At 60.0% G+C, this 54,878-nt stretch carries 55 protein-coding genes and 6 pseudogenes; 24 read left to right on the top strand and 37 right to left on the bottom strand.

The window, feature by feature from the left end:
* Positions 1-691: 691 nt before the first annotated feature.
* Positions 692-1,807 (bottom strand): annotated as a pseudogene (locus tag NKH33_RS26590) (IS110 family RNA-guided transposase).
* 104 nt (positions 1,808-1,911) lie between these two features.
* Here NKH33_RS26590 and NKH33_RS26585 point away from each other — a divergent pair.
* Positions 1,912-2,109, top strand: coding sequence for a hypothetical protein (locus NKH33_RS26585; RefSeq protein WP_352542321.1), 198 nt, complete (start codon positions 1,912-1,914; stop codon positions 2,107-2,109).
* Positions 2,110-2,486: 377 nt separating this feature from the next.
* Here NKH33_RS26585 and NKH33_RS26580 read toward each other — a convergent pair whose 3' ends face one another.
* The gene (locus NKH33_RS26580) at positions 2,487-2,663 is read right to left on the bottom strand and encodes a hypothetical protein (protein ID WP_023680685.1); all 177 of its coding nucleotides are present in this window, start codon (positions 2,661-2,663) and stop codon (positions 2,487-2,489) included.
* 204 nt (positions 2,664-2,867) lie between these two features.
* On the opposite strand from NKH33_RS26580, the gene NKH33_RS26575 reads away from it, so the two are divergent.
* Entirely contained in the window at positions 2,868-3,215 is a 348-nt protein-coding gene (locus tag NKH33_RS26575) for a hypothetical protein (protein ID WP_352542320.1), read from the top strand.
* 613 nt (positions 3,216-3,828) lie between these two features.
* Here the strand turns inward: NKH33_RS26575 and NKH33_RS26570 are convergent.
* Positions 3,829-4,077, bottom strand: a complete 249-nt coding sequence (locus tag NKH33_RS26570) for a hypothetical protein (RefSeq protein WP_352472966.1) — start codon at positions 4,075-4,077, stop codon at positions 3,829-3,831.
* A gap of 28 nt (positions 4,078-4,105) precedes the next feature.
* On the opposite strand from NKH33_RS26570, the gene NKH33_RS26565 reads away from it, so the two are divergent.
* Positions 4,106-7,531, top strand: a complete 3,426-nt coding sequence (locus NKH33_RS26565; RefSeq protein WP_352542319.1) for an acyl-[ACP]--phospholipid O-acyltransferase — start codon at positions 4,106-4,108, stop codon at positions 7,529-7,531.
* A gap of 222 nt (positions 7,532-7,753) precedes the next feature.
* Here NKH33_RS26565 and NKH33_RS26560 read toward each other — a convergent pair whose 3' ends face one another.
* A complete protein-coding gene (locus tag NKH33_RS26560; RefSeq protein ID WP_352503494.1) occupies positions 7,754-8,242 on the bottom strand; it encodes a hypothetical protein in 489 nt (162 codons plus the stop codon).
* Positions 8,239-8,790 (bottom strand): cupin, encoded by a 552-nt coding sequence (locus NKH33_RS26555; RefSeq protein WP_352542318.1) that lies wholly within the window; start codon positions 8,788-8,790, stop codon positions 8,239-8,241. Before NKH33_RS26555 ends, NKH33_RS26560 begins: the two co-directional genes overlap by 4 nt.
* Before the next feature lie 336 nt (positions 8,791-9,126).
* On the opposite strand from NKH33_RS26555, the pseudogene NKH33_RS26550 reads away from it, so the two are divergent.
* The 3 genes and pseudogenes from NKH33_RS26550 to NKH33_RS26535 form a co-directional block, all read left to right on the top strand.
* Positions 9,127-9,246, top strand: a pseudogene (locus tag NKH33_RS26550) (phosphatidate cytidylyltransferase); the annotation flags it as partial.
* A 195-nt stretch (positions 9,247-9,441) separates the two neighbouring features.
* Complete coding sequence (locus tag NKH33_RS26540) at positions 9,442-10,599, top strand: putative hexosyltransferase (RefSeq protein WP_352770924.1); 1,158 nt, start codon at positions 9,442-9,444, stop codon at positions 10,597-10,599.
* Between the two features lie 79 nt (positions 10,600-10,678).
* A complete protein-coding gene (locus NKH33_RS26535) occupies positions 10,679-11,218 on the top strand; it encodes a hypothetical protein (protein ID WP_352542316.1) in 540 nt (179 codons plus the stop codon).
* Here NKH33_RS26535 and NKH33_RS26530 read toward each other — a convergent pair.
* From NKH33_RS26530 to NKH33_RS26515, 4 genes and pseudogenes are all read right to left on the bottom strand, one after another.
* Positions 11,215-11,670 (bottom strand): GtrA family protein, encoded by a 456-nt coding sequence (locus NKH33_RS26530; protein ID WP_352542315.1) that lies wholly within the window; start codon positions 11,668-11,670, stop codon positions 11,215-11,217. The genes NKH33_RS26535 and NKH33_RS26530 overlap by 4 nt on opposite strands.
* Positions 11,648-12,340 (bottom strand): class I SAM-dependent methyltransferase, encoded by a 693-nt coding sequence (locus NKH33_RS26525; protein ID WP_352542314.1) that lies wholly within the window; start codon positions 12,338-12,340, stop codon positions 11,648-11,650. The genes NKH33_RS26530 and NKH33_RS26525 overlap by 23 nt, the downstream gene beginning before the upstream one ends.
* Positions 12,315-13,355 carry a glycosyltransferase family 2 protein gene (locus NKH33_RS26520; protein WP_352542313.1) on the bottom strand — a complete coding sequence of 347 codons (1,041 nt, stop codon included), beginning with the start codon at positions 13,353-13,355 and terminating at the stop codon, positions 12,315-12,317. Before NKH33_RS26520 ends, NKH33_RS26525 begins: the two co-directional genes overlap by 26 nt.
* A gap of 232 nt (positions 13,356-13,587) precedes the next feature.
* Positions 13,588-13,701 (bottom strand): annotated as a pseudogene (locus NKH33_RS26515) (elongation factor P); the annotation flags it as partial.
* Here NKH33_RS26515 and NKH33_RS26510 point away from each other — a divergent pair.
* Positions 13,702-14,352: pseudogene (locus tag NKH33_RS26510) on the top strand (OB-fold nucleic acid binding domain-containing protein); the annotation flags it as partial.
* Positions 14,353-14,575: 223 nt separating this feature from the next.
* Here NKH33_RS26510 and NKH33_RS26505 read toward each other — a convergent pair.
* The 3 genes and pseudogenes from NKH33_RS26505 to NKH33_RS26495 form a co-directional block, all read right to left on the bottom strand.
* Positions 14,576-14,847 (bottom strand): annotated as a pseudogene (locus tag NKH33_RS26505) (type IV secretory system conjugative DNA transfer family protein); the annotation flags it as partial.
* Positions 14,781-15,905, bottom strand: a complete 1,125-nt coding sequence (locus tag NKH33_RS26500; RefSeq protein WP_352542312.1) for an S-adenosylmethionine:tRNA ribosyltransferase-isomerase — start codon at positions 15,903-15,905, stop codon at positions 14,781-14,783. The gene NKH33_RS26500 and the pseudogene NKH33_RS26505, both read right to left, overlap by 67 nt.
* A complete protein-coding gene (locus NKH33_RS26495) occupies positions 15,902-16,624 on the bottom strand; it encodes an SDR family NAD(P)-dependent oxidoreductase (protein ID WP_352542311.1) in 723 nt (240 codons plus the stop codon). Before NKH33_RS26495 ends, NKH33_RS26500 begins: the two co-directional genes overlap by 4 nt.
* Before the next feature lie 94 nt (positions 16,625-16,718).
* Here NKH33_RS26495 and soxR point away from each other — a divergent pair, with 94 nt between their 5' ends.
* Positions 16,719-17,144, top strand: coding sequence for a redox-sensitive transcriptional activator SoxR (gene soxR, locus NKH33_RS26490; RefSeq protein ID WP_502895522.1), 426 nt, complete (start codon positions 16,719-16,721; stop codon positions 17,142-17,144).
* Positions 17,145-17,512: 368 nt separating this feature from the next.
* Here soxR and NKH33_RS26485 read toward each other — a convergent pair whose 3' ends face one another.
* From NKH33_RS26485 to NKH33_RS26470, 4 genes are all read right to left on the bottom strand, one after another.
* Positions 17,513-18,385 (bottom strand): ferritin-like domain-containing protein, encoded by an 873-nt coding sequence (locus tag NKH33_RS26485; RefSeq protein ID WP_352542310.1) that lies wholly within the window; start codon positions 18,383-18,385, stop codon positions 17,513-17,515.
* 506 nt (positions 18,386-18,891) lie between these two features.
* Complete coding sequence (locus NKH33_RS26480; RefSeq protein ID WP_352542309.1) at positions 18,892-19,089, bottom strand: hypothetical protein; 198 nt, start codon at positions 19,087-19,089, stop codon at positions 18,892-18,894.
* Positions 19,086-19,676: a type II toxin-antitoxin system VapC family toxin gene (locus tag NKH33_RS26475; RefSeq protein ID WP_352922227.1), complete on the bottom strand. Its 591-nt coding sequence runs from the start codon at positions 19,674-19,676 to the stop codon at positions 19,086-19,088. Before NKH33_RS26475 ends, NKH33_RS26480 begins: the two co-directional genes overlap by 4 nt.
* On the bottom strand, positions 19,666-19,962 hold the full coding sequence (locus NKH33_RS26470; protein WP_352542307.1) for a hypothetical protein: 297 nt from the start codon (positions 19,960-19,962) through the stop codon (positions 19,666-19,668). The genes NKH33_RS26475 and NKH33_RS26470 overlap by 11 nt, the downstream gene beginning before the upstream one ends.
* A 69-nt stretch (positions 19,963-20,031) precedes the next feature.
* Here NKH33_RS26470 and NKH33_RS26465 point away from each other — a divergent pair.
* Positions 20,032-20,446 (top strand): annotated as a pseudogene (locus NKH33_RS26465) (ATP-binding protein); the annotation flags it as partial.
* Positions 20,447-20,925: 479 nt separating this feature from the next.
* Here NKH33_RS26465 and NKH33_RS26460 read toward each other — a convergent pair.
* On the bottom strand, positions 20,926-21,399 hold the full coding sequence (locus NKH33_RS26460; RefSeq protein ID WP_352542306.1) for an Lrp/AsnC family transcriptional regulator: 474 nt from the start codon (positions 21,397-21,399) through the stop codon (positions 20,926-20,928).
* Between the two features lie 128 nt (positions 21,400-21,527).
* Here NKH33_RS26460 and NKH33_RS26455 point away from each other — a divergent pair, with 128 nt between their 5' ends.
* A complete protein-coding gene (locus NKH33_RS26455) occupies positions 21,528-23,918 on the top strand; it encodes a thiamine pyrophosphate-binding protein (RefSeq protein ID WP_352542305.1) in 2,391 nt (796 codons plus the stop codon).
* A 104-nt stretch (positions 23,919-24,022) separates the two neighbouring features.
* On the opposite strand, the gene NKH33_RS26450 is transcribed toward NKH33_RS26455, so the two are convergent.
* The 14 genes from NKH33_RS26450 to NKH33_RS26390 all read right to left on the bottom strand — a co-directional run bounded on the left by NKH33_RS26450 (position 24,023) and on the right by NKH33_RS26390 (position 40,740).
* Complete coding sequence (locus tag NKH33_RS26450; protein WP_352458022.1) at positions 24,023-24,775, bottom strand: ATP-binding cassette domain-containing protein; 753 nt, start codon at positions 24,773-24,775, stop codon at positions 24,023-24,025.
* A gap of 9 nt (positions 24,776-24,784) precedes the next feature.
* Positions 24,785-25,984, bottom strand: a complete 1,200-nt coding sequence (locus tag NKH33_RS26445; RefSeq protein WP_352542304.1) for an alanine racemase — start codon at positions 25,982-25,984, stop codon at positions 24,785-24,787.
* Between the two features lie 12 nt (positions 25,985-25,996).
* Entirely contained in the window at positions 25,997-26,971 is a 975-nt protein-coding gene (locus NKH33_RS26440; protein ID WP_352542303.1) for an ABC transporter permease, read from the bottom strand.
* Positions 26,972-27,006: 35 nt separating this feature from the next.
* Positions 27,007-28,068, bottom strand: a complete 1,062-nt coding sequence (locus NKH33_RS26435) for a substrate-binding domain-containing protein (protein ID WP_352542302.1) — start codon at positions 28,066-28,068, stop codon at positions 27,007-27,009.
* A 60-nt stretch (positions 28,069-28,128) separates the two neighbouring features.
* Complete coding sequence (locus NKH33_RS26430) at positions 28,129-29,190, bottom strand: substrate-binding domain-containing protein (protein ID WP_352472940.1); 1,062 nt, start codon at positions 29,188-29,190, stop codon at positions 28,129-28,131.
* A gap of 33 nt (positions 29,191-29,223) precedes the next feature.
* Positions 29,224-30,483, bottom strand: coding sequence for a M20 family metallopeptidase (locus NKH33_RS26425; RefSeq protein WP_352542301.1), 1,260 nt, complete (start codon positions 30,481-30,483; stop codon positions 29,224-29,226).
* On the bottom strand, positions 30,480-31,694 hold the full coding sequence (locus tag NKH33_RS26420; RefSeq protein ID WP_352542300.1) for an ROK family transcriptional regulator: 1,215 nt from the start codon (positions 31,692-31,694) through the stop codon (positions 30,480-30,482). Before NKH33_RS26420 ends, NKH33_RS26425 begins: the two co-directional genes overlap by 4 nt.
* 236 nt (positions 31,695-31,930) lie before the next feature.
* Positions 31,931-32,164: a DUF6894 family protein gene (locus NKH33_RS33315; protein ID WP_352542299.1), complete on the bottom strand. Its 234-nt coding sequence runs from the start codon at positions 32,162-32,164 to the stop codon at positions 31,931-31,933.
* Between the two features lie 860 nt (positions 32,165-33,024).
* Entirely contained in the window at positions 33,025-33,771 is a 747-nt protein-coding gene (locus NKH33_RS26415; RefSeq protein WP_352542298.1) for an SDR family NAD(P)-dependent oxidoreductase, read from the bottom strand.
* A 71-nt stretch (positions 33,772-33,842) separates the two neighbouring features.
* On the bottom strand, positions 33,843-34,607 hold the full coding sequence (locus NKH33_RS26410; RefSeq protein ID WP_352542335.1) for an SDR family oxidoreductase: 765 nt from the start codon (positions 34,605-34,607) through the stop codon (positions 33,843-33,845).
* A gap of 18 nt (positions 34,608-34,625) precedes the next feature.
* A complete protein-coding gene (locus tag NKH33_RS26405) occupies positions 34,626-35,534 on the bottom strand; it encodes an aminotransferase class IV (RefSeq protein WP_352542297.1) in 909 nt (302 codons plus the stop codon).
* Positions 35,535-35,609: 75 nt separating this feature from the next.
* The gene (locus NKH33_RS26400) at positions 35,610-37,424 is read right to left on the bottom strand and encodes a hydantoinase B/oxoprolinase family protein (RefSeq protein WP_352542296.1); all 1,815 of its coding nucleotides are present in this window, start codon (positions 37,422-37,424) and stop codon (positions 35,610-35,612) included.
* A gap of 14 nt (positions 37,425-37,438) precedes the next feature.
* Entirely contained in the window at positions 37,439-39,682 is a 2,244-nt protein-coding gene (locus NKH33_RS26395) for a hydantoinase/oxoprolinase family protein (protein WP_352922220.1), read from the bottom strand.
* A complete protein-coding gene (locus NKH33_RS26390) occupies positions 39,625-40,740 on the bottom strand; it encodes a LacI family DNA-binding transcriptional regulator (RefSeq protein ID WP_352542294.1) in 1,116 nt (371 codons plus the stop codon). The genes NKH33_RS26395 and NKH33_RS26390 overlap by 58 nt, the downstream gene beginning before the upstream one ends.
* Positions 40,741-41,204: 464 nt before the next feature.
* Here NKH33_RS26390 and NKH33_RS26385 point away from each other — a divergent pair, with 464 nt between their 5' ends.
* The 3 genes from NKH33_RS26385 to NKH33_RS26375 all read left to right on the top strand — a co-directional run bounded on the left by NKH33_RS26385 (position 41,205) and on the right by NKH33_RS26375 (position 44,794).
* Positions 41,205-42,134 carry a sugar ABC transporter substrate-binding protein gene (locus NKH33_RS26385; RefSeq protein WP_352542293.1) on the top strand — a complete coding sequence of 310 codons (930 nt, stop codon included), beginning with the start codon at positions 41,205-41,207 and terminating at the stop codon, positions 42,132-42,134.
* Between the two features lie 73 nt (positions 42,135-42,207).
* On the top strand, positions 42,208-43,746 hold the full coding sequence (locus tag NKH33_RS26380) for a sugar ABC transporter ATP-binding protein (RefSeq protein ID WP_352922217.1): 1,539 nt from the start codon (positions 42,208-42,210) through the stop codon (positions 43,744-43,746).
* A 22-nt stretch (positions 43,747-43,768) separates the two neighbouring features.
* Entirely contained in the window at positions 43,769-44,794 is a 1,026-nt protein-coding gene (locus tag NKH33_RS26375; RefSeq protein WP_352542291.1) for an ABC transporter permease, read from the top strand.
* A gap of 363 nt (positions 44,795-45,157) precedes the next feature.
* Here the strand turns inward: NKH33_RS26375 and NKH33_RS26370 are convergent, their stop codons facing one another.
* Positions 45,158-45,973: a hypothetical protein gene (locus NKH33_RS26370; protein ID WP_352542290.1), complete on the bottom strand. Its 816-nt coding sequence runs from the start codon at positions 45,971-45,973 to the stop codon at positions 45,158-45,160.
* Positions 45,974-46,475: 502 nt separating this feature from the next.
* Between NKH33_RS26370 and NKH33_RS26365 the strand changes: the two genes are divergently transcribed.
* Both NKH33_RS26365 and NKH33_RS26360 read left to right on the top strand, forming a co-directional pair.
* Complete coding sequence (locus NKH33_RS26365; RefSeq protein WP_352542289.1) at positions 46,476-47,639, top strand: thiamine pyrophosphate-binding protein; 1,164 nt, start codon at positions 46,476-46,478, stop codon at positions 47,637-47,639.
* Positions 47,624-48,184 (top strand): thiamine pyrophosphate-dependent enzyme, encoded by a 561-nt coding sequence (locus tag NKH33_RS26360; protein WP_352922214.1) that lies wholly within the window; start codon positions 47,624-47,626, stop codon positions 48,182-48,184. Before NKH33_RS26365 ends, NKH33_RS26360 begins: the two co-directional genes overlap by 16 nt.
* Before the next feature lie 179 nt (positions 48,185-48,363).
* Here the strand turns inward: NKH33_RS26360 and NKH33_RS26355 are convergent, their stop codons facing one another.
* Positions 48,364-48,627 (bottom strand): DUF6894 family protein, encoded by a 264-nt coding sequence (locus NKH33_RS26355; RefSeq protein ID WP_352542287.1) that lies wholly within the window; start codon positions 48,625-48,627, stop codon positions 48,364-48,366.
* Positions 48,628-48,793: 166 nt separating this feature from the next.
* Between NKH33_RS26355 and NKH33_RS26350 the strand changes: the two genes are divergently transcribed.
* From NKH33_RS26350 to NKH33_RS26315, 8 genes are all read left to right on the top strand, one after another.
* Positions 48,794-49,054 (top strand): hypothetical protein, encoded by a 261-nt coding sequence (locus NKH33_RS26350; RefSeq protein ID WP_352542286.1) that lies wholly within the window; start codon positions 48,794-48,796, stop codon positions 49,052-49,054.
* A gap of 71 nt (positions 49,055-49,125) precedes the next feature.
* Positions 49,126-49,359 carry a hypothetical protein gene (locus NKH33_RS26345; RefSeq protein ID WP_352542285.1) on the top strand — a complete coding sequence of 78 codons (234 nt, stop codon included), beginning with the start codon at positions 49,126-49,128 and terminating at the stop codon, positions 49,357-49,359.
* Between the two features lie 82 nt (positions 49,360-49,441).
* Positions 49,442-49,651, top strand: a complete 210-nt coding sequence (locus NKH33_RS26340) for a DUF982 domain-containing protein (protein ID WP_352922210.1) — start codon at positions 49,442-49,444, stop codon at positions 49,649-49,651.
* A gap of 154 nt (positions 49,652-49,805) precedes the next feature.
* Positions 49,806-50,000 (top strand): hypothetical protein, encoded by a 195-nt coding sequence (locus NKH33_RS26335; protein WP_352542283.1) that lies wholly within the window; start codon positions 49,806-49,808, stop codon positions 49,998-50,000.
* Positions 50,001-50,277: 277 nt separating this feature from the next.
* Positions 50,278-50,496: a hypothetical protein gene (locus tag NKH33_RS26330; RefSeq protein ID WP_352542282.1), complete on the top strand. Its 219-nt coding sequence runs from the start codon at positions 50,278-50,280 to the stop codon at positions 50,494-50,496.
* Between the two features lie 186 nt (positions 50,497-50,682).
* Positions 50,683-50,928 (top strand): DUF982 domain-containing protein, encoded by a 246-nt coding sequence (locus tag NKH33_RS26325; RefSeq protein ID WP_352542281.1) that lies wholly within the window; start codon positions 50,683-50,685, stop codon positions 50,926-50,928.
* Positions 50,929-51,004: 76 nt separating this feature from the next.
* Complete coding sequence (locus NKH33_RS26320) at positions 51,005-51,247, top strand: DUF982 domain-containing protein (protein ID WP_352542280.1); 243 nt, start codon at positions 51,005-51,007, stop codon at positions 51,245-51,247.
* 682 nt (positions 51,248-51,929) lie between these two features.
* Positions 51,930-52,385, top strand: a complete 456-nt coding sequence (locus NKH33_RS26315) for a Ros/MucR family transcriptional regulator (RefSeq protein ID WP_352816273.1) — start codon at positions 51,930-51,932, stop codon at positions 52,383-52,385.
* 347 nt (positions 52,386-52,732) lie between these two features.
* Here the strand turns inward: NKH33_RS26315 and NKH33_RS26310 are convergent, their stop codons facing one another.
* The 3 genes from NKH33_RS26310 to NKH33_RS26300 all read right to left on the bottom strand — a co-directional run bounded on the left by NKH33_RS26310 (position 52,733) and on the right by NKH33_RS26300 (position 53,631).
* Positions 52,733-52,987: a DUF982 domain-containing protein gene (locus NKH33_RS26310; RefSeq protein ID WP_352542334.1), complete on the bottom strand. Its 255-nt coding sequence runs from the start codon at positions 52,985-52,987 to the stop codon at positions 52,733-52,735.
* A gap of 52 nt (positions 52,988-53,039) precedes the next feature.
* Complete coding sequence (locus NKH33_RS26305; protein WP_352922206.1) at positions 53,040-53,273, bottom strand: hypothetical protein; 234 nt, start codon at positions 53,271-53,273, stop codon at positions 53,040-53,042.
* Between the two features lie 211 nt (positions 53,274-53,484).
* On the bottom strand, positions 53,485-53,631 hold the full coding sequence (locus NKH33_RS26300) for an FAD-dependent monooxygenase (RefSeq protein ID WP_352542278.1): 147 nt from the start codon (positions 53,629-53,631) through the stop codon (positions 53,485-53,487).
* 483 nt (positions 53,632-54,114) lie between these two features.
* On the opposite strand from NKH33_RS26300, the gene NKH33_RS26295 reads away from it, so the two are divergent.
* Entirely contained in the window at positions 54,115-54,291 is a 177-nt protein-coding gene (locus NKH33_RS26295; protein ID WP_352542277.1) for a DUF982 domain-containing protein, read from the top strand.
* Between the two features lie 277 nt (positions 54,292-54,568).
* Here NKH33_RS26295 and NKH33_RS26290 read toward each other — a convergent pair.
* The coding region (locus NKH33_RS26290; RefSeq protein ID WP_352922203.1) for a hypothetical protein at positions 54,569-54,878 on the bottom strand (310 nt) is incomplete at its 5' end.

Here is a 54,878-nt window from a genome sequence, read left to right as displayed (position 1 = left end):
CGATTTGGTGGCGAGGAAAAAGTCCCTGTGGGTAACAGATCGGCGATCTGCAAAATTGGCTGCAAACCCGTCCGAAAGCTCGCCAGAACCCAAGGCAAAGGCGCGCGGTAAGTGAATCGTGCCAGTCAATTTCTTACCGCCGAGTACTTCGTTCACATTGTTCGATTACATTACATTTATCTAATGTACTAACCAGCCAGTCGGGCATTCCCGAAGGCTCGCTGGTCAGGCTCAGCGGCCCCCTAACCCAAGCTGCTGGGCCGCCTGCTAAGGAAGTGCGTGTATCGCTGATACGGTCGTCGGTGACCCCCCTCCGTACCGCGGGCCGGGATCGCAACCACGTCACCGACCGGACTGGGCGCTCAGGACGCCTGCCGGCGCTCGAAACTCTTATATGGGGATGGTCAACTACAAAGCGGCATCACGTCGACATTGTCATGTACCTCCGCGCAATCCGTAGATCCATTCGATGAGTCCGTTTGCGTGACGCGGTTCGCGAACGAACCCAGTCCACCTTATATTCGGTCAGGCGCATACACCTGTTCCATGATCCCGCTTGCGGCGGATTCGGACCCAAGAGACGAAACCATTCTTCAGCGGCGGCTGTTTGAGGCCATGAGTTTCGTCGGTTCGTCTACCGAGGATCTGCCAGGCCTGATCGGTCCTGGAGATTGTTAGAATCGATTGGCGTCTACGCTGATGGTTCCGTCAGGAAAGCTCCTTCTATAACGACTCCGGCGTTCACGTATTTCCACAGCGCAACAAGCAGTTTCCGAGCGAGGGCGATGATCGCCACTGGCTGAGTGCGGAATTGGGTTGATGGCGCACCCAGAGCCACGCAACCTGGACAAGCGTCGACCGGAGCCTAGGATTGCCGGACTTCGAGACTCCCTGCTCGCAATTAATCTGCCCACTTTGCCAGGGCGTTGGCACCAAACCAGCGTAGGCGGCAACCTGTCGTCGATTGTCAAACTTGCGCGACAATCCCTCAGACCACAGGACGGCCGCGAACTCCGGACCTATTCCCTTGAGGCTGAGCAGCAGGGCCGGTGTTGGCTCATCTGCCGCGACGAGCAAGGCGTCGCGTGCCTCTTCAACATCCTTGATCTGCTGGATCAGCAACTCGATGCGATCAAGCTCGCGGCTGATCTGCGCCATGAGCGCTGGCGGCAGTGGACGCCCATCTGCGGTAATGAGCGCGTCGAGGCATCTGCCTCGATCGCCTTTCAACGGTTCGTATCCGGACACACCTTGGCTGAACAAAAGGCCCTTTCTCCTGTTGACGTGCCTGATCCGCTCGTTCGTCAGCGCCTTCCGCTCCCGCACCAACCGGCGACGGTCTTCCTCCTCCGGCGTTGGCACTCGCAACATCGCGCAAACCCGAAGCTCGCCGCGGTTGTAGGCCAACAACGCTCGAACCAGTGCTTCCCGTCAATCCTGTCGGTCTTGGCCCGCGGGCGGCGACGCGATGTGGCAATGGATGCCGGGTCCACGACATAACTCTCGATGCCTTCGCGCTCGAGGACCCGATGTATCCAGAATCCATCCAGACCAGCTTCCTGGATTGATATGACCCGGAAACGCTGCCCTGTCCGCACTTCCGCCTTTCGTTGCAGCTCTGCGAAGTGATCGAGCAAACCCGGAATGTCGCCCCCGGCACGAGGTGTCTCGACATTCTCTCGCCCCCACCTGGCGAAAGCGAAGTCACGAGCCATTTTGAACGAGACAGTTCTAACGAGCCAAATATTGCGGCAAGATCGACGCGGATAGCGGTCGGGGGCTTCCCCAAAATGTGCGCGGCGAGCATGCGTTGAGGGCGAGACGAGTCTATGTGCCTTGACGGGATGCAGAATATATTCCTATTTTGCGGGATGCCGCACCGTCGCCGCCATGAACAGATTTCCGAGTATCATGCTTGCCAAGATCGAACGGCAGGCTTGGCTACTGACGAAGGAACTGTGGGTCGCGCAGTTGTCCCCAAGGCCGTTCTGTCCGCACTACGACGCCATCGACAATTTGCATCGGGGCCTAAAGCGGGCGCTCAACTTGCTGCATGACCGCCCGGCGGATTACGAAGAACCGCATTTCGCGCCCATGTCGCGAGGGTGAAGAACTAGCCTGTCAGTTTAGTGAAGTCGTGGCGCCGCGCGCGAACATGTGCCAGCAAATTCGTTTCGTTTACGACCCCTGATTGAAAGAGATTCAGCGTGGTCGAGGCCAGAATCTGACCGTCTATCGGGGTGCTGTACCATTTGGCGTCGGCGGTTACCTGGTCGACAACCCGCTGGCAGATCGCCCGATCTTTAGGTCTAAGGAACTGACTTTTCAGTGCTCGTAGCATCTCGACGCCTTGAAACCGAGAGTCACCTGTCTCCGCGCGATACCCATGCGTGGTCTGCGAGCATGGACCCTAAACGCATTCAGACAGAAAATTGCCATTCGTTTGAGTGGTACCGATGTCGCGTGGATAAGCGGCGGTCCGCGAGCTAATCCACCATGTCGCGCAGCGGCTTCTTGCGCTTTGGCGTCCTGTACTTCTCGACCAGCCTGACCTTGTCGATGTCGATCGTCACCAGCGGTCCCAGATCGACAGTCACCCTGCCGCCTTCCTCGTCTACGCGCGTGATCTCTCCGGTAAGCTCGATCTGCTGCCCCTTCTTCACCTTGGTATGATCGATGACCGAATGCGGAAAGCTATAGCTCGGAATCGAGACGTTTACGCAGTGCTGAGTGACCCGTTTGCGAAGGCGGCCGGGATCGCCACCTCGTCACGAATGGAAATTCCGCGCGCCGTTCCATGAGTCTGGTGCGCTCGGCGCCTTACTCAAGATATTGCTAATTATGGATGAGCCCGCTTCCTCCAATCGATGGATGAAGCCGATCGTGGGCCGGTGCTACTTGATGCATCGCGCGACTTACCCGACAAGAGCTGGCTCCAGGGGCAAAATATGAGCAAGACGACTCTCATTGCTATCGCAATCCTCGCGATCGGTGTCGGCTGTGCCGAAGCCAAGGACCGTAAGGTCGAAACCGCGACCGACCGTAAGGTCGAAACCGCGACCCTCGGCACGCACGCCAATTCGAAGAACCTGCCGGTTTGTACCGCGGCAAGCTCACTCTTCGAAGTCCTCGGTGATAAATGTTTTCTCGTCGCAGGTTCGATGATCTATGGCGACATCGCCGAACTCTCCCGGACAATCACTTTGAGTTGGTAGCCGAGGCAACAACCTCCCAGCGCATTCTCCGGTATGAAGCTGCGTCGCAGGGGCTGCCTTCGCCCAGATATCGACCCAGTCTTCGCGCGTCGTCAATACCGGGGCAATCCCCAGTCACCACGGGCCTCTCCAAAATTCTTATGCCGTCCGCACCTGCGGTCGAGCGTGTCGCGCCAACACAGCAGCGCCTCTGCATCGTTTGGGCAACCCAACCATAGCTTCCGGTCCGGAAACTCGCTTACGCGTCTCATCGTCCATTCGGCAGTGGAAAATTAGGCCGATTTGGCAGTGCTCAGAATCGCGTAGCTGTCCTGCGATCCGCTCGGAGAGGATGGCGAGTGGTTGCGGCAACTGCGCCTCAAGCTGGCTGGCGACCGCCGTCTGCAGCCCGCTGCTGCGGAGCAGCGCTGACGCTGCGTTCGTCCGGACCGTCGCAAGACCGCTTGATTGTATCCGGCCTGGAGACAGACAAACGCCGGCGCAACCTCACCCTGAAACCAAAAGACAATATCGATGACCTTCAACAGCTATGCTCCGAAGGGTTCAAGCGCCTGCAAACATTCACCGTGCCAATTTCGCCATCGCCGCTTCGATAATGACGGCGCCATCAATTTCATGGAGCAAGCTTTGCCGCCAAGGGGTTCTGCCCGATGGCGGCGATCAGGCTCGTGCATACCTCGATCACCATCACCAAGATCCTGCGAGACGCAGAAGAGGCGAGCCGCTTCATGAAGCGGCTAGAAGACCCCAAACCCAAAAGCCGCTGATCGATTTGAGCCGCAGTAACGAAGTGTAACCGGGTTCCCACTACAAGAAGCTCAAACCGCGCAAGACCGCTGATCGATACGGCCACGATCTTCAACGGTCTTGCCCTAACGGAAGCCGCCCCAATGGAAATCGCCACGAACGGCCAAACGACTAGCCATCTGATGACGTCACGGCGCTTTGCACCTCTCTTCTGGACGCAGTTCCTTTCCGCCTTCAACGACAATTTCCTCAAGAACACGCTGGTGTTCCTTATTCTGTTCACCCTGGCGGCGGACAAGGCTGCATCACTGGTCACGCTGGCGGGTGCCGTCTTCATGGCTCCTTTCCTGCTCCTGTCCGCCGTTGGTGGCGAGATCGCCGACCGGTTCGACAAGGCGCTCATCGCCCGTCGGCTGAAATTCACCGAGATCGCCGCTGCGGCTGTCGCTGTCGTTGGAATCACCCTGTCGTCGATCCCGGTGCTGATGATCGCGTTGCTCATGTTCGGCATCATCTCGGCACTGTTCGGACCGATCAAGTACGGCATCCTGCCGGATCACCTCGAGCGCAAGGAATTGCCCCGCGCCAATGCCTGGATCGAATCGGCAACCTTCGCCGCCATCCTCGGCGGCACTATCGCCGGAGGCGTCGTCTCGGCCGATGGCATTGGCGTCTCGGTGTTCGGGCCGATCATGATGATCCTTGCCGTGGCCTGTTGGTTTGTCAGCCGCTACATCCCGTCCACCGGTTCTGCGGCTCCCGACCTAGTCATCGACAAAAACATCTTTCGCTCGACCTGGCGACAGGTGAACGGTTTGCGTGCCGACAAGCGGATCTGGCGCGCCGGACTGATGACGTCGTGGTTCTGGCTGATCGGGGCCATTGTCCTTTCGATCCTGCCTACATTGGTCAAGGATTCGCTCGGTGGCGGAGAAATCGCTGTCACCGCCTATCTCGCGGTGTTCGCCGTGTCGATCGCCATTGGCTCTGCCATAGCCGCATGGATGTCGCAGGGCCGCATCGTGCTCTTGCCAGCCCCGGTTGGCACTGCGTTGATGGCACTGTTCGGCTTGGACCTGGCCTGGACCATCTGGAGCATGCAGCCTTCGATCGGGGCCGAAACGCTCGCAATATTCTTCGCCAGGCCAAACACGGTCCATGTTGCGATCGACCTTGCCGGCATGGCTATTGCCAGCGCCTTTCTTGTCGTACCAACCTTCGCCGCCGTACAAGCCTGGGCGCCCGAAGCCAGCCGCGCTCGCGTCGTCGCCGCGGTGAGCATCGTCAATGCAGGCTTTATGACGGTGGGCGGCATACTTGTCGCCGCGATTCAAGCAGTGGGCGTCTCCACTGGAGGTATCCTGTTCGGCCTCGCCGCACTCAACGTGGTCGCCGCCTGGCTGATGCTGAGATATCTGCCAACCAACGCCTTCCGCGACTTCGTTTCCATTCTGTTCCGAGCCTTCCATCGTCTGGAGGTGGAGGGGCTGGAAAACCTTAAGGCGGCCGGCCCGGCACCCATCCTGGCGCTCAACCATGTCAGTTTCCTCGACGGCCCATTGGCTTTGACGCTGACGGATGAGGAGCCGGTGTTTGCCATCGACTACACCATCGCCCAAGCCTGGTGGATGAAGCCGTTCATGAAACTTGCGCGCGCCCTGCCGCTCAATCCGGCCAAGCCGATGTCGACCCGCACGCTTATCAAGGCCGTGCAAGGCGGCGATCCGCTTGTCATCTTCCCCGAAGGCCGGATCACCGTGACCGGCGGCCTAATGAAGGTCTATGACGGTGGCGCCATGGTGGCCGACAAGACCGGCTCGATGATCGTGCCAGTGCGCATCGACGGCCTGGAGAAGAGCTATTTTTCGCGGCTGAGTTCGCTGCATGTGCGCCGCCAGCTGTTCCCAAAGGTCAGGGTGACGATACTAGAACCGGCCAAACTTGAAGTACCGCCGGACCTCAAGGGCCGGAAGCGCCGCGCAGCGGCGGGTGCTGCCCTCTACCAGGTCATGTCGGATCTCGTCTTCCGCACCCAGGACATCGACAAGACTGTGCTGGAGAAGATCATCCAGACGGCGAGCGAACGCGGCATGAAGCAACTGGCCGTGCAGGACCCCGTCACCGGTTCGCTGAGCTACGGCAAGCTGCTGACAGCCGCCGCCGTGCTTGGAGAGAAATTCAAGAACCTCTATGCCGGCCAGCAGACGCTCGGCATCATGCTGCCCAATGCCAACGGCGCCTGTGCGACGCTGCTCGGTGTCATGTCCGCCGGCAAGGTTCCGGCGATGATGAACTTCACTGCCGGTGCGGCCAACATCCTCTCCGCTTGCAAGGCCGCCGAGGTGCGCACCGTGCTGACTTCACGCGCCTTTGTCGAACAAGCGAAACTTGGCGCCGTGGTCGAGGAACTCGGCCGCTCGGTCGATATTGTGTGGCTTGATGATCTGAGGGCCACCATTGGCCTCAAGGACAAGCTGCTCGGCCTATTGCGCAAAAATGCACCCCGGGTCGCCCGCAAGCCCGGCCAACCGGCGGTGATCCTGTTCACCTCAGGTTCTGAAGGCACGCCTAAGGGCGTGGTGCTCACCCATCGCAACATCCTGGCTAATGCCGCCCAGGCCGCCTCGCGTATCGACTTCCATTCGGGCGACAAGGTCTTCAACGTGCTGCCGATCTTCCACTCGTTCGGCATGACAGCAGGTACGGTGCTGCCGCTGATATCGGGCGTGCCGGTCTATTTCTATCCCTCCCCGCTGCACTATCGCATGGTGCCGGAGTTGGTCTACGCATCGAACGCGACGATCATCTTCGGCACCGATACGTTCCTCAGCGGCTATGCGCGTACGGCACACCCTTACGACTTCCGCTCAGTGCGCTATTGCTTTGCCGGCGCGGAACCGGTCAAGGCTTCTACGCGCGCGACCTATATGGAAAAGTTCGGCCTGCGCATCCTCGAAGGCTATGGCGTGACCGAAACCGCGCCCGTGATCTCCATCAACACGCCGATGTACAACCGCTCCGGCAGTGTCGGCAAAATCATGCCGGGTATGGAGTACCGCCTGGACCCGGTGCCTGGCGTCGAGGATGGCGGACGGCTTTTCGTGCGCGGGCCCAATGTCATGGCGGGCTATCTGCGCACCGAGAAGCCGGGCGTGCTCGAGCCGCTCGAAGACGGCTGGCATGACACCGGTGACGTGGTCGCCGTCGACGACGTCGGCTTCATCACCATTCGAGGCCGCGCGAAGCGCTTTGCCAAGATCGGTGGCGAGATGGTTTCGCTGGCCGCCGTCGAGGCACTGGCGGGCGAATTGTGGAAAGGCTCGCTCTCGGCAGTCGCCGCCGTGCCAGATGCGCGCAAGGGCGAAAAGCTGGTCCTCATTACCGAGGCGGTCAACGCCACGCGTGCCGAATTCCTGGCCTTCGCCAGGGCCAACGGCGCCATGGACCTGATGGTGCCGGCCGAAGTGCGCGTCGTTGCGAAAGTGCCTGTCCTCGGCTCAGGCAAGCTCGATTTCTCCGCTGTGACCAAAATGGTGAGCGGCGAAGACATGAAAACCCAAGCGGCTTGAACGACTCGCTTTTACGGGTAACTTTTTTTGTGTATCTCGGTTGAGAACACGGGACCGCCGCGAAAGTTCGATGCACGCAGCGCCATGCGAACGAGCTGCAGCTGGCGAAAACGATGGTGCAGGGTCGATGCGCTCATTTGCACATGTGCCGCGAGCTCGTCGATGCTGAACTGTCGAGGCGGCGGTCATAGAACTGGCAAGCGAGGACCATTGGCTTGTCCGCTATCGTTGCGCCTTCAGCAGACGCTCGAGCGTTGAAAAGTCACTCATGTCGCGGTAGGGCGTCAGGTCAAGATCCTTGGGGATCTTCTTGAGCTTCTCTTCGGAGATCGGTTTTTCGTTCTTTTTGTTGAAGGCCTGGTAAGCGGACCAGCCAACACCCGCCGCCTTCACTGCATCGCGTTCGGCTCGAAGAGCGATTTGATGCGCGTGCAGATAATGAAGCCCGAGTTCGTCTAGGAGCGCCTTTTCAACGATTTCGTGCGTTAGCAGAAATGGGGCAAGCCGGACCTTGGCCGATTTCCAATCCATAGTGCGAGGCATATGGCGATCGATATAAATCGTCCTGCCATCTTTGCTGTATCCAGCAATGTAGGGGATATCGAAATCATGAACGATCTTCACCCGACGATGCAGCGCCCGCACAGCGTCACTCAGTACATCATCGTCCAAGTCTTCGGAAACGTGGCGGACTTCATCTTCAAGCTTCATTTTTTCCACACTGACACCAGCGGAATCGTTCGTAATGCCCGCTCATGTTCCTGGGCTGTCGTGCATTCGTCATAAGCCTCGGATGCGGGATAAGCGCCGACCACCAGGAAACCAACAGACGCGGAGAAACATTGGTGACCGGTACCGGCCGGAAGAACTGCCAGATCGCCGGCCTTCCAGGATAATGTACGGCCCCTGTTGCCCCCGAACCGAACCTTGCCGGTTCCGCCCACAACGCCAAACACTTTATTTTTGCGGGAATGGTAGTGGACGTAGTGGTAGATGCCGTTCCGCCAGCCGCTACTCCAGCCATTGGCCTCGAAAAGCTCTTCCAGCACCGCTGCGGAATCAAATTGTTCCACCGACCTTACGGCGCCGCGATAGACGACAAACGGCCAGAAGGGTTGGTTCGGGACGAGGCCGTCATCCTTGAACCGAAATTCGAGTGGCTTCTTCATCTTCACGAATTCGGCGAGTTCTTGCTTTCTCGGTCGCGCGATACCCGTCGCCTGCTCGGTAGCTTTCTTCGGGCTCTCGAGAATGCCCACGGCGAATCCTTGCGCTGGATGAGACAGCGGCGAAAGCCTCCGCTCTGGTCTCAACAAATCTCAACCAGCGACACCGCACTTTGTTCCTTTTGTCGAATGGCCGCTATTAAACTGCGGCCCGCGAGGAGAACTGAAACTCAGAGAAGCGCCCGCATGTCGGCCGCTCAGTTGGTGCCTGCCGGAGTTGAACGAGAATTGTCTTGGCGGTACTGCGCCAGAAGGCATTCGCGTCCTCCAGGTTTTTGGATTCCAGGACCCGGGCGATACCTTCGACCTAATTTCCGCCGCCGATTCAGCGGAAACGCGCTTATGTTGAATGATCGATCACCTCACCCGGATCGCCCAAGCTTCGAAGGCCGCAACCTGTTGCTGATCGCTTTCCTGATTATCACCGTGCAAGGCAGCGACGTGCTGCAATTTATCTTCGGCAAGCTGTTCGGCCGGCATCTCCTGGCGCGGTGGCGGAAGCGAAACTCACCGCCGTGCCGTACTTTACCTGGGACAATCGCGACCCCGGCGAGATGCTGGTCTGGCTCAGAAGCGCGGGGTAGCTCTATGCCATCTGAGCCGCGTTGCATGCCTTGAATTCGCCTGGGCGCGCGTCATCTAGCTTTGAGTGGCGCCAGTCACTTGAACGGGTGGAGGCAGATTGTGGCGCTCGAAGCTGTCGCGCGTCCGAACGCCGGTGGCCGCTTTATTGCGGTCGTGGTGGTGCCGCTGCTATTCGTCGTCGGTGGACTGGCCATTCGCTATGCGGCATTTGCCTCGATCTCGGCGGAACCAGGCTTCGCAGCCTATGCCCAGGCGCTCTGCCGGTGGGATTGCGCGTGGTATGTCGACATTTCCGAACACGGTTATGAGCGCTTTCCCATTCCAAACCAGAGCAATGTCGGACGCTGGGGCTTCTTTCCACTCTATCCGATGCTGGTGGCGGCAATCCGGTCTGTTTTCCCTTTGCCGACGATACTGCTCGCGTCGATCACATCGGTTGCGTGCAGCTACGCGGCCTGTCTGGTGGCGTGGCCGCTGCTCGAGAAGAACATGCGCGCTTATGTGCTATATTGCGCCTTTCTGCTCAGCGGCCCGTTCTCCTTTCACTTCACGACTTTCCTGACCGAACCTCTTTTCGTGCTCCTGACGTCGTGCGTTTTTCTGGCACTCAAACGCTCTAGCTATCTGACCGCGGGGCTGTCATCGGCTCTGCTGTCGGCAACCAGGCTCGTCGGAGTGCTTGTTGTATTTGCGACCGTCATTCAGATGTTCAGGGATTACCGCGCAAAGGGCGGATCGGCGCTTTCGTTCCCACGTTGGGTGCTTGGCCGACCGGATCTGCTCGTTGCAATTCTCATCTCGCCTGCCGGCTTGTTCGCCTACATCCTGTTCCTCTATCTGACGGTCGGGGACGGCTTTGCCTTCCTGCACGTCCAGCGTGCGTTTGGACGTGTGGCGGGCAATCCGCTCGCCTTCATATGGGATGGACTCTCGGCCGTTCCGACGACTGGGTGGCTGCCTACGGCGCCGCAATGGAGCGCGCTCGCCGCACTCATAGGACTGGCACTATCGGCGGTTCTGGCGGTTCGCAGGCAATATGGCGCCGCGTTGTTCTGCGCCTGCTGCATCATCCTGCCGCTGATCACGAACCTGGCCTCGATGGTCAGATACGTCATTGGGCTTGCGCCTCTGACAATGTTGCTGACCACGTTGTTGTCGGCGTCGAAGCTGACTTTTCTTGCGGCTCTGGGTCTCTTCCTGGGCGCCTGCTATTTCATGACCGTCGCATGGATCGGGGGTTATCTTGCCCTGGTCTGACATTTCGGGCCGGTATCGGCGCGCGGCCAGATTTGGTGGCTACGCGCTGGCGGCGGTTCTGGCCGGGACAGAAATCATCATGCTTGCGCTTGCTCTCAATCCAGACGTCAATGCCGACTATCGCGCCTATTACATCGACCGGACGACGACCTGCCTCAATCGCGATGCGGTCGGCAGCTACACACTTGGCGAGACGGTGTCGTTCCGGTCCGACGGAGCCAAAAAGGCAACCGGCATGATGGTCTGTGGCTGGTCGGGGCCGGTAGCCGACGGCACCCATTCGCTGGGCGAGACCTCGCGGCTTCGCCTGGACATACCGCCGCTTCGCGACGGTCTGACTGCCACGCTGCAAATGGCCGCCGTCATTCGTCCGCCCCAGATCACGCAAAGGGTTGTGATCTCGGTGAACGGCGTTCGGGTACATGCGGTGACGCTGACCGGCAAAGAGCCACGCACGGTATCGTTCGTCATTCCACCGGCGGCCCTCGCCAAGGCCAAGACACTCGACATCGCCTTCGACTACCTCGACGGCATTCCGCAAACTCCTGCCGCCAGCAACATCTATAAGCGCTCCATCAAATTGTTGTCGCTCCGGCTCGATCCCACTGATGCGGATTAGGGCGGGCGATCGCGCTGCCGGCCGCGTCTTCGCTGCGCAAAAACCCATCGGTCGAGCATGAGGAGATTGACCGCTGGAACAAGCAAGCATGTCACCAGGATGGCAATGATCGGCGGCAGACTGAGTTTCGCAGTCAAAAGCGCCGGCGCCGCGTAAGCCACCGCGAAGCCGGTTGCCGTCAGCAAGAGAAAACGCGGAGCCTCCGATCGATGCGATCCGCTCGACGCGAAGGTCACGAACTTATGCGCGAGATAAGAAAACAGGGCGGCAGCGGTATAAGCTGCGAGCGAGGCACCGACCGGCGAGAGGCCGAACCGTTGCCATTCGACCAAAGCGGTGGCCATCACTGCATATAGGATCGTTGCAGCGATGCCGACCGACCCGAAACGCACCAGCAGTTTCAGGCCGGCGTCGCTGGTCGAGGGGCCCTCAGACTTGCGCACTGCAGGCATACTGCGCTCCAAGCGGCAGCGACGCGAGCGCGCGCTCGACTCTTCTGGCGAAAGGCCTTGCCGACGGCAGCAGCAGGAAATGCTCGGATCGGATGTCCCGGAACCCGGTCTCCCGAAAGAGGGACGCTGCGTTGGCAGCGTTGAGGAGGACCGCGTCGTGGTCGAACGGACACCGGAACACCGCAAGACGCGTCAGCGGATTATAGGGATTGTGCTCGATGATGCAGGCGACGCCACCTGGCCGCACGACACGCCGCAATTCCAGCAAGAAATCGGACCAGGAGGAGGGCGGAACGTGATGGACGACGCAACTGGCGAAAGCCAGATCGAACGCGCCATCCTCGTAGGGCAGACTCGGCGACGTGCAGGCCCTATAGGTCACACTTGGATTGTCCTGGCCGGCGCGCAAAATTGATTGCTCCGACACGTCGCAGCCATCGAGGCTGTCGAAAGCGCCGTCGAGGTAGGGGTGGAGCGAGCCGACGCCGCAGCCGATATCCAGCGCCCTTACAGCCGCCCCACCCCGCCGAAGCTTTCGCTCGACCACCAGACGCCGCAGCAGGTCCGCCTTGGCGACAAGGAAGAAGTCGTGCCCGAGTCCGGAAAATCGGATGGACCCTTCGACCGCCTCGCCATAGTTGGAATTATAGCTGTCGAAGAGTTCGGCCATTGGCGGGGACTCCACTCCTGGGCTTGTGAAACGATAGGCGGCGCTTACCAGAGACGGTACGCATCGCCTCGTCGAAGCCGGTGAGCCGATTAATCACATAAAGCGGGCGGCGTTTCACCTCGGCGTGGATGCTGCCAACGTAGAGCCCGACCACACCGGTCATGAAAAGATTGATGCCGCACAGGAGCGACACGATCACCACCGTGGATGTCCACCCGGCAATGATGCCGGTTTCAAAAAACGAGGCAAAGATGGCATAGGCGCCAAAGACCACCGCAAGCGCGGAAATGGCCAATCCGCCCCAGAGCGCCAGGCGTAAGGGCTTCTCGGAGAAACTGACGATGCCGTGAACCGCAAGGTGCACCATCTTCCAGAATGGGTATTTGGTCTGGCCCAGGGTTCGCGCGTGGCGCTCAAATGGCACGGTCGTTTGCTTGAAGCCCATCCAGCCGAACATGCCCCTGACGAAGCGGTCATGTTCGGGCATGCGCTTGAAGGTTTCCAGCGGCTTGCGGCCGACCAGGCGGAAGTCGCCGACGTCGCGCGGAATATCGACCGACGTCATTTTCTCCAGCAGGCGATAGAAAAGACTTGCCGTAAAGCGCTTGAACCAGGATTCGCCCTCGCGCTTGACCCGGCGGGCATAGACGATCTCGAAGCCTTCCTTCCACTTGGCCACCAGATCGAGAACGACTTCCGGCGGATCCTGCAGGTCGGCATCCATGACGATGACGGCATCGCCCGCAGCGGCGTCCATACCGGCGGTAATCGCCACTTGGTGGCCGAAATTGCGGGAAAATTCGATCAGCCGAAAGCGCGGCTCGGCGGCAACCACTTTTTGGAGGTATTCGACGCTTCCATCAAGGCTTCCGTCATCGACGAAGATGGCCTCGGCCTCGCCGTCCAGCCGGTCGATAAGCGAACTGATCCGCTCGATCAGCCGAGGCAGCACCTGTTCTTCATTGTATATGGGCAGGACGAGCGAGTAGCGAGGCGGTGATCTGTTCACCGTCATTCCAGGGCCGTGGACCACAGAGTCTCGCATGCGGTTGAAAATGTAACGAAAGCTACAAAGTTCCAAAGGTGTGCAAGAAAGTGCTAATTTAGCTAGTTCTTGATTGAATGCCGGTTCTCAGTGAGAGATGAGCGTCCGCACCGAGGCGCGAACTCGATAGGTCGCCAGCGAGGTTCGTCTGGCGATACGCCAGCACAAAGCTGTTTGACCGCCCTGAAGATCGCTGCACGCCCTCCTTCGCGCGCTCCACGTAGGCGCCATCCGCAGTCATCACCACGACGCGGGTGCCGGTGCTGATGTATAGCGGTACCAGGGTGCGCACGCCGTTGGACAGCGTTGCCGGTTTCGCGACGAACCTCTGCCGCTGTTTGCGGCCGCTGCTTGCCGTGAGAAGAAGACTTTGCCTGAGATCCACCAGCCTGTTGTTGCGTTCAGGCCCATGACGGCCGGCCGCGACGTTGTCGAGGATTATGGCCATGTTGGGCTGACCTTGCGCAGCCATCCGGCGTCGTTTCTGCGTGCCGATCTTCGCCGGCGCAGCATCGTGACCTGTCAGGAGACCATGCAGGCGCGAGACAGAAGCTGGCTCGAGGCTGCCGGCCTGGTTCTGGTCCGGCAACGGCCAGGCTCGGCCAAAGGCCTCATGTTCCTCACCGTGGAGGATGAGACGGGCGCCGCCAACGTCGTCGTCTGGGTCAAGGTATTCGAGAAATTCCGTCGCGTGCTTCTTTCGTCGGCCATGCTCGGCGTGCGCGGCCGCATCCAGCGGGAAGGGGAGGTGGTGCATCTCGTCTCCCATCAGTTGACCGACCTGTCGCCCGAGCTGGCCAGCCTGGGAAACCGCGAGACGCCGTTTCCCGTGCCGCATGGCCGCGGTGACGAAGCCCATCACGGCGCGCCGAGTGTCGATCCGCGGAGCCTGTCGAAGGGCCGAAACATCGTCGATCCATACGAGCACATCGACGGCATCAAGGTGAAGACGCGGAATTTCCGATAGAAGCTGCAGCGGATATACCGTCATCATGTGGTAGTCTGGCCCGCATGACGGCGCTTTATCTCAATTGGCGCGGAAGACGGTGGATCCCTCAGCCGAATAAAACGCATCCGCCGAAATGGATCGAGCCTCAGCTGACGCGCCTGGTCGACGAAGCGCCCGACGGCGCCGATTGGCTTCACGAGATCACACGATGCTCGCCGGCCTGGCCCGAAGCGGCAGCCGGGCTCCAGTCGTCCGTGCCCGGCTGTGCCGGCCTGGCAAGCACCGGCGGCGCCATGAGCCGGTCCTTGAAACGGCGATCCTCGTAGCGCGCCTTCTTCGCGCGGATCGGCGGCGTGCCCGCCACCATGACGATCTCGTCGGCGGGCGGGAGCTGCATGATCTCGCCCGGGTTAGCAGCGGTCTGGCGGTCTCGGAGCGCGACACCATCAGATGGCCAAGCCAGGGCGAGAGCCGATGGCCCGCATAGTTGCGCATGGCGCGCATCTCGGGAGCACCTCGGCACGGTTCCGTTCGCGCGATAGAAGCAGCGGTTGGCGATTGAGCAGCATGGAATCGCCGAATTCATGCGCGCGGTATCGATACGCGATGAAGGCTGCGGAGGCCTTGGCGAGCAGAGCATCGTCGGCAAAGGCGCGCAAGAGCTCGAAATGGCTTTCGCCGGGCTGGTGGACGCCCGTGAGAACCGCATCGACCACGCGAAGCCGCGTGCCCCGCGCGATGCGCCCTGTTGCAATGCCATTTCCGGCACGCACATTGCCGCCGGGATTGGCAGCTGCCTCAAGTGCGCGCACTACGCTCGTGCCGATCGCAATGATGCGGCCGCCGCGCAGCTTCGCCCACGCGACCTGCGCCGCGGTGCGCCCAGGGATGCGGTATGGCTCGTCGAAGGGAAGGCGCGAGTCGAGCGCGGGATCGCCGGTAGAAGAGACGCCCGCAGCATGCGTGAGTGTTGCAAAGCCAATGTCGTGCCGACGCCAGGCTTGGAGCGTGCGCCAGTCGAGCGCGAAGCCTGCCGATGGCGCCTCGAACGCGACCGGCCCGGCGGCAATCTTCGTCCAAACATCCCACAGTGCCAACGGCTCGGGAACATGCGCGTATTGGATCGGCCGGCCGTGCTGCGCCAGTCCTGCAAGCAGCGCTGCGCGATTGCCTGGGAAGTGCAATTCGAGAAGGCGTGGATGGTCGAGAAGGCGCTCGACGACGGCGTCAAGCGAGCCGAGCCGGAGGCGATCGCCTGGTGACAGCGGAGGTGGAGGCAGCCGGTCTTCCGTGCGCGTGCGGTGATCGCCCGAGCCGAAGGCAATCGCCACGAAACGGGTTGGATCGGGAAGTGATAGCCAGCCCGCCAGGCGGATCTCGATCGCCTCACCGCTTGGGACATGCGTGCCGTGCAAGCTGGCAGGCAAGGTCGCGGCGTCATTGGCGACGACCAGATCGCCGGGGTTGAACAGCGTCGCGAGTCCAGCTCGCGGCAGGTCGCGCATCGTGCCGTCCGCCTCGACGACGAACAGCCTGGCGGAGCGCTGATCGGGACGATCGGCGGCGATCATGCATGTGCTCCGGCGAGACGCGTAGAGCGGACCGGCAACGCGTCGAGCATCTTTTCGATGATCTCGGCAGCTGCCTCCTCGGGGCGCTTCAAGGTCGCCGGATCAGCATCAGGGATCGCGAGCGCGTGCAGTGGGGTGTCCATATCGCCGGGGTCAAGTGCGAGGAGCCGGATGCCGTCTGCTTTCGCCTCCTCGTCCCAAATCGCCGTCAGATGGGCAAGAGCGGCCTTGCTCGCGCCGTATGCTCCCCAGCCGGGATAGGCGTTCACCGCGGCGTCGCTGGAAATGTTGATCGCCATCGCGCCACGGCCGCCGCGCGCGGACGCCGCAAGCGCACCGAAAAGAGCCTTCGTCAGCCGGAACGCGCCGACCAGGTTGACGGCGAGCGCTGTTTCCAGCTCCTCGCACTCAGTATCGGCGAGGAGCGCCAGAGGGACAGGGCCGAGGCTCGAGGCATTGTTGATCAGGACGTCGAGCCCGCCGAGGCTCGCGGTTACCTGTAGCGCGATCGAGTAGGTGTCCTCCTTCTTGCCGACGTCGCCGACAACGCCGTGCGCGCCCGTCTCGTCAGCGATGCGTGCGACGTTCGCGGCGGTGCGGGCGACGAAGGCGACGCACGCATCCTGTGCGGCAAGCTGCCGCACAAGCGCCAGTCCGAGACCGGACGTGCCGCCCGTAACCGCCACGCGAAGTCCCTGAAGTTCGATATTCGTCTGCATTGCCAGTGCTCCCTTAATCCGTATGCCTCTTGCTACAAGTTAAAGTTAACTTGAAGTCAAGCGGGAATTGTGCTTTGGTTCATGCATGGATTCCATGCTGACCATCACCGACGTGTCACGGCGCAGCGGCGTCGCCTCATCGGCCCTGCGCTTCTACGAGGAGCGCGGGCTGATCGCGTCCGAGCGGGCCGGCTCGGGACACAGACGCTACCCGCGATCCGTGCTGCGCCGGATCGCCTTCATCGTCTTCGCGCAGCGAATTGGGCTGACACTTGAGGAGATCGGCGCCGAGCTGGCCAAGTTGCCGGCCGATCGCGTGCCGTCGCGTCGGGATTGGTCGCGGTTGTCGGGCCAGTGGACCAAGCGCATCGACCAGCGCATCGCCGAGTTGCAGCGCCTGAGGTCGGGGCTTACCGAGTGCATCGGTTGCGGCTGCCTGTCGATGGACCGGTGTAGCCTTGCGAACCCTGCCGATATGGCAGGACGCAAGGGGCCGGGGCCGAGGTATTGGCTGGGGTGAGTTGACAGCCTGCCTGTCCCTATTGCAGAACTCGGCAGCGCAAGACTTCGCCAAGTGCGAGACGCTGCGGCCCCGGTAAGGTCAGGGCGCGGCGGCCCTGATGTCAATTCAGGAATCGCGCTGAACCGGACAGCTCCTGCATTTGTCTCAAAACCGCGGTCAACAAAGGGTCAGAACAAGAGCTGCTCAAAATCGACGCGATGGAAGGCTCCCGCTCCGCCGGGGTTGGCATCGTTAGGATGGACAAACCGGGAGCGTAAGACTCCTGCGGCGGATTTGATTCGTGATCGTCGCGCAGCCGTACCAGCAGTGCCGCCCGCAGGCCCGCTGCATCTCTTCCGGCGATCCGATCGCCTGTCGCGAGCGACTCAGGTGCTCTTCAGGGTCCCGTTCATCCCTTCCGGATAGAAGCCGCCCTTGCTTACGCCGTCCTTATCGGTGAGATAGACGATCCGCAGCACTTCCTGCGGCGTCCTGGTGAACGCGATCGCGTCGGGCGTCGAAGGAACGAAATTGGCCTTGCCATTCACCTGGATGCCCTGGTCCTTGTCTTCCGGCCCGTCGATCTTGTCTCGTGCATCGGAGACGGCGTTGGCGGCCTTCCAGGCTTTCTCTCCTTTCCGGTATAGAGTGGAGCGCGCCATTCCCATGTGATAGGCCTCGACCGCCAATATGCCGGCGGCGGCTGCGAGGAAGTCCTTGTCCTTCAGAACCGTCGCAGCACCGGCATAGGCGGTGACGCCGACATCCTCGAACAGCATGCCGCCCAGAACGAAGTTCGTTTCGTTGCCGAAGGGATCGAAGTCCCGCCCGAGGCCCGCTGCCTCCGCGACCGCCTTGAACCCCGCATCGAAATCGATGGCCGGCCTGTCGACTGCGTTCTTTGCAAGCGTCTTGCGGTAGAACCGGACATGCGCGAGTTCGTTTTCAGCAACCTCCTGCATGAATTCGCCGATGGCGGGTGTCTCGAAGGACACTTTCTTTCCGCCGACGACATCGCCGGGTTTGGAACCGGCATCGGCGGCGTCGATGCCTTTCCCGGTGGTGCCGCGAAGGTAGTATTCGGCCTCCATGTATTCCAGGTTGAGCGCAAAACGGAAGATGTCTTCGTCCTGCACTTCCTCCTTGGCATAGGCGCGAGAAACCGGCGCCAGGCCCGTCGTGGCGGCGAGGCTGGCTCCCAGCCCAAATTGCAATGCGCGGCGACGGGAAAGGTGGAGTGAAGGGATGGCACGTATCATGGCTTCCTCCCAAAAGTCCGCCGGGACCACCGTTGGGACCTTATCGCGGGCAACGCGCCCAACTCCGCCATAGGCGAAATGTTCCTGTAAAGGTCGGACTTTGCAGGGGTCGTGCTCCGGATCAATGGCTTTTTGGGCGCGTAACGTCGGAGTTGGCATCGACTATTTGTGACCAAGCCTCGAGTCTAGACATTGAGGTGACACATTATGAGCCGGATAAGCTACGCCCGCGTCGGAACTGGGAGAAACGTCCGCTATCGAACGACCACTTTTCATTCGCGCGGTGAAGCTGCGGAACATCAAAAAGCTGCTCAAGCTCGATCGCAGAAAAGCGCTGCACTTGGTTTGGACCGAACGAGATTGCCGGAAGGTGTGATGCCAGATAAAGCGGGCAGAGGTGCAGTCGCCTCGACGCTGTACTTTTCGTCGCGTTATCAAGCCGGTCCGCGATCCCGGTTGCACTCGCCGCCAAACCGGAACCCTGGCCACGGACGAGACAGGCAAGCCTAGCTGGCGGGCCGCCAAGGCAAGCGAAAACCGCCAAATAGAGCCGGATCTAATGTGGGGTATCGAGTTTGACCCAGCTTCACAAAACCCAGAAAGGCCGGCGTATTCTGCAGATGATTGACCTCAGTCGCCGGCCCCCGATCCAGCTGTTCCAGTTCGTGAAGAATATCGACAGGAGGACCAACCGTGACGTTCATGATGACCGCCGTTCCGGCCGAGCTCGATAGAGGATGATCCGTCCCGTCGGCAGAACCTGGGTGAGGAAATCAAAATCGCGGACGTTGCCGGTCAGCACGCTCGCACCCAACTGACGCGCCTGCAGGAACACGAGGGCGTCATTTAGGAAGCGCCGCTCGTGCCCCTCCCTCTTGGGCAGATTGCTCAGCCGGAAGAGCAAGCCAGCCAAGACCCCGGCCTGTCCCCAGATCGCATCGTCCGGTGCATGAAGTCGGTAGTCCGGAATGTCCTCTACCGTGGCTTCAATCGTCTCGAGGACAGCTTTTGTGGATGCATGCTTAGGGTCCAGCCGACCAAAGGCTTGGGTCAGCTCAGACAGGCAGGCAGCGGAATGGTGGCATCGGCGATAGGTAAGCAGCGTATCGACTTCAACCGGCGATCGTCCCTGCAGGACATCCAGATAGACGCTCGTATCCAGAAACAGCGGTCCCCCGATCGCAGGTTCGTCAGCAACCCATGGGAGATCGTCGTCGGCCCTGCGCTTCAGCGTTCCGTTGTGCCTTTGGGGCTTTAGCGATCGGAGCGTTTCGGAAAGATCAAACCCCAAGATCTATGTCCGCCGGGATACTGCCCTTACGTCCGACCAGGCGGGCGCCAAAGTCATCTTCGAGGGCCAGGCGCGACAGCGCCAGTTCCAACAGCTCCGTGTCCGAGGTGACATGGGCGCGCTTCTTGGCCGCCTCGATCAACTCCGCGGGCACCCGCGCCGAAAGACGGGTATTCTTCGCGGCGCCGAGGAGGCCGGCGGCTTTCGCTTGCTCCAGTACAAGTTTATTGCGGGTCGATGCGACCGTTGCTTCGCTTTCTGCAGCCGTCCGTGTCTGCGCAGCCATGAGAACCTCCTGTGTTGAACAGAATATAGATTGCGTTGAACGCATAGGCAAGGCTTAGTAGCCGCTGGCCGTCGGGACCATCGCTCCGGGATGATCAAACGGACATCTGATGCTTTCGCACTTATCACGCGCGGTCAGTATTCGGGGCTTGCGACCCAACCCGTGAAGGGCGGAGAAGTCCTCATCGCATTGCAGCGCGACGGGCAGTCCAAGGTCGCCGACGCGCTCTCAAAGGGTGCGCGTTTTCAGCTCTAGCTGGCCCTGCGGCTTGCCGGATATTACGAGTTCGCCCAGTTTCGACCCCTCTGTGCCATTCATTGCCGACGAGATCATGACCTTCGACCATTTCCGGTCCGAGGAGGTTTTCAGGTTGTTTGGTCAGATGGCAAGCGCTGGCCAGGTGATTTATCTGACGCATCACCAGCACCTGTGCGAGATCGCCAAGACTGTTGTTCCCGGCGTTACACCCAAAGCGCATTCATAGCGTCAGAAGCTGCCTGTTTCGTTTTCTTGGGTTCAACTCGCATTGTCCTTGTCCCTTCCGGGTTGACGTTCCGCCGTCGCACCGGAAAGACGGCGTTCTTCGTTGCGCAAAATCTGCAGACCCCTCCAGTGCCATGGCGCGCTATGTCGAGCGGCACCGGCGCTTTTCTGATCGCCTCTGACCGGTTTTCCCGGAACAGGACCGCCAAATGGTGGACGTCCCGCGCCATTGCAGCCTGGCTGGCTTTGGCGGTCAGCCAGGTTCTTGAGCAATCCGCGCGGCGGCGGCTGATGCGCCGGAAGGCAGACGATGCTCGCCAGGCGCAACAAAAAATTCTTTATCTAATCGCCGCAATCATGACGCATAAGCTCCAATTGCAGCCGGCGGAAATACCAGAAATCACAGTCAGTATTGAGGCGTGCCGAACCCATATTGCCCACTTGCTGCAAGACCTGCGACACGCGGGTCCGTCCAAAAAATCATGGCTCTACCGGCAACCGGTTCGATCGCTTGATCTGGGCAAGCGCGAAGCTGGACTCGATCGAGGAGACGCCATCGAGCCGCGTCAGCTTTTCCTTCAGGAAGCGCTCATAGGCGTGCAGGTCGCGCACCACCACACGCAGCAAATAATCGCGCTGGCCAGTCATCAGATAGCAATCGACCACCTCCGGCCAGCGCGCGATTGCCGCGTTGAACCGGTTCAGCTCGCTCTCGCGCTGGCGCTCAAGCTTGATCGAGGCAAACACCGAGATCGGCAGATCGACCATGTCCTGGTCGATCAGTGCGGCATAGCCGGTGATCACCCCCATATCCTCCATCAGGCGGACCCGGCGGGCGCAGGGCGAGGCCGAAAGGCCGACCCGCTCGGCAAGCTGCTGCGCCGTCATCCTGCCATCGACCTGCAGCGCGGCAATGATCTTTCGGTCGATATTGTCCAGTCGACCTTTTGGCATCGAACGTTACTCCATTGGCTGATATTGACACAACCAGCTAACGCGGCTGCCAATCTCATGCAAGTTTAGCGACAATTGGCTTTTGCTCAGCCCTAGGATTGAGACATCGCAACCGGGAGTCTTGCAGCATGGACAAACAAAAACTGGAGGCACTTTCGGCACTGGAGAAAAAGGTGCTCTGGCTGTCGACATGGATGATCCATAACGCCAATCACCTGCGGGAAAATACGGACGGCTTGAAGGTTGGCGGACACCAGGCATCCTCGGCGTCGCTGGTGACGATCATGACCGCGCTCTATTTCTCGGTGCTGAGGCCACACGACCGGGTCGCGGTGAAGCCGCATGCCTCGCCAGTGTTTCACGCCATCCAGTATCTTCTGGGCAATCAGACGAGGGAGAAGCTCGAAGGGTTTCGCGCCTTCGGTGGCGCGCAAAGCTATCCGTCGCGGACCAAGGATGTCGACGACGTCGATTTCTCCACCGGCTCAGTTGGCCTCGGCGTCGCGCAGACACTGTTTGCCTCGCTTGTGCAGGATTATCTCGGCGCCCGCGACGAAAGCATGCCCGAGGGCCGCATGGTGGCGCTGATCGGCGATGCCGAGATGGACGAAGGCAACATCTTCGAGGCGCTGCTCGAAGGGTGGAAACACGGCCTGCGCAACTGCTGGTGGATCGTCGACTACAACCGACAGAGCCTCGATGCCGTGGTTCGCGAAGGCCTTTGGGAACGCTTCGAAAACATTTTCCGGAATTTCGGCTGGAACGTCGTGATCCTGAAATATGGCTCGCTGCTCGAAGCCTCCTTCACCGAACCCGGCGGCGAGGCGCTAAAGGCCTGGATCGAGGCCTGCCCGAACCAGCTCTATGCGGCGCTGACGTTTCAAGGCGGCGGCGCCTGGCGCAAGCGCCTGGTCGCCGACATCGGAGACAAGCCGGGCCTGGCATCGCTTCTCGACCGGCGCTCCGATGCCGAGCTCGCCGCGCTGATGACCAATCTCGGCGGCCACGACCTGCCATGCCTGATCGAGGCCTTCGGGACGGCACGCGGCAACGATCGACCGACATGCTTCATTGCATATACGATCAAGGGCTTCGGCCTGCCGCTCGCCGGCCACAAGGACAACCACGCCGGCTTGATGACCAGGGATCAGATGGCGGTCCTTCGTGCCTCGATGTCGGTCGGCGACGGGCGGGAGTGGGACGCCTTCGAGGGATTGGCTGTTGGAGATCTGGAGCTGCAACGGTTCCTCGACGCCGTTCCGTTCGCGGCAAAGGGCCAGCGGCGCCGGCACGCCCAGCGCATCGTGGTCCCCGGTCGTCTCGTTGCGGAAGCCAAAGGCAGCGTCTCCACGCAGGTCGGCTTCGGCAGAATTCTGGACGAGATTGCGCGCGCTGGCGGGCCGCTCGCCGACGCGATCGTCACGGCATCGCCCGATGTCACGGTCTCGACCAATCTCGGTCCCTGGGTCAACCGGCGCGGCCTGTTCGCGCGTCAGTCACTTGCGGACACTTTCCGCAGCGAACGCATCGCCTCGGCGCAGAAATGGGAATTCGGCCCCTCCGGCCAGCACATCGAACTGGGTATCGCCGAGAACAATCTGTTCATCCTGCTGTCGGCACTTGGGCTGTCGCATTCGATTTTCGGCAAACGGCTGCTGCCGATCGGCACGCTCTACGATCCGTTCGTCCAGCGCGGTCTCGATGCGCTCAATTACGCCTGCTATCAGGATGCGCGCTTCCTGCTGGTCGCGACGCCATCCGGGGTCACATTGGCGCCGGAAGGTGGGGCGCATCAGTCGATCGCCACACCGTTGATCGGCATAGCGCAAGACGGGCTTGCGGCTTACGAGCCGGCCTTCGTCGACGAGTTGGGCGTCATCATGCGCTTTGCGCTGGATTATATGCAGCGCGACGGCGACGCCGTGCAGTCGGAGCGCACCTGGCTGCGCGACGAGACCGGCGGCTCGGTCTATCTGCGGCTCTCGACGCGCCCGGTCGAGCAGATCATTCGTCCCATGATGCCACAGCTCGAGCAGGACATCATCGACGGGGGCTACTGGCTGCGGGCTCCGGGTCCCAATGCCGAAGTGATTGTTGCCTATACCGGCGCGGTTGCGCCGGAGGCCATCGAAGCTATCGGCATGATGGCAGAGGACCGTCGCGACGTCGGTCTTTTGGCCGTGACTTCGGCCGATCGCTTGAACGCAGGCTGGACAGCGGCAAGTCGCGCGCGCGAACGCGGCCTCGTTCACGCCAGGAGTCATATCGAAAGGCTGTTTGCCGATCTCCCTGCGCATTGCACCATCATCTCCGTCACCGACGGTCATCCGGCGGTACTCGGCTGGCTGGGTTCGGTGTACGGCCATCGCACGCGCAGTCTCGGCGTCGAGCATTTTGGCCAGTCAGGGACTATCGGCGACCTTTACCGCCACTTCGGCATCGACGCCAATTCCATAGCCACAGCCGCCGACCGGATTGCTGGTGGGCGCCCCATCCGCCATCTGCGCGCGCTGGATTGATGCTGACGACATTCTGTGGCCGAGGCCTGATCGTGGATCTGAAATCATGCCACTCGCTGCTCGGGTAACGCAATATCTGAACGGCGCGCCTCTGTCGGACCGGGCTAGTGCTGAAGCCCGGTGATCATGGCGACGATCTCGTTCTTGTCGGTCTCGCTGGTCTTGCGCACGCCGATCTGTTTGCCACGTCGCAGAACACAGATCCGATCTGAGAGCCTGAACACCTGGTCGAGGCTGTGGCTGATGATCAGCACGCCGATATTGCGCTGCTTCAGCGACAGAACAATCGTCTCGACCTTGGCGGTCTCGGCAACGCCGAGCGCGGCGGTTGGCTCGTCGAGCAGGATCAGCTTGCTTGCCCAGTGCGTGGCGCGCGCGATCGCCACGCCCTGGCGCTGGCCGCCCGAAAGATCGCGGATGGTGGCGTGAGCCGATGGGATGCGAACGTCGAGATCCTTCACCAGCTTTTCGGTGTCGTCGATCATCCGGCGTCGGTCGAGCAGGCCGAAGCGGTTCACCGGCTCGCGGCCAAGAAACATATTCATGTAGACGGTCTGCTGATCGGCGAGCGCCAAGTCCTGATAGACCACCTCAATTCCGTGGGCGCGCGCCATGGTGGCGCTCGACATTGCCACCGCCTGCCCCTCGATGATGATCGTCCCGGATGTCGGAGCATGCACCCCCGTCACGATCTTGACCAGCGTCGACTTGCCGGCACCGTTATCGCCGACCAACGCCACTATCTCGCCGGGATAGAGCTCGAGCGAGAAATTTTCGATTGCCGTGAGGCCGCCGAAATTCTTGCGGATGTCGCGCAGCTGCAAAACAGGGGGCGTGCCGGTCGTGGTCGCGTTCATCACTTGCTCCTAGACAGGCCAGGCAGCGGTTTCGCCAAAACCGTTTTCGATCGTTTCGACTTGGGGCGCCCCCTTTGAGACACCGGAGATGCCGACCACGTAGGCGCGGGTCACGAACGCCTGGCCGCGAAAGCCGAACACCGCCGTGTCGCCGGAGCGTGGCGCATTGGCGCCGCTAGCGTCAATCATTGCGTAATAGTCGATTGCCGCAGGCGGCGGCACCTCGACGCTTCTGAGCGCGGCGGCGGCCGTGGTGGGTTCTGCGGACACGATTGCCTTCACCTCATAGTCCGGAAAGATCGGATCGATATAGAAGCCGCCACCCAGGCAGTAGGCTTTGCCGCCAGACAAATGCGAGATCTCGGTCAAATACAGAACGGCAGGGAGCTCCGGCAGATCTTCCATGACGTGCAGCGCAGTGGTGCCGGCCAAGCCATTGCCCGGTTCACATTGCGTGGCGCCGGCTTCGGCCAGCGCGCCAAGCAGGACACTCGACGTTGTGCCGGGCGCGTTCACCTCTATGTCGCTGCGACCGGACTTGGCGAGCGCTTCGGCAGCTCTGCCCAGTGTCGCCAGATTGTGTGTCGGCAGGACCGTTCGCGTGGTCTGGTCGAACAACAGCGCCGGGAAGGTGGTGATGCCAGCGAACCGTCCGCCGTCGAGACCATCCAGTTTTTCGGCGACCGCGGCGATATCAGCCGCCTCAAAACCACCTTCGTGGCCGCGGTAGAAAACGTCACCATCGGCGCGGATGCGGGCAAGCAGGTTTTGCGTGTACCCGGCGAGCCTTGCGCCGGCAGCGGCTTCTTCAGCCTTGGTGTCGTTGAAGACGGTCCAATAGTCCGGCCTGAACGTTTTGGCCGCCGCATTGGCCTCGTGCCTTGCGATCTGCTGCAGGTGGCCAAGATGACCGAGCCTCAGGCCTGCTCTGTGCGTTGCCCGCGCGCAGGCCATGTCGACGGCGACGGCCTGATCGATGCCACCACGCTTGAGCGCATGGCAGAACGAACTGGCGCGGCCGACCTGCTTGGTCATGGCGAAAATCTTCAGGCCGAACCGGTCGGCCTCGCGCTTCAGGACCCGGGCATTGCTTTCGACGGCATCGAGGTCGAGCACATAGGAATTAGCCGGCAGCTTTCCTTCCTGGTGCAGGCGCATGGCGCTTTCTATAAAGCTCGGATTGCGGCGCCGCAGAACATCGAGGAACATGACAAAACTCCTTCAACGGGACTTTTCGCGCAGCGATACGGCGACGGCCGCAAGAATGATCAAGCCGCGCACGATCATCTGGTCGGAGACGGACAGGCCCATCAGGATGAGGCCGTTGTTCAGCATGCCCATCATCAGCGAGCCCACCAGCGCACCGACAATCGATCCCTTGCCGCCGTTAAGCAGGGTTCCGCCGACAATGACGGCCGCTATCACCGTCATAAGGTCGGTTTCGCCGAGCGTGTATTTCGCAGCCTGCAGCCGGCCCGCATAGAGCAGCCCGGCAAGGCCGGCGAGCCCGCCGCTTGTGGTCAGAACGGCAAGCCTTATCTGCGCCACGCTGATGCCGGAAACACTGGCGGCACGGCTGTTGTCGCCGGTGGCCAGCACATGGGCGCCGAAGCGCGTCTCGCGAAAGATGAGATGCGCGATCGCAACGGCAATTACCGTCCACCAGATCAAAGACGGAACACCCAGCAAAGAACCCGAGCCGAAGAAACCGGTGAAGGCGTCGTTGGTGACCGGGATCGACCGCAAATCGGTCATCGAGCGAGATACGCCGGCAAACAGCCCGAGCGTCGCCAGCGTTACCAGGAATGAAGGCAACTTGACGTAAGCCACGAGGGCGCCGTTGAGAAGGCCGATCAGCAGGCCGGCGCCGAGGCCGGCCAGCACCCCAGCCACCAAGCCGTAGGCGTTTATCGCCACCGCGGCGGCAAGGGCTGCCACGGCAACGATCGAACCTATCGAAAGATCAATCTCGCCAGCCGACATGACAAAGACAAGGCCGATCGCCATGATCGTCACGGGTGCCGTCTGCAGCACGATGTTCGACAGGTTGCGGACCGTCAGAAAACCGCTGTCCTTCAGTACGATCGCGAAGAACAGAAAGATCGCCAGAAATCCGAGATAGACGACATATTGCTGCAGGTTGAAGCGGCTGACCAAGCTCGCTGCCCGGCCGGGGCTGGTGTTGACACTCGACATTCTCACTTCCTCCGGCGGGGCGCCATTGTCCGCCGCTATTTCATGGCGGCCGCGATGGTCGCGGGCACGTCCTTGTTGAGGGACCGCTTCCACCCGTCCTTGACAGTGTCCTTGGTGACGGCGAGGGAATCGACCACGATGAACGGCGCGGCTTTCTTGCCGATCAACGAGGCGGCCGTGGCGCGCGCCAGCGTCACGCCGATGTCGTAGGCTTCGTCTGCGATGAGTGCCGCAACGTTGCCGCCTTTCACCATGTCCAGTGCCGCCGGTTCGTTCAGGTCGAGCGTGACGATCTTGGTGTGGCTGTTGCCGGCCGCCCGCAAAGTGGACAGCACGCTAAGCGCCGGCTCAGCCCAGGTGACATAGATACCGTCGAGGTCCGGGTGCTGTGTGATCATCGCCTGCGCGATTTCCTCGCTGCGCGCGGGGTCGGCCATTCCGGCCTCGGCCACGATCTTCATGTCGGGATAGTCCTGCTCGATCGTGTGCTTGAATGCTCCGTCACGCTGGTTGGTGACGTAGAAATCGGCATCGTGAAAGATGTAGCCGACCTTGCCCTGCTTGCCGAGCGCGTCGGCCATTGCGATCCCGGCCTTGTTGCCCATCTGGAAAAGGTCGTCCGAAACGATGGTCACATAATCCTTGTCGTGAACGTAGCCTGCCGGCGAATTGTCGACGAATCCCAATTTCACGCCGGCCTGGCGCGCAGGATCATAGACGGTGGCCGCACTTGCGGGATCGACCGGTAGGGACAGTATAATAGAGGGCCTTTTGGCGAGTACTGTCTCGACGTCGGATTTCTGACGGGCCGCATCAAAGCCGGCGTCGGTCTGAGCGACGACCGTGATGCCGAGCCGCTTCAACTCGTCCTGGGCGCCGCTGTTCACCGCGTTGGTGTATTCGCTCATCTCATGCCAGACCAGCGCGGCGGTGTATTTGCCGTCCTTGATCTGCTGCTCCTCAGCTGGTGTGAGCACGACGCTCTTTGCCGGCGTCGGCTTTTCCCCGTTCGGTCCCGTGGTGGTGCCCTCGGCTGCGAAGGCGTTGGCAGCGACGAGTGCTACCAGTGCCGACAACATTCCAATTGCTATGCGCATGTCGGTTCCCCTTGTTTTTATGATGTCGGCGGCCCTGATTGGCCGCCGGGCATTGCCCTGTCATTTGGCCGCGTCGAGCACCGATTGCGGCGCGTCGCGGTTCAACGAATCCTTCCAGCCCTGCGCAACGTTCTGCTTGGTCACGGTAAGCGCCGGGGCAACGACGAAGGCCGGGGTCTCCTGGCCGAGCAGCGCCTTGACGCCGACAGCGGCCATGGCGCGGCCGAGCTCATAGGCCTTGTCGGCCACCAGTGCGGTCACATTGCCGCCCTTGACCATATCGAGCGCCACCGGTTCGGCGAGGTCGAGCGTGACAATCTTGGTCTTGGTGTTTCCGCTTGCCCGCAAGGCCGACAGCACGCCGTCGGCCGGTTCGGCCCAGGTGACGTAGATGCCGTCAAGATCGGGATGCTGCACGAGCATCGCGCTGGCCAGCTCTTCTGCCCGCGCCGGATCGGAGATCCCCTGCTCGGCGACGATCTTGATGCCGGGATAATCCTTCTCGATCGTTGTCTTGAAAGCCTGGTCGCGCTGGTTCGTCACATAGTAACTGGCGTCGTGGAAGATGTAGCCGACCTTGCCCTTGCCATCGAGCGCCTTGGCCAGTGCATCGGCCGCCTGCTTGCCCATCTGGAACAGGTCGTCAGTGACGATGGCTGCATAGTCGGTTCCGTGCTTGTAGCCTTTCGGCAGATTGGAAAGGAATACCAGCTTGGTGCCGTCGGTGAGCGCCTGACGGAACGCCTCGGCCGAAGTGACCGGATCGAGGGGCAGTGACAGGATGACGTTTGGCTTCGCCGCGAGCGCGGTTTCGATGTCGCTGCGCTGGCGCGCGGCGTCAAAGCCCGCGTCGGTGGTGGCGACGATTTGAATGCCGGCACGGGCAAATTCATCCTTGGCACCGGACGTGACCGCATTGGTGAAGTCGGAGGAGGTGTGCCACAGCAGCGCGGCCTTGTAGCCCTTCTCCTTTACTGCGGCCAGGTCTGCATCCGACAATCTAACCTCGGCGCTGGGTGTCGCCGTCTCGCCGCTCGGTCCCACTGTCTGTGCGCCGGCTCCACCGGCCATGAGCATCAGGCTACCTGCAAGTGCTGTAGCAACAAGTCTGTCTATCAGCATGATAGTTCTCCCATTTTCGCTCTCAGTTGTCCTTCATTCCGTAACGCCGCAATACTCCACCATGAACCGGGCGAAGCCGACGACGCCGGCCAGATATTCCTCGACATCGACGTGTTCGTTGAAGGTGTGGCAGTTGCGAATGTCGCCTGGCGCGCAGTACACGGCGGGGATGCCGAGCCGGTTGGTGAAAAATGATGACTCTGACCAGAATGGCGCGCCTTCGATGGCGCCGCGACCAGCCATCGATCGGGCCATGGCGGCAGCAAGAGCGCCGACCTCCGGCCTGTCAGGTGCAATCTCGGCGGCGTTACCCCCGAGCGGATGATCGCGACCGGCCGGATAGGCGAACGCCAACATGATTTCGGGATCGGTGACGGCGCCGCGCACCACTGCCTCGATTTCGGCGGCGGCCTCGTCCAGCGACTCGCCCGGCAACAGCTTGCGGATCAGCGACAACGTGCAGCGTTCGGGCACCGCGATGTAGCCGCCGCCCGCAAGCCCGGTGATCAGCAGGAAGCCACGCCCGATCAGCGGGTGCTCGGCTCTTGTTGCAACATCTTCCGAATGCTTCCACAGCGCGCTCATGACGGCGTGGCTTGCACGCAAGGCATCCTTGCCGAGTTCGGGTACGCCGAAATAGGCTGATCGTCCGGTGATGGTGATGTCGGTAATGAAGAAGCCAATTTGGGCCGGATAAACCGAAAGGCGGGTAGGCTCCACATAGACGACGAAATCGGGCGCCACGACTTCGCCTTTCTCGATGCGGCCGACGAAGTCCTTGATGCCGGCGGAGACGCCGGTTCCAGGCTGGCCGCTCTCCTCGTCGCCGACGAAGGCAAAGGCAACGTCGCCGGCCAGTTGGATGTCGGCGGTGTCGAGCAGAGAGAGTGCCGACAGCGCGGAGCAGATGCCGGCCTTGAGGTCGCCGGCGCCGCGGCCCCAGATCTGCCCGTCGATCATTGGCGCGGCAAACGGATCCTGCCTGGCGGTGCCAGCCCAGTGCTCGCGCCAGCCCTCGACATGGACCGTATCGGTGTGGCCGATGAAGAGCAGCCGCTTGCCGGCGCCGGCACCTTTGCGCTCACCCCAGACGTTGGGCCGGCCGGGCGCGAATTCCGCACGCCGAATTTCGCTCAAGCCAAGCACGCGCATGCGGTCTTCAAGGAAGGCGACAAAATTTTCTTCGTGACCGGTTATGCTTTCGCGGCCGATTGCCCCCTGCAGAAGCTCAACCGCTGCGTCCCAATCGAGGGCGGCGCGCAAGCGGGTGGTGATGTCCTTTGAGGCGGTCATAGCGTGGCCTCGCGCAGCACGGCCGAACTGGCTGGGGGAAGCGAAATGCGTCCGTCGGGCGCGTCGACGCCGAACAGTGTGTTGTGCAACTGGCCGAGCCCGATCGCGGCAGCGCCGATGAGCGCTGCCCGCGACCCGAGTTCGCTGGCCTCAACGGCGATAGGGTAGGGGAAGCAGCGCGGCAGCAGGTCCCTAACGCGCAACAGGATTTCCGGCCGCAGCCCGATCGAGCCGCCTAGGACGACCTTTTGCGGATTGGCAATTGCCGCTATGGCCACAATGCCTTGTGCGAGGTAGCGCGCGGTTTCGTCAAGTACCGTCGCGGCATGCCTGTCTCCAGCGGATGCACAGTGGAAAATCGTCGGCACGTTGACGATGTTGCCCGTCAGCGTTGCGTAGCGTTCAACCATGGCGCTGGTTGCGACCACGCGCTCGAAAGCGCCGGCGCGCAACGATGTCGGCGCGAATGGATCGGCGCCAATCGGCAAAAAGCCCATCTCGCCGGCTGCATTGCTGGCGCCCCGCACCAGATTGCCTCCAACCATGAGGCCGCTGCCGATACCGGTACCCAGCGCAATGAAGGCGAGGTTGTCGATACCCCGGCCGCACCCCTGCCAGTTTTCGCCGAGCACCGCCAGATTGACATCGTTCTCGATCACCACATGAAATCCGAATGCGTGCTCGAAAGCGCCAACGACATTCATCGTGCCAAAGCCGGCAATATTCGGGGCAAGCAGGACGCGGCCCGTCTTCTTGTCGGGTGCACCGGGAACACCAATCACCGCCAGCCTTATCTTTGTGCGCGAGATTCGGTGCCTCTCGGCCGCCTGAAGCGCTAGATCCACGATCTGGTCGACGATGAACTGTCCGCCCCGAGGATCGGTCGGCGCCGTTTCCTCCGCGAATATCTGGCAGGCAAGATCGGTGAGCGCGACCCGGACTTTGGCGCCGCCGAGGTCGACGGCCGCGATGTAGGCCGCGTCAAATACGAGTTCGTAAGTGACAGCCGTGCGTCCGACATGTCCGCTCGTGCGCCCTGTCTCCTGCACCCAGCCTTCCTGCTCAAGTGTCCTGACGATCTCGGAGATTGTCTGCTTGGACAAGCCGGTCTGCTTTGCGATCGAAGCGCGCGAGATCGGCCCACCTTGCACGATCGCCTCCATGACGGAGCGCTGCGAGAACTGACGAGAAATGCGCGGCAGGTCGTTCAACAGCAGCTCCGATTAATTCGTTCTATGACCGAACTTAATAATCATTTTCGACGGCCGTCAACTGGCCGCTCAAAAAGGGGGTTTGTACACCGGGGAAAAACAGCAGCGCTGGCGATCTAACGTCCCGCTGAAAAGCAGGTCTGTGGTTGCGTTGGTCTTGGTTTTGTATGTGCTCTCGCTACTACGATTGGCAGGGTACACGGTCGCTCGTTCGTATTTTCTATGACGCCCCGCCCCTAATGCGCCATCTCTATTTCGAATTTGATCCTAGCGTGTAGCAAAACCTGGCCTGTCTCGGTGCGAACGATCATCGTAAAGTCGCGGCTAGATCCGTCCGCCTTGTCTTTTACTATCGCCGCCAGAGCCTTTGCTGCCTCGAGCCTGGCGGATTCGACGTCCGGCAGATCGGTACCTTGATCGTCGGGGTACAGTTCGTTCGCATCTGCGAAGTCGAAAAAATATCGTGGCATTGCCGATAACGCCGATTTCAGTTGGTCGGTCTCGGTCGGAAATGTCCTCGTCTATGTGAGACGCCCCCGCCGCGACGCCTCATTCGCATCGAGTAAAGACTTGGCGGCTTGGGTCAGGCGAGTGCGATTATTTGCCGTAGGCCTTGATCGCTTGCTCACCTGGCTTGGCGAAGCGCCGTTTCCCGCGCGAAATATTCGACCTCGTGCTACTCATCCGCCGACACGGTTGCGGTCACTGAAGTCTCGCTTGCTGTTGTCGTCGCCCATTTTGTGCCTCCAAAGGCTTGGCTCATTTGCAACGCGATGCTGAACGTTTTGTTGCTAGCGACGTGCGGAATCATCTTTGTTAGTTCTGGCTAATATAATCAGGTCGCCTAGAATCGAAGAAGTGCGTAAATTGTAAGTGCCGGCTCCGGCCCGCTCGGTTCATTCCGCCGATGGAACGCAAGCTCGTCGCCAAGCCGCCCGAAGGACGACGGGTGGTCTCACGAGGTCAAGTTCGACGGCTATCGCTCCAGATTGTTATAGACGCCGGCGGCGTTCGCATCTCCACCCGCCGCGACGTCGACTGGACGTCGAAATACCGCGACGTCGCCCGTAGTGCCAAAAAACGGTAGACGTCGAGAACGCCATCATCGTCGGCGAAATCATGGTGCTCAATGACAAGGGCCTATCGGGTGCAAGATCAGCGAGATCGACTGTCTCGTGCTCGAGCACGATACGCCAACAAACCGCCTCGACGATTTAGTGCGGGCCGGAGCCAGTCTCGCAAAGGCCCTTCAGCCTTTCTGATGCCGATTTGCGGCAATTCAGCCTGTCAGATTTGTAACACTGGAACCGTGAAGTCGCCGCGCAGAGGGCTAGGTCCATCCGCCATTTGCGACGAATTCTTGCGACGAACAGAGCGCACTATCATCACTGGCCAGGAACAGTGCCATCGCTGCAATATCTTCGGGCCGAATGCGCGCTCGAATGGACTGTATCGCGTCAATCTGGGCTTCTCCTTCCAGAGTCGGATGTGCGCGCCTCTGTTTCTCCGTCATCACCCATCCCGGAAGAAGCGTGTTGACCCGGATGTTGAAAGGACCAAGTTCTCGAGCCAGCCCCTTTGTCAGGCCGTGCACGCCAGCCTTGGCGGTCATGTATGTGGGGATGTTCGACGCTGTACGCGCGCTCAACGATCCAAAGTTGATGATCGACCCGCCTCCGAGACGCTTCATCTGCGGGATAATAGCCTGTGCAGCGAAGAACATCGGCCGCAGGTTGACTGCCATCCTGTTGTCGCGTCTGTCATTGGCGACATAGTTGATGAGAACTGAAATATCACCGAGGTCTCTCCTGATGCGCTCTATCGTCATCTGGAGCGCATCGATATTGCGGATGTCACATTCGATGAACACCGGGGGAAATACGTGCTCGCACAGGGACGTCACAAGCGCCTCAGCCAAAGATTTCTCGATATCCACGAAGGCTACCTTAGCTCCTTGCCAGGAAAATCCTTGGACCAGCGCTGCGCCAATACCAGAGCAGCCTCCGGTGACAAAGATGACCTTGCCCTTGAGCGAAGGGTAGCAGGCTGAGTTTCTTCGAGAATGTCTTCCCTGCATGAGAATCCGCGTCCACTTTGTGGATGATGGAGAAGCGAAAGGACATGCTTGCCCCAAGCATGGCCAGTCATTCACACCGTCACTGTCATGCCACCGTCCACGTAGAGCGTGTGCCCGTTGACGAATGAGGAGGCGTCGCTGGCGAAAAACACTGCAGCCCCGATGAGTTCTTCAACATTGCCCCATCGACCGGCCGGCGTGCGCCGTTCCAGCCACGTGGAGAACTCGGGGTCCCGACCAAGTGCTTCGTTGAGCGGCGTCTTGAAATAGCCAGGCGCGATGGCATTGATCTGCAAACCATGTTTTGCCCAATCCGCACACATGCCTCGAGTCAGATTTCTGACAGCCCCTTTTGTCGCCGTGTAGGGCGCGATACCCGGACGAGCCAATTCGCTCTGAACAGAGGCGATGTTGATGATCTTTCCGCGACCGCGGCCTATCATGCCTTTGGCGACGGCTTTGCTCACATAGAAAATGCTGGAGAGATTGGTTCGAACAAGATCGTCCCATTTCTCTTCCGGGAAATCCTCCAATGCTGATCGATGCTGGATGCCGGCATTGTTGATGAGAATGTCAATCGAACCGATCGAGGTCTCAATCCGCTCGACCCCGTGTCGCGCAGACAGGGCATCCGTGACGTCGAAGGCCGCCACCTCCACCGACAGACCGTCCTTGAGCAGGTCTGTGGCAGCGTCCTTCAACAACTGTTCACGACGACCGTTCAGGACAACCAGGGCACCACACTCCGCCAGGCCACGGGCAAGCGCCAGGCCAATGCCCTGGCCCGAGCCTGTAACCAGGGCAATCTTGCCGTTGAGGTCGAAAAGCCATCGCATCTGCATTTCGCTCTTCGATCAGGAAGCGTAAGACACTGGCGTCGCATGCCAGCCGTCCTTCCGCTTGTCCCAAAAAGCTGTTCTCAGCCGCGCGGAAATCGGACCCGGTCGGTCGTTCCCCAGGATCCTTTTTCCAAGACGGCTTACCGGCATAATGCCGCCAGCGGTTGTCGAGAAGAAGATTTCATCGGCGGCTTCGAATTCGTCGCGGCAGAGATCCCGGACCTCACAGCGAATTCCAAACTCGTCGCACAGTTCCAGAACTGTTCTTCGAGTGATACCTTCCAGCGCACCGCGTTTCGGCGTGATGACCTTGCCATCTATGACGGCGAAGACATTGAAGCCCGGTCCTTCCGTGACGTTTCCATCACGATCCAGTAAAATGCAGGTTTCGGCGCCTTGATCGTGCGCCTCGAAATTCCCGCGCGTCAGGTCGCCCCAATGGAAATTCTTGATTGTCGGGTCGAGTGATTCCGGCGCAATCCGTTGGGGGGACGCGATCATTGCGTGCACGCCGCGTTCCTGCTGCTCGGGGGTGAATACCCACACCCAAGGCATGACATGGCAAATCAAATAACTGCGGCCGTTTATGGGATGAAGCGGCACGCCGCGCGGCGGGCGGGAGCGGACACAGTCCATCGCCACATAAGCCTCGCGCAACCCGGTACGCCGCACCAGTTCGGCGAGAATATTCTTGATCTCTTCGTCGCTTTCCTTCGGATTCATCCGCAATTTCGTCATCGAGGTGCGAAAGCGTTTGACATGATCGTCGAGCCGGAAGAATGCGCCGTAGTAGACGCCCGCGACATCGTAGGTAACGTCGGACCGGCGGTAGCCCCATTCGGTGATACCGAGCTTGGCATCCTTGAGAGGCATGAATTCACCATCAATGTAGGCCGCGCCAGCGGACCAATCGACGTCTGTCATCGTAGTTCTCCTTGACCTGAAAATCGTGCCCGTTGTCGGGCAGCCTGACAAGAAACACCCGGCGTATCGGCCGGGCTAAACGGCCACCGCCAGTTCGCTCCGGCTGGCGCGCAGGATGCGTGTTTGGACGATGTCCAATTGAAGATTGTCGTCTTCGGGAGATCCCTTGACGGCTACTCCGTAGATGTCTCGTGCGCGCTGCACGCTGATCCACCCTTCTGCAAGATCGTGCAGCACGCGCGCGGGATCGCGTTCCCGTGGAGAACCATATCCACCACCGCCTGCGGAGTGAGAGACCATGTGCTCACCCGGCTGCAGAGTGACCCCGTAGCAGGGGGGAAGATCGACGACCGAACCATCGGCCTTGCGCATTGCCGCTCTGGACAGACCGCCGGGGCCACCGCCGCGAGCGCCTGCGGCAGGCGTGATGGTACCATCTGCGGTATAGAGGACCGTCAAGGAGTTTCCGCCCCACGGGCCGTACTCACTGTAGACCGACGGCGCGCCGCGAAACGTGCCCGCTCCCTCGCTGTCGTCGAGAATATGGCGATCGTAGACGATGATTGGATGGTGGAGCTCATCGACTTCGACACTGTCGATATGGCACATGCCCGCGTTGCCGGCATGGATCATGGTCAGAAAGCCGTCGGTGACCGGCGTGCCGGCGCCACCGCTAATGCCGATGTGGACTTGATTGATGAAGGGCTCGTCATTGTTGTAGGGATCGCGCCCGGAGATGACACCCATTCCTGGTGGTTGGATTGGACCGGTCGCGGCTTGCCCAAAGCCAGCCGAAAGCTCGGCTATTGCGCGCTGTACCGGATTGGTGACATGGTCGGCGAGATTGGTGGTCGCCACCGAGCAAGAGGCCGGATGCCTCGGTATGCCGACGCAACAATTTTCGCGAACCCGAATGTCAATTCGTCGAAAGCTGCCCGCATTGGCGGTAACGCGGTGATCGAGGATGCCGTTGAAAATCCCGATCATCGCTGCGCTTTTGGCGGTTGCCTCAGTAAGATTGAGGCCACAGGGCTGGCAATCGGGATTATCGCGCAGATCGACAATGATCCTGGCCTCGTGCGTATCAACTTCAACGTCCACCTTGACGGGAATGCCCTCCGGGATACCGGGGAACGGGTCGTGAGCAGACACCAAAACGACATGTCCTGAAGACAATCTCCTGATTGCCTCAATCATCTTTTGTTCGGAATAGTCAAACCAGCGGTCGGCATAGCCTTCAAGCATATGCCAGCCGATCTCGCGGCCAAGGTTGAGCAGTTCGCGTTCGCCGATGCGGACGGATCCAAGGCTCGCAAGAAAATCGCCCCACCATTGGTCCGGAACCCGGATGCGGGCCTGACACATGCGCACGATGTCGTCGTTGGTCTTGTAGTCTTCCTGTATCTTCGTCGCAGAAAAAATCAGGGCACCCTCTTCATACAGGTCCTTCACGTCCGCCAGATAGCTGGAAGGGCGGGAATTACCGCAGTCCGCCTGATGTGCTTTGGCCAGCACGAAGAAGCGCAGGATGCCTTCGTCGTCGATGACCGGGACGATCATGCAGTGGTCGGCCGCGTGGGAGTTTCCCTCGTATGGACTGTTGTGAAGGAAACAGTCGCCGCGCTTGAGCATCGGATGGTGTTTGAGGACCGCCCGGCACATCAAATCAGGGCCGATGAGCGTGTGGTTCGGCAGACTTTCCGCAGCCGCCAGAAGCTTGCAGTCAGCAGTCAGAACGACACATGAGAAATCATGGGCCGTGTTGAGGATACCGGAGCGGGCGGTTCGGAAAAGCGTGTTTTGCATCTTGCGTGCGATGGTCTCCATACGGCTGGAAATCATCGCCATCTGAACGCCGTCAGGCGCCTTTTTCAAAACTTGCTCAGACATGGGTAAGCGCCTCCTTAGAATGTCACACGCAGGCCACCGCTGGCCGTGCGTTCTGCGACTGTGCCCGGATCGACCACGACGGTGGTGAACGACGATTCGATGATGGCCGGGCCGGCAACCGGTTCGCCCGGCTGCATGGCTTCGTAGCGATGAACCGAGACGTCGCTCCAGCCGAGTTCCGTGAAGTAAACCGGCCGCTTTGCGCGACCACCGGCAAAATCACCCTCAGGAGGGAGCGTGCCGGTGGCCCGATCAGTCAGTCTGCATCTGACCTTGGCGCGCCAGGTCACGAATTCGACATTGGAATTGCGGTCGCTGATCTCGAAAATACGCTGGTGGGTGTCATGGAAGGCATCCGAGACCTGCTTCAAATCGCCGTCGCTCTTCACCTGATCAAGCGGGAGAGGAACGTCGATTTCCCAGATCTGATGCGGATACCGCGCCTCTACGGAATACTCGATGTGGTAGTCGAGAGCCCCGGCGCCGGGCCCTTCCGCGAACTCAAGGCATCGCTTCCTCAGCTCTGCCAGAACCTCGTTGATCTTGTCGCCCGCAAATCTGTCGCTGGTCGTAAATTGCAGTTGCGCATAGTCCGACGAAAGCTCCGACATCAAGGCCCCGGCCGCGCTCATGACCGCACCTGCTTCGGGGATGAGGACACCAGCGCATTGAAGGCGCCTGGCAACTGCGACCGCATTAAGTCCGGCGGCACCGCCGCCGCCGATCATGACGGCCGAGGTGGGATCGATACCCTGATTGACCGTGATCTCCTCGATCGCTCCGACCATCTTTTCGGTTGAAAGCCTCAACACAGCGGCAGCGGCTTCCTCAACCTTGATGCCGAGCGGTTCGGCGACTTTCAGACGCAATTGCCGGGTCGCGCCCTCCCGGTCGAGGACCATGGCGCCGCCCAGGAAGAAGTCCGGGTCGATATAGCCCAGGATCAAGGCGCAGTCCGTGACGGTGGGTTCGGTTCCTCTGCGGCCGTAAGCGACCGGCCCCGGCGTCGAGCCCGCGCTCTGCGGACCGACCTGCAGAATTCCGCCATTGTCGACCCATGCGATCGAGCCACCTCCGGCGCCGATGCTCTTGATATCGACAGATGGAAAGCCGGTCATATGGCCGCGCGTGCGCTGGCCAATCCATGTTTCGCGGCTCCAGGGGATGCGCCCGTCACGCACCAGGCTGACGTCAAAGGTGGTTCCACCCGTGTCCGCGACAATCGCGATGGCGTTGCCAAAATCGCGCTCTGCGTAGTAGCGGCCGGCGACGGGCGCCATCGCCGGTCCAGAATTGATCGAGTGGATTGGAGCGCGTGCAACTGCCGAGGCATCCATGATGCCGCCACTTGAGGTAACCATCAGTGTCCGGCCGTTGAAACCGGCGTCCTGCAGCCGGTTGGTCAAGCCATCGAGATACTTGAACATCAGCGGCTTCAGCGATGCATCTATGACGGTCGCGGAAGCTCGGCGATATTCGCGCAGGGTTGGATTGAGCTGGTGCGAGAGCGTGTATGGAACGTCAGGCAGATGCTCCTTCAGCAGGTCTCCGATGCGTCGCTCGTGAGCCGAGTTGACGACAGACCACAGAAGGCAAACGCCAACCGCTTCAATTTTCAGTGCCTCCAGTTTTTTGATTGTCGTGATGAAGTCGGCTTCGTTCAAATCCTCGACGATGTTGCCGCGCGCATCGACGCGCTCATTGACTTCGAACGTATATCGCCGAGGCACATAGGGCTCAGGGTAGGCGACCGTGAAGTTGAACGGTTCAATACGCCCGCCCTCGCGCATGACCAGGATATCGCGATGACCTTTGGTCGTGATGAAGGCTGTTTTCGCCGTCTTGCCGGTGATGATCGCATTGATGGCCCGGGTGGTGCCGTGCACGAACATGGCGCCGCGGCTGAGGAAATCCCCGAGGCCTAGTCGATAGTGCCTAGCTGCGAGATCCAAGGCATCGAGCACGCCGCGCACCGGGTCGTCAGGTGTCGTCGACGCTTTGAACAGCCTGATCTCGTTGCCATCTTCAACGACGAGGTCGGTGAAAGTACCACCGGTGTCGCACGCCATCCTGATATGATTTGCGCTGGGTTTGATCTCGGTGGCGTGGGTATCCATAAGGCAAGCCTCTTTCGTGCCGGCGCGGATGCATCCGGCCGGATATTCTGGGGTTGTTGGAAGAAGGGCGCTGTTTGGGACTGCTATTCCAAGTGTCGTTTGCCGACACGCGTGGCGGCATCTTCCTGTGGCGGCGCACATGTGTCTCGAATGACGAGTTCGGGCAGGAAGACCGTGTCGGAGCCGGCGTTGGCCGGCGCCGCATTCGGTTTGAGAACACGCTCGACGGCTGCGCTGGCCATCGCCTCGATAGGCTGACGTATGGTCGTCAGTGCGGGAAATGAGAGCTGGCTGATCCAGGCATCGTCCACGCCAATAATCGACATGTCCTTTGGAACGGCAATGCCGGCGGAACGGAAAGTCGCAAGCAACCCCAGCGCGATCATGTCGTTGAACGCGATAATGGCTGTGGGCCTGGGCGACAGCGCCGCCACATCGGAAGCGGCATCACGACCGACCTCGACCATCTGAGCGTCTGCGATATCAAGTGCGCTCTGGTGACGCTCGAGCACGACAGCCTGACTGTCGTCGAGTTCGTGATCCTTCATTGCTTTCTTGAAACCGGACAACCTCATCACCCGGCTGTGGGTGATGAGGGGATCGGTCACATAGGCTATCCGCCGATGACCGAGAGCAAACAGATGTTCCACGGCAATCCCGATTGCCGCCTCGTGATCGAGATTGACCGTATCGAGCCGAGCAAGCTTCAAATCGAGCCTGTTGGCGTCCACGGCAACGATCGAAAGATCGCTCCACGCCGAGTAGTAACCGCGCCTGGTGTTTAGGGGTGCAATGGTGATGAGGTCGGCAACGCCGATGGCGGCCAGATTGTCCAAAAACTCTTTCTCGAGCTTCGGATCGCGCATGGTGTTGCACAGATGAACCCTGTAACCCGCCTTCACCGCAGCCTGTTCTATCGAGAACACCATTTGGCCATTGAACGGGTTGACAATGCTGGGCACGACCAGGGCGATTACCCGGGCCTTGCCAGTCTTTAGTTGGCGCGCTGCCTGGTTTGGTCGGAAGTCAAGCTCGGCAATTGCCGTCGCAATCCGCGTCCGGGTCTCCGTCCCGAGCCGATGGAATCGATTGTTCATGTAATTCGAGACGCTGCTCACCGATACGCTCGCCGCTTTCGCAACGTCCTGAATGGTGGCGCGGTCCGCAGCATCTGTGGGCGATCCACTCTTCGGCGGCATGACGTTCAAATCTCCCAAGGTCCCAGAGACCCTCATTCTACGACTCCCGAAGGAGAACGAAACCTCGATGGTCGCGAGTCCGGCCCCGCAGCTGTGCGATCGAGAAAGTCGGTAAAACGGTACACTAAAAATCGTCTGTGTCAATCGAGGGTCGATCTGAGGCTATCGGAGGTAATGCCGCTGGTATTATGGGGTTTGCAGGAATCACCTGACTCTGATGGGAGGCAAACTCCTCAAGTGGCAGTTGACAGATGAAAAAAATCTAGTGTATCGTTTTACCTACTGTAAGCAAGCCGAAGAGCTTCGCAGCAGGCTGAACGGCGCCGAACATGTTTGGCAAAGGGCAACGCGACGCCTGAAACTTGCACGATCGTTTTTTGCGATGCCGCCGCTAGTCCGACGGGTACCGGGGCGAAGTCGGCAATGACAAACTTTCAATCATCAAAAACCGACGGAGACGGAACATGAAAAAGATTTTGCTAGCTGCCGCTTGTCTAACGTTACTCGGTGTCCCTGCTCACGCCGAAACGATCGGCTTCAGCATGCAGCGGTTCGACGACAATTTTCTTGCGATTCTTCGCAGCGGCCTGGAGGCACACGCCAAAGACCTTGGGAATGTGACGTTGTTGATCGAGGATGCGCAGGGCGACATCGCCCGGCAGCAAAGCCAGATCGAAAACTTTATTGCCGCCAAGGTCGATGGGATGATCGTGATCCCGGTAGAGGCCGATGCCGGCGTCGCGATGTCCAAGACGGCCGACAAAGCCGGAATCCCTCTGGTCTTCGCCAACAATCAGCCTTCCAACGTCGATCAGTTGCCGGAGAAGCAGGCGTTCGTCGGCTCGGACCAGATCCAGGCAGGCAGCCTGGAGGCGCGCGAGGTCTGTCGTTTGCTGGATGGCAAGGGCAAGGCCGTGATTCTGATGGGTGAACTCGGAACGCTGGTTGCGCGTGGCCGCACCGAGGCGGTGCACGAGGTCTTCAAGTCCGACGAATGCAAGGGCATCGAAATCGTCGAAGAGCAGACGGCGACCTGGTCTCGCACGCAGGCGCTCGACCTGACCACAAACTGGATGTCAGCTGGTCTCAACTTCAACGCTGTCATTGCTAACAACGACGAGATGGCACTGGGTGCGCTTCAGGCCATCAAGGCAAGCGGGGGATCAACCGGCGATTATGTCGTTGCCGGCATCGATGCAACGCAGGACGCCCTGACAGCCATGAAATCAGGCGACCTCAAGGTGACCGTTTTCCAGGACGCCATCAGCCAAGGAAAAGGCGCGCTCGACACAGTTCTGAAGCTGGCGCGAGGCGAGAAGACCGACAAGAAGGTCTTCACCACGCTCGAACTCGTCACCAAGGACAACATGGACAAATACCTGAAAAGGAACTGACCGCCAGCATCGCGCGCCGGTCATTGATCGGCGCGCGGACTGTTCCGTTCGATCTGGATTTGGGACGACTTCGATGCAGACCACAGTCGCCGCTACCTCAACCCCACCTTGTCTTGAGGACAAGCGTCAGCCCTGCCTGCTGAGCGTGATCGGAATCAGCAAGTCGTTTCCGGGCGTGGTGGCTCTCGACGACGTGAGCTTTCAACTCAGGCGGGGTACCGTCCATGCGCTGATGGGCGAGAACGGCGCCGGCAAATCCACGCTGATGAAAATCCTGGCGGGGATATACCAACCCGATGCAGGAGAAATCTTCCTCGACGGCATTTCCGCCCAGTTCAAGACCCCGCTCGACGCGCTGACACAGGGTGTCGGGATGATCCATCAGGAATTGAACCTGATGCCCTCGATGACGGTCGCGGAGAACATCTGGATCGGCCGAGAGCCACGCAATCGATTTGGGATCGTCGATCATCGGCGCATGAATCGCCTATCGCGCGATCTTCTCGCGGAGCTGAAGATCAGCCTGGATCCGGAGGCGGAAGTTCGCCATCTGTCGATTGCCAGCAGGCAGATGGTGGAAATCGCCAAGGCGGTTTCCTATCGCTCGCGTGTCCTGATCATGGATGAGCCCACCTCGGCACTGACAGAGCGCGAGTCGGCCCATCTCTTCGAGATAATCGGGGATTTGAGAAAGCAGGGCATCGGCATCGTCTACATCTCGCACAAGATGCACGAGATCTTCGAAATATCGGACGAGATCTCCGTTTTTCGTGACGGCAAATATATCGGCACCCATGCGGCAGCAGCCACCAGCCGGGACGAGATCATCCACATGATGGTCGGCAGAGACATCTCGACGCTGTTTCCGAAAGAGAACGTGCCGACCGACGATGTCTTGCTTTCGGTTCGGGACCTGACTTTGCGCGGCGTCTTCTCGGGCGTCTCTTTCGATCTGCGGGCGGGCGAGATATTGGGCCTCGCCGGTCTGATTGGGTCGGGGCGGTCCAATGTTGCCGAAACCATCTTCGGGGTGACACCCGCCACCAGCGGCGAGATACGGATAAGGGGGCAACGCGTCGATCTGAGATCGCCACGCGATGCGATCGCCAACGGAATGGCCTTCCTGACAGAAGACAGAAAACAAAGCGGCTGTTTTCTCGTCCTGGACATTCTCGAGAACATGCAGATTGCGGCTCTTCAAAGCCAATTCGTCAATGCCGGTTTCGTGCACGGCAAGGCGATTGCCGCGGCATGCCGCGAGATGAGCAGGACGTTGCGCGTCAAGAGCTCAGGTATCCACACCACGGTCGAAAATCTCTCCGGCGGCAACCAGCAGAAGGTGCTGATCGGACGCTGGCTTTTGACCAGACCGGGCATCCTCATCCTCGACGAGCCGACACGCGGCATCGACGTTGCCGCCAAGGCCGAGATCCACGCTCTGGTCTCAGCGCTCGCCAGCGCGGGCGCCGGCGTCATTCTGATTTCCTCGGAGATGCCGGAGATCCTCGGAATGAGTGACCGCATCATGGTGATGCATGAAGGCAAGATCACCGGCGTTCTGGACCGCGATGAGGCGACGCAGGTCAAAATAATGGAACTCGCTTCGAAGTAGGCGAGGAAAGAGGAACTGTACGATGGGAAAAGACACAACAGCCGCCGCCATTCCTGATTACCGTGGCAGCTTTGACGGTTGGCGAAAACCTCAGGAGCTCAATATCTTCCTGGTCCTGGTGGGGATCGTTCTTCTCTGCGAGGTGTGCGGCTGGCTTTTGATCGGGCAGAGTTTCGTCTGGAATCCGCAACGCCTCACGATCACCATCCTCCAGGTGTCCGTGGTGGGGATCATCGCAATCGGCGTGACGCAGGTCATCATTACCGGCGGCATCGACCTTTCTTCGGGGTCCGTCGTGGCGGCAAGTGCGATGATGGCGGCTGGGTTTGCGCAATCCGCGGAATGGTCGAAAGCTCTCTATCCATCACTGACCGGTTTGCCGGCGATCGTCCCGATCGCCGTTGGTGTCTTGATCGGTTTGATTGCAGGCATAACCAACGGCGTTTTTGTTGCCTATGCCCGCATCCCGCCGTTCATCGCAACGCTCGGAATGATGGTTTCGGCTCGGGGTATTTCGAAATGGTATACAAAGGGCCAGCCCATTTCGGGGCTGACCGATCAATTCACCGCCATCGGCTCGGCTGCCTGGCCGGTGTTTGTCTTCATAGTCGTCGCAACAATTTTCCATGTTGCGCTTCGCTACACCCGGTACGGCAAGTACACCTATGCGATCGGCGCGAACGTCCAGGCAGCGCGGGTCTCCGGCATAGATGTCGAAAGGCATCTGGTTAAGGTCTACGCGATCGCCGGAATGCTTGCCGGGCTCGCCGGCATCGTCACCGCAGCGCGCGCGCAGACGGCTCAATCCGGCATGGGATACATGTATGAGCTCGATGCGATTGCCGCAGCCGTGATCGGCGGAACGTCGCTTGCCGGCGGGGTCGGCCGGATAGGGGGCACCGTAATCGGCGTGGTGATCCTGGGCGTGATGTCGTCAGGATTCACGTTTTTGCGGGTCGACGCCTACTATCAGGAAATCGTCAAGGGCCTGATCATCGTCACGGCCGTGACCATTGATGTCTACCGGAATCGGCAGAAGCGCTCCTAGATCGAGCTCGCGGTCGAAGGGCGTCTATTTCCAAAAAGGTACAATAAAAAGCCGTTCAGATGAAACCCACCAAGGCAAGGAGGTTCCGCAAGCACAAAAGGACTTTAGGTCAATTCTCAAAAATTCCATCGATGGAGATCGAAAATGCAAATCAAAGCGCTACACAGTTTGGAACTGCAGCATTTTGACGTCGGCTCATTAGTCGAATGCATATCTCAAAGGTGGCGATATTTGGCCAGGGTTCACGACTTTGCTCGTCGCCTCGTCGACAAGCATGGGGCGAGCCGTGCGTCGGATCTTACAAAACGGGCCGCTGCCAGAGCATCGGGGAGGCGCGGGGCGACCCTGAGGGCAGTTACCGAGTCAGTGAACGATCTGATGCGGTTGGACATTTTCTACCATTGACTGGACGATTCGAGCCCACGGCAAGAACTGCCCACAGTCGCTCACCATAACGATCAACTCAGCTGATCGGGTGCAGTTCGATAGCCAACCAAACCGCGTCGGCGTCGGCGAAATAGCGATGCCACGGATATTGCCACTGGTTCGTTCCGCTGACCCGGCAAAACGCCTCATAGGTAAAGCCCGGCACCATGGGGACATCTCAATAAAGCGTTGCCTGGTCTTTCTCCCGGAATTTCTGCATGCGGCCGGTTCCCAATATCTGCGTGTGGACCTCGAGGAAGGGAGGGTTGTGGTGAATGAACCAGTCGGTTCCAGCGGGTGACCACCAGAGGTTAGTTTGAGCACGAAGCGCTGCAATTGCCGTTCCACGGCGATCTCACCGGAAAAGAACAGCGGGTCGAGCTCGACTTCGCCGATCGTGTCCTGCGGCGAGATGAAGAGCGGGGTCTGGCGCGGGAAAGACCGGATGCGGTTGCCGAGCCAGTCCCAGCCGCGGAACATGACGCCGCCCAGGTCGACTGTCTTGCAAACTTTCAGGACAGCGATCCGGCCGCTCTGTTCGATCGTCGCTTTCGACAGCATAGCCGAGCGCCACGGCGCAATTGAAGTCTTGATCGCATCGTCGATGATCAGCCGGTCGCTCGACAGGTTGACGACGATGCTGCTTTCGACGTGCAGGCCGGCGCCATTTTCGAAGAAATCGGCGGCGACGAAATCGTCCGCGAAATTCAGAGATCGATGCTGCAGCAGGCCGGTGCCCCGATGAACACTCATATCGTTCCTCCACCCATCGCGACCGTAGGGCGATGCCGTCCTGCGACCGCTGTCGCCATGTCACATCGACTGACGATCAAAAGGACAGAAAGGGCGGGCTTCAGCAATTTCGCAGACGCCCTGCGTCACTGGCTGGCATTGCCCTGACAGCGGCAATGGTCGAGCCGTCGATCCAACAGCGGGCAGAGGGTCTGGCGCCGAAATTTCAACGGCCGATTTGGTTTCGCTTCGCAAGCCCGGCGCCATCGCAGAACGGGCGGCAGCATAAGCTGACAGCATTTTACGCACTGGCAGCTTCAGCTTGCGTCACATTAGACATCATTGAGAAATTGCGAGTTGGCTGTCGGCGAAGTCATATCGCAGGACAATCAGCCGATCCGGACCGACCTCCCAGAGAAGTGGTCGTGCATACCGGAGGCAAGCCAGAAAAGAGCGCAGCAAATGCATGCCGGCGCACGAAGACGTGCGACGGCCGACCGCTGACGAGGGGAGTTCTGCAGACATGAAGCTTACTGGCGGCCAGGTCATCGCGACCGCATTGAAGAAGTACGGCATCAAATACGTGGCAGCCATCCCGGGGCATGGATGCTGGGCGATGCTCGATGCCTTCCTGCAGAAGGGCAGCGAAATCCCGGTCATCCAGGTGATGCATGAGCAATGCGCCGTCCACATGGCCGATGGATACTGGCGCGCCTCGGGCAAGCCGATGGCGGCGATGACTTCGATTGGACCCGGTGCCGCTAACACCATCATCGGCCTGGCGACAGCCTACGCCGACTCGACGGCGGTGCCGCTCTTCACCGGCGGGCCGGCGACGCATATGCGCGGCCACGGGGTCATGCAGGAGCTCGATCGCCACCGCACCAATTTTTTCCCGCAGATCGCCAGCGGCGCCGTCAAACGATCTTTCGAAGCTGGTCGCGTCGATGAATTGCCCTTCATCATGCATCGCGCCTTCAACGCCATGCTCAGCGGTCATCCGGGTCCGGTGCATGTCGAAGTGCCGATGGATATCCAGTCGGAAGCAGCCGAGGTGGACATCCACGACGTTGATCTCAGGATGGCGATGGGCCGCGCCCGACCTGACCAGCGGGCAGTCGAGGCTGCCGCCACGGCGTTGCTTTCGGCCGAGCGTCCGGTGATCGTGGTTGGCGGCGGCGCCATCACGGCGGAAGCAGCACCGGAAGTGAGGAAGCTGGCCGAAAAGACCGGCGCCGTGGTTGTCACGACCTGGAACGGCAAGAGTGCCTTCCCGGAAGGTCATGTCCTTTACGCAGGAGCAGTAGGCCAGACGGGAACTTCGGCCGGCAACAATATCGCTGCCGGGGCGGACCTCATTGTTTCCGTCGGCTGCCGCTTCACCGATCGGCGTCCAGTTGGCGCAAAGGCGTCAGTTTCTCTATCCCGCCGGCGAAGCTTGTCCATATCGACATCGACCATCAGGAGATTGGCAAGAACTGCCCGACGGCGGTCGGACTTGTTGCCGACGCCAAGATGGCGCTTGCCGATATCATCGATGCCATTTCGTCCGAGCAGTCAAACAAGGCACTTGCCCGGCGGGAAGCATTCCACAACGCGGTCGCTCGTGAGAAGACTGATTGGGAAACGCAGCTCGCCGCACGTCGCGACAGCAACCAGTTCCCTTTCACGATGCAGCGTCCGCTGAAGGAACTTCGCGAAATCATGGGTCGCGAGGACATTCTTCTCGTCGGCTCAGGCAACACGCAAGGCGTCGTGAAACAGAGCTATCCGGTTTACGAGCCACGCACGCACATCACCTCCGGCAGCTACTCCTCGATGGGTTGGGCGCTGCCGGCTGCCCTCGGCGCCAAGCTCGCCTGCCCGGACCGAAAGGTCTGCGTCATCCTCGGTGACGGCGACTTCATGATGTCGATGCAAGAGATGGCGGTGGCAGCGATGCACAACATCCCGATCATCGTCGTCGTGCAAAACAATTCCGGCTACATGGCGATCCGCAGCGGACAGCGAAAGATCCTCGGCCGCCATGCCGCCAGCGAATTCAATATGGGCAATGGCGGCGCCTACTCGCCGCAATTCGCTGAAATTGCCAAGAGCTTCGGCATCGACTCCTGGCGCGTCGAGGGCGCCGACAAGCTGAAACCGGCCCTGGGCTGCATTTTCGGAACTGACCCTACAGGACGCCCCGCAACGTCAACGGGCCTTGGTAGGCCGGCAGGAGCTGCTTACTGACAAGATGGCCGGGTGGTCTTCGGCTAGCCGGTCCAACAGCTTACGCGAAGCTGCGATTACACGGCGGGTTTCGTCGATGGTCTGCCGAAGGTCTTCGATGTCTGCGCGCGCGCGGCGCTCATTCAATCGAGCAGCTACTATTTCAGACTTGTCCCAGGCCGAAAGCATTTTGAAGACGTCTAGCGCTCCCGCAGCTCAAACTTGAGCATTGCCTCTGCGAACCTGTGGCCGCTTTCGTCGCGTACCTTCATCACAAACTCTCGATAGAGACCATCCGGCAGCTTATCTTTGGTGATTTCGACCAAGGCTCTTACCGCCTCTTGGTTTGCAGCTTCGAGGTTGGGCAGATATGTGCCTTCCAGGTCTGGGAAGACTTGGCCGGTGTCGGTGAAGAAGAAAAAGCGAGGCATTCCTACAAACACACCATGGCGGGAATGGTTCACGCTTGCCTAGCAATTGGTTGGTCAGCAGGCCTTTGTCGCTCTAAATCACGCCGACCGATAACAACCGTGGACTGACCTCCAATGTCCGCGACATTTGGTTAAAAACGTACGCGCCAAGACTCATCGCCGCGATCGGCTTAGAATTACTTCCGAAAGGAGCGCTCTTATGCTGCCATTGCCCCACGCCGTCGATCCGAAGGTAGTTGCTGAGGTCAATAGTCTGCTAGACGATCACGCGGGGGCGGTGCCAGTGCCCGTTCACAAACTGGCGGCGGTTGTCCGGCTGCGCCTCAAAAGCCATCTTTCCATCGCGACTATCGAGGAGCTGATCGTGGACGAAGCCGAGTGTCGCCACCTGCCCATGCTGTTCGAACTGCCGGGAACGGAAGCGGCTGTAGTTTCATCTGCTCTGAGTCGCGCGACTTGAAGGTTTAGGGGCTCGGGCATTCGGCTCTGGCAGGAGAGCCCACCGCGCGTCCGCCCCAATGGTGACAGCCTATGACCAGCAGCAGCTCAACTAGTGGTACGGCCTATCCTGGCGACCTGATTCTGTTGAAGCAGGTCTTTGATCGTGTATGCGCCGAGCAAGACATTCCAGTAGGAAGCGAGCAGGCGGAGCGCCTGAGCGTGAGCGCAATGGCACTTTTCTCGGACGGCGAGTTCGACGAGGCCGTTCTCTACGAACACCTTCGGTTTGTTGCCCGCTCCCTGCCGAGAAGGGACCGAGCATGACCCACCATGATTCGGATGGTCGGCGGGTTCGTGCCGCCCTACTTACCCCCATGGCAACCCATTGGTTCGTCCCTCCGGGTTCGTGAAGACTGAAACCGGCGACAGGCGTGGCTGCAACAATGCCAAGGCAGCCCTTGAGCAGCTCAAGAGGTGGACCCGGAGAGGACCTCGCTGGCAAAAGGCGGTGACCCTCTGCCTGTCAGATCTGGAGGGCGATCCGATTGACCCTCAGGTGGTACGAAAGGCCTTCGAGGCTGCCGCTAAGGAAGCCAAGATGTGTCTTTCCCCGTAGGAGGGGCTGAAATTTCTCCCAATATTCAGTCCTTTATTTCGTATGATTCGAAGATTGATTTTTCCGTGGAGTGACCCATAACATGGCCGCTTGGGTTCTCGCCGAGGTGGGAGGCCTCGTATGAAGTTTTTGACGAAACCGCCGACCCGACATAATGACTGCACATGAGCTTGTTGAACAGCTGATCCTACAGGCCCGTCGCGGCCAAATCATCTCCATAAAAGACACTATTGCAGCGGTGCGCCGAGACGGGCCACATCTGGCGGAAACTGACTGCGAGTTGGTGGAGCTTATTGTCAATGTTGCCCCAGCCTTTGGCCTGTTTGTCGGGTTCGATCTTCGTGAATAGCCGCATGGCAAGCCATTGGTTGTCCCCTCCAGTCTACGGCAGGACCGACAGCACCCAGGTTGGGACGAAAGGCGAATCGGGGCGCGCTCTATAGGTCGAGAGGGGTACGGGGGTTTTCGCGCGAGCCAATTACCCGATCATCCGATCAGAAACTCCAGCTAAAAAATGCTGACTGTTGCGGCCTAGCACCGTGCCAATTTGTACGACTCGTACATGGCCTTGATGTCGCTCAGGCAGGGAGTAAAGTCCACTTCGGCGTGTGCCTGGGGAGGGCTGGATGAGCGTCGCGCAAAGGGTAGGTCCGCTTTTAGGGCAAGCAATCAACGTACTCCTCAACAGGGCGGACCGTGGCGACACGGTCTCGATCAAAGTGGCGCTACGCGAAGCGCGGGAGGCTGCGCCTTATTTGGTGGCCTCCGACGAAGAATTAACCGAGGCGATAGTCGAGGCAGCAACGGCCATGGGCCTCTACGTGGCTTTCGACGGTCGCGAGTAGCTGTCAGCCAAACTTCAGTCACTGTGGCATGGCGACGGAGGCGCGCCGCCCTGCGCCAATTCCAACGGTCAGAGGTAATCCGCAATTACCTTCGCAACCTGCTGAATCTGCCTGTACAACGGGAACTGCCGGCTGAGCAAAGGTATTTGCTGGAGGAACTTGATAAGGTCGACAAAGAGTGACCGCATGGCTCGCCACTGGTTCAACCCTCCGGTCCCGGTCAAGACCGAGCGTCCCGGGATCATCCGCAACGTCAACAACGCCGAGACGGCCGGCGAGGAGCTGATGAAGTGGACCAAGCGTGGCCCTTGGTGGCACCTCGCGGTGCGCGTTTGTATGGCCGTGATATTCGACGAGATGGAACCTGAGGAGGCTCGTAAGGCATTCCTGGCTGCTGCAAAAGAGGAGGGGACGTTACGGTCCTCAGATTAGAGCTGGTGATTGAAAGTTTATCAAAACTCGCGATCGGAAGCTGGTTACTGAGGGAGTCCCCTCCAATTTCCACCCAATGGCAACCCATTGGTTCTCCCCTCCGGTGTACGTCACCGACCGACGTGGGGCCACCTACGCGTGCAACAATGTCGAGGATGCCGCCGAGGAACTTATGAAGTGGACCAGGATGGGACCTAAGTGGAGGAAGGCTGTGCAACTATGCATAGAAGCCCTCCAGGACCGTGTGATTCCGGAAGAGGTCCGTCAGGCTTTCGAGGCTGCTGCCAAGGAGGAGGGGGTGTTACGCTCCTCTGGTTAGGTCTCCTGTGTCCCTGTGCCCCTCGGCTACACCCTGAGGAGAAGTTCAGGGGAGCCTTGGGGATACCGGCCTAATCGTCACTCCATGTCGGGCACGTCGTTCCGAACCAAAGAGCGTCGTCGGCTCGCCGTATTCGTCCAGCGCCGGGTTAGCATCACGCGACCACGCAATGACATCGGCATGTTTCGTCGCCAGAGCTTTGGCGGTCCTTATCGCTCGGTCTTCGGTCTGCTGCTCGGCTGGCCCATAGGCTGCCTGGAAGTCGCCGCTCTCATCGCGGGTCGAAGGCGGTGACGACAATCAGCTTGGGGCCTTCTGCTGAAGAAGGAAGCTGTCTGACATGTTGGTGCCTTTCGGATTGGTGAAGCCTAAGCAGAGGGCATGAAAGTGACAGGCGAAACAAGCGCCGACTCGACATAGAGTAAATGCGGGATCATCGTCCTCACGCACCAACTAGGTGGGGAGAAAAAAGCGTTGCTGCCTCAGCCAACGATCTGCTGATCGCATTCGGGTGAATGAGGGTGCTACACCTGAAGGGAATCGGCCGCACACACGCGTGTCGCAGGCGATGACCAGCACAGTCGGCCTTGGAGTAATCTAGCGTCAAATAATCATTGTTTGCAATTGCGCAGGCCGAATTTTCCAAATAGGAACGCCGGAGATCAACAAGGGAACGATTTTGATGGATGAAGCAATTGGGCAGCGAAGGGCTGATCTGCTAGGGATGACAGCAGATATCGTCGCAGCCTATGTCCAGAGCAACGCAACGCCCGTGGCGGATCTGCCGAATTTGATCGCCAGTGTTAATTCTGCGTTGTCTGGCCTGGCTGAGCCGGTCGCTGCAGCATCGCCAATACTGACGCCCGCGGTAAATCCTAAGAAGTCGATCTTTCCCGATCACATTATAAGCCTTGAGAACGGGCGCAAGTTCAAGTCGATGAAGCGCCACCTGGGCTTGCTTGGCATGACACCTGATGAGTACAGAGCCAAGTGGGGTTTGGCGTGGGACTATCCTATGGTAGCGCCCAGCTATGCGGCTCAGCGGTCTGCGCTTGCCAAAGCTGCCGGTCTCGGCCGCAAGGCGGTTGACAAAACGCCGCCAAAGAAAGCACCAGCAAAGCGCAAGGCCAAAGCCTGACAGTGCACGAATTCGGGCCATGCCATTAGGTCTAGATGGTCTAGGTGGCCTGGCTGAGAATGAGCTGCCTGGCTTCGCGGTTCAGTAAGCGCCGCTCACGCCACAACACAAGCTTCTGCACGGCTTGCGTCTTCACGTCCTCGTATCCTGACGGGGCAGGGGAGGTCGATCAATGTGCGATCGACAAGTCGAGCCGATACATCGTCGCCCTCGACAGACAATCAAATCATATCGACAAAATCGCACTACATCGATACGTCACACTCTGCTCGATGCCACTAAGCAACAAAGCCGCTGAATCCAGCCTCCGTGCTTCAAGGGCATGCCCATACGGGTGCTGGGCAAGCCTAAATTTCTTCCCCGAGCAGTATCCTGGCCTCCTTGGCCGCAGCGATGAACGCCTGGCGCGCTATCCTTGGTGGTTTTTCTCCACGGATTACGGCAAGGCATGCTTCGATTGCGGCGAGCCGCGACTTGCCCGCCGGCCTCGGCCAATCCCTCAATAGAACTTCGGCCGCGTCGGATACTGATGCAACAACTCTGTCGCGATCGATCCGGCCGGGTTGAACGACGACGGGCTTTCTGAAACGTCTCGTACGCACGACAGCCTCCAAGAACAAGATATGTTAGCTTCCGGTGATCCTTTGCGCCACATCAAACTTCGGCAAGTAGTCGACCGTGAACAATCCGCGCTCTAGCGGCGACCGGCTTGGGCCGGAGTTGAAGCAGAGCGATCAAGAGCGACAAAGACCCTTCAGCCACCTGAGCATCGCGCGCCACCGCGTTGCGTCTTCTCTCAGCTTCGATAGTTGGGGTCTTCGCGCCGAGAAGCCGCGACGCCCGCCCGGCGTTGCGTATAAGATGACCGGGCAGGCGAAAAACCTGCATGTGGTTCTCCTATGATTTGAGCTTCGCAACCCGAGTTGCGGAGAACCCCTCCTCAACTGCAAGAATCTCATATCTGTCTGAGCTCGGTCACTCTGGCACGATGATCACGGAGGGCAATGCCGCGACGCAACTACGCCGGTGGAGATTCCTTCGGAGCCGAAACCTTTCAACAAAACCGGCTCCACAAACGGGTTCGGCGCCTACGTGGCTTTCATGCCCAAGACAAGGATCGGCATCCTGATGTTGGCGAATGGCGCTCCACAACCATGCAGGAGACGCCCTGATGGCTCAGAAGCGATGCGGCGGTCAGGCTGTTTAAGCGCCCACCAACGATAACAATTGGGGTTGTGCTTTCCACGGGGATATTCCGTTGACTGGATCAATCCGATATTTTGTTTGGCCAAAATACACGCAGACCCTGCTCATCGACATGACACGGTGGATCTCGATCCGTTATTCGGGGTCGCGGTCGAGATGGTGGACCTTGGTCGGCTCCCCCCTGGTGAGGCGGTCGTCGCTTGCATGTCGGCCCAATAGGAAATGTCGTGAACCACGTTTCGCGGAAGCGCGCCTCACGATCCAGCCGTTGTGCTCCAGTGACTGGAGCACCGGAAGCATACTCTGCGGTTGACAAAGACAGCACGCGCAAGCTGGGCGTTCGAATCGCTTCACCCGCCCAGCAGGGCACAACCCACGCCGGAAACGAACTCAAAAATGGATAGAAACTGGGCAACGTCAAGCGTCAAGCCGCACCCAGGCAGGTGACCATCACCACGAATAAGAACGCAAAAAATCAGTGCAGTCATAGACGTCCCCAACTTGCCAACGACAAGATAGTCAGATGGTCGAGGTGGTAAGCTTGGCGGTGGTCAGATGGACCAAGCGCGGTCCTAAATGGAATAAAGCGGAAAGGGTGTGCATGGCGGCACTAGCCGGCGAGCTATCACCCGACGACGCCCGCATCGGTTTCAAGGCTGCCGCCATCGAGAAGAAGATGCTGGTCGCGGGTGATCCTTGACGGGACGGACGCTTGAGGCACGATCCCCACCTTAGCGCGACAATCGAAATCGTAATGCCGACGTTGAGCGACAATGAAGTACCGCACCGACACCGTGGCTACTGGCCATCGTGGCAAGGACCACGATGCGCCTGACAAGGCCCAGGGTAACCAAAGCCCCGCTCCGGCGTTGGGGCGAGGGCGGGGGACCCTTTGGCCGGAGCGGGGTTAGGCTAGGTGGTCACCCCGTGGCAAGCAAAGGCGACCCCAGTTGAGATTAGCGGATTTTGTGGCGCTTTCAATATTTCAATATCCGTGACTGAGTGCCTATCGCCTCAGCGGCGCTGGTAAGGAATCGGGCTTCTCGCAAGAGCGAGTCCCAGTTGAGGTTGCCCAATAGGTTGATGAGATCGCGCGCCTGTTCGACGGTGATCCCCGTTTCTTTGACCAGCCGCAGAATGACCAGGTCGTGCATCGGCGGTGGATTGGCGACTTCGCCGGCATCGCAGAACCTTCCAGCGGCAGCCCAAATCATCGGGACGAGGTAGAGCGTCTGCATTAATGGGCAAGAAGGACATTCTACAAGCGGACGTTTGTACCTGCTGAAC

Origin of the sequence: Mesorhizobium sp. M1182 (genome assembly GCF_040318335.1) — a bacterium.
Classification (GTDB): Bacteria; Pseudomonadota; Alphaproteobacteria; order Rhizobiales; family Rhizobiaceae; genus Mesorhizobium.
Note: the sequence above shows the minus strand (reverse complement) of the source record. Positions and strands in the feature narration are given on the sequence as shown.

What these genes read in the sequence shown, in the direction of transcription:
- NKH33_RS26585 (WP_352542321.1), top strand. Translation starts at nt 1,912, where the DNA reads ATGCTTGCCAAGATCGAACGGCAGGCTTGGCTACTGACGAAGGAACTG.
- NKH33_RS26575 (WP_352542320.1), top strand. Translation starts at nt 2,868, where the DNA reads ATGGATGAAGCCGATCGTGGGCCGGTGCTACTTGATGCATCGCGCGAC.
- NKH33_RS26565 (WP_352542319.1), top strand. Translation starts at nt 4,106, where the DNA reads ATGGAAATCGCCACGAACGGCCAAACGACTAGCCATCTGATGACGTCA.
- NKH33_RS26560 (WP_352503494.1), bottom strand. Translation starts at nt 8,242, where the DNA reads ATGAAGCTTGAAGATGAAGTCCGCCACGTTTCCGAAGACTTGGACGAT.
- NKH33_RS26535 (WP_352542316.1), top strand. Translation starts at nt 10,679, where the DNA reads ATGCTTGCGCTTGCTCTCAATCCAGACGTCAATGCCGACTATCGCGCC.
- NKH33_RS26530 (WP_352542315.1), bottom strand. Translation starts at nt 11,670, where the DNA reads ATGCCTGCAGTGCGCAAGTCTGAGGGCCCCTCGACCAGCGACGCCGGC.
- NKH33_RS26525 (WP_352542314.1), bottom strand. Translation starts at nt 12,340, where the DNA reads ATGGCCGAACTCTTCGACAGCTATAATTCCAACTATGGCGAGGCGGTC.
- NKH33_RS26520 (WP_352542313.1), bottom strand. Translation starts at nt 13,355, where the DNA reads ATGACGGTGAACAGATCACCGCCTCGCTACTCGCTCGTCCTGCCCATA.
- NKH33_RS26500 (WP_352542312.1), bottom strand. Translation starts at nt 15,905, where the DNA reads ATGATCGCCGCCGATCGTCCCGATCAGCGCTCCGCCAGGCTGTTCGTC.
- NKH33_RS26495 (WP_352542311.1), bottom strand. Translation starts at nt 16,624, where the DNA reads ATGCAGACGAATATCGAACTTCAGGGACTTCGCGTGGCGGTTACGGGC.
- soxR (WP_502895522.1), top strand. Translation starts at nt 16,719, where the DNA reads ATGCTGACCATCACCGACGTGTCACGGCGCAGCGGCGTCGCCTCATCG.
- NKH33_RS26485 (WP_352542310.1), bottom strand. Translation starts at nt 18,385, where the DNA reads ATGATACGTGCCATCCCTTCACTCCACCTTTCCCGTCGCCGCGCATTG.
- NKH33_RS26480 (WP_352542309.1), bottom strand. Translation starts at nt 19,089, where the DNA reads ATGAACGTCACGGTTGGTCCTCCTGTCGATATTCTTCACGAACTGGAA.
- NKH33_RS26470 (WP_352542307.1), bottom strand. Translation starts at nt 19,962, where the DNA reads ATGGCTGCGCAGACACGGACGGCTGCAGAAAGCGAAGCAACGGTCGCA.
- NKH33_RS26460 (WP_352542306.1), bottom strand. Translation starts at nt 21,399, where the DNA reads ATGCCAAAAGGTCGACTGGACAATATCGACCGAAAGATCATTGCCGCG.
- NKH33_RS26455 (WP_352542305.1), top strand. Translation starts at nt 21,528, where the DNA reads ATGGACAAACAAAAACTGGAGGCACTTTCGGCACTGGAGAAAAAGGTG.
- NKH33_RS26450 (WP_352458022.1), bottom strand. Translation starts at nt 24,775, where the DNA reads ATGAACGCGACCACGACCGGCACGCCCCCTGTTTTGCAGCTGCGCGAC.
- NKH33_RS26445 (WP_352542304.1), bottom strand. Translation starts at nt 25,984, where the DNA reads ATGTTCCTCGATGTTCTGCGGCGCCGCAATCCGAGCTTTATAGAAAGC.
- NKH33_RS26440 (WP_352542303.1), bottom strand. Translation starts at nt 26,971, where the DNA reads ATGTCGAGTGTCAACACCAGCCCCGGCCGGGCAGCGAGCTTGGTCAGC.
- NKH33_RS26435 (WP_352542302.1), bottom strand. Translation starts at nt 28,068, where the DNA reads ATGCGCATAGCAATTGGAATGTTGTCGGCACTGGTAGCACTCGTCGCT.
- NKH33_RS26430 (WP_352472940.1), bottom strand. Translation starts at nt 29,190, where the DNA reads ATGCTGATAGACAGACTTGTTGCTACAGCACTTGCAGGTAGCCTGATG.
- NKH33_RS26425 (WP_352542301.1), bottom strand. Translation starts at nt 30,483, where the DNA reads ATGACCGCCTCAAAGGACATCACCACCCGCTTGCGCGCCGCCCTCGAT.
- NKH33_RS33315 (WP_352542299.1), bottom strand. Translation starts at nt 32,164, where the DNA reads ATGCCACGATATTTTTTCGACTTCGCAGATGCGAACGAACTGTACCCC.
- NKH33_RS26415 (WP_352542298.1), bottom strand. Translation starts at nt 33,771, where the DNA reads ATGCAGGGAAGACATTCTCGAAGAAACTCAGCCTGCTACCCTTCGCTC.
- NKH33_RS26410 (WP_352542335.1), bottom strand. Translation starts at nt 34,607, where the DNA reads ATGCGATGGCTTTTCGACCTCAACGGCAAGATTGCCCTGGTTACAGGC.
- NKH33_RS26405 (WP_352542297.1), bottom strand. Translation starts at nt 35,534, where the DNA reads ATGACAGACGTCGATTGGTCCGCTGGCGCGGCCTACATTGATGGTGAA.
- NKH33_RS26400 (WP_352542296.1), bottom strand. Translation starts at nt 37,424, where the DNA reads ATGTCTGAGCAAGTTTTGAAAAAGGCGCCTGACGGCGTTCAGATGGCG.
- NKH33_RS26395 (WP_352922220.1), bottom strand. Translation starts at nt 39,682, where the DNA reads ATGTGCGCCGCCACAGGAAGATGCCGCCACGCGTGTCGGCAAACGACA.
- NKH33_RS26390 (WP_352542294.1), bottom strand. Translation starts at nt 40,740, where the DNA reads ATGCCGCCGAAGAGTGGATCGCCCACAGATGCTGCGGACCGCGCCACC.
- NKH33_RS26385 (WP_352542293.1), top strand. Translation starts at nt 41,205, where the DNA reads ATGAAAAAGATTTTGCTAGCTGCCGCTTGTCTAACGTTACTCGGTGTC.
- NKH33_RS26380 (WP_352922217.1), top strand. Translation starts at nt 42,208, where the DNA reads ATGCAGACCACAGTCGCCGCTACCTCAACCCCACCTTGTCTTGAGGAC.
- NKH33_RS26375 (WP_352542291.1), top strand. Translation starts at nt 43,769, where the DNA reads ATGGGAAAAGACACAACAGCCGCCGCCATTCCTGATTACCGTGGCAGC.
- NKH33_RS26370 (WP_352542290.1), bottom strand. Translation starts at nt 45,973, where the DNA reads ATGAGTGTTCATCGGGGCACCGGCCTGCTGCAGCATCGATCTCTGAAT.
- NKH33_RS26365 (WP_352542289.1), top strand. Translation starts at nt 46,476, where the DNA reads ATGAAGCTTACTGGCGGCCAGGTCATCGCGACCGCATTGAAGAAGTAC.
- NKH33_RS26360 (WP_352922214.1), top strand. Translation starts at nt 47,624, where the DNA reads ATGCAGCGTCCGCTGAAGGAACTTCGCGAAATCATGGGTCGCGAGGAC.
- NKH33_RS26350 (WP_352542286.1), top strand. Translation starts at nt 48,794, where the DNA reads ATGCTGCCATTGCCCCACGCCGTCGATCCGAAGGTAGTTGCTGAGGTC.
- NKH33_RS26345 (WP_352542285.1), top strand. Translation starts at nt 49,126, where the DNA reads ATGACCAGCAGCAGCTCAACTAGTGGTACGGCCTATCCTGGCGACCTG.
- NKH33_RS26335 (WP_352542283.1), top strand. Translation starts at nt 49,806, where the DNA reads ATGACTGCACATGAGCTTGTTGAACAGCTGATCCTACAGGCCCGTCGC.
- NKH33_RS26330 (WP_352542282.1), top strand. Translation starts at nt 50,278, where the DNA reads ATGAGCGTCGCGCAAAGGGTAGGTCCGCTTTTAGGGCAAGCAATCAAC.
- NKH33_RS26325 (WP_352542281.1), top strand. Translation starts at nt 50,683, where the DNA reads ATGGCTCGCCACTGGTTCAACCCTCCGGTCCCGGTCAAGACCGAGCGT.
- NKH33_RS26320 (WP_352542280.1), top strand. Translation starts at nt 51,005, where the DNA reads ATGGCAACCCATTGGTTCTCCCCTCCGGTGTACGTCACCGACCGACGT.
- NKH33_RS26315 (WP_352816273.1), top strand. Translation starts at nt 51,930, where the DNA reads ATGGATGAAGCAATTGGGCAGCGAAGGGCTGATCTGCTAGGGATGACA.
- NKH33_RS26305 (WP_352922206.1), bottom strand. Translation starts at nt 53,273, where the DNA reads ATGCAGGTTTTTCGCCTGCCCGGTCATCTTATACGCAACGCCGGGCGG.
- NKH33_RS26295 (WP_352542277.1), top strand. Translation starts at nt 54,115, where the DNA reads ATGGTCGAGGTGGTAAGCTTGGCGGTGGTCAGATGGACCAAGCGCGGT.